The sequence below is a fragment of the Leptolyngbya boryana PCC 6306 genome (assembly GCF_000353285.1).
Taxonomy (GTDB): Bacteria; Cyanobacteriota; Cyanobacteriia; order Leptolyngbyales; family Leptolyngbyaceae; genus Leptolyngbya; species Leptolyngbya boryana.
Genome location: NZ_KB731324.1, coordinates 1,391,270 through 1,441,456 on the forward strand (window position 1 = coordinate 1,391,270; position 50,187 = coordinate 1,441,456).

Annotated in this window: 74 protein-coding genes (2 of these 74 only partly in view); 28 read left to right on the plus strand and 46 right to left on the minus strand. The window is 48.9% G+C overall.

What is annotated here, in order from left to right; genetic code table 11:
* The 19 genes from LEPBO_RS0106655 to LEPBO_RS0106765 all read right to left on the minus strand — a co-directional run.
* A protein-coding gene (locus tag LEPBO_RS0106655) for an alpha-ketoglutarate-dependent dioxygenase AlkB (RefSeq protein ID WP_017286763.1) crosses the window boundary here: on the minus strand, positions 1–20 show its 5' end (the start). Its footprint begins 634 nt before the window's first position; only the first 20 of its 654 coding nucleotides appear in the window; the start codon lies at positions 18–20; its stop codon lies off the left edge, out of view.
* A complete protein-coding gene (locus LEPBO_RS0106660; protein ID WP_017286764.1) occupies positions 17–376 on the minus strand; it encodes a hypothetical protein in 360 nt (119 codons plus the stop codon). The genes LEPBO_RS0106655 and LEPBO_RS0106660 overlap by 4 nt, the downstream gene beginning before the upstream one ends.
* Positions 373–1,107, minus strand: a complete 735-nt coding sequence (locus LEPBO_RS0106665; RefSeq protein WP_017286765.1) for an ASCH domain-containing protein — start codon at positions 1,105–1,107, stop codon at positions 373–375. The genes LEPBO_RS0106660 and LEPBO_RS0106665 overlap by 4 nt, the downstream gene beginning before the upstream one ends.
* A complete protein-coding gene (locus LEPBO_RS0106670) occupies positions 1,107–1,382 on the minus strand; it encodes a hypothetical protein (protein ID WP_017286766.1) in 276 nt (91 codons plus the stop codon). The genes LEPBO_RS0106665 and LEPBO_RS0106670 overlap by 1 nt, the downstream gene beginning before the upstream one ends.
* Complete coding sequence (locus LEPBO_RS0106675) at positions 1,379–1,744, minus strand: hypothetical protein (protein WP_026148463.1); 366 nt, start codon at positions 1,742–1,744, stop codon at positions 1,379–1,381. The genes LEPBO_RS0106670 and LEPBO_RS0106675 overlap by 4 nt, the downstream gene beginning before the upstream one ends.
* A 108-nt stretch (positions 1,745–1,852) precedes the next feature.
* The gene (locus LEPBO_RS0106685; protein WP_017286768.1) at positions 1,853–2,098 is read right to left on the minus strand and encodes a hypothetical protein; all 246 of its coding nucleotides are present in this window, start codon (positions 2,096–2,098) and stop codon (positions 1,853–1,855) included.
* Positions 2,095–2,634, minus strand: a complete 540-nt coding sequence (locus tag LEPBO_RS0106690) for a hypothetical protein (RefSeq protein WP_017286769.1) — start codon at positions 2,632–2,634, stop codon at positions 2,095–2,097. The genes LEPBO_RS0106685 and LEPBO_RS0106690 overlap by 4 nt, the downstream gene beginning before the upstream one ends.
* Positions 2,631–3,167, minus strand: a complete 537-nt coding sequence (locus LEPBO_RS0106695; RefSeq protein WP_017286770.1) for a hypothetical protein — start codon at positions 3,165–3,167, stop codon at positions 2,631–2,633. Before LEPBO_RS0106695 ends, LEPBO_RS0106690 begins: the two co-directional genes overlap by 4 nt.
* Positions 3,164–3,805, minus strand: coding sequence for a hypothetical protein (locus LEPBO_RS0106700; protein ID WP_017286771.1), 642 nt, complete (start codon positions 3,803–3,805; stop codon positions 3,164–3,166). Before LEPBO_RS0106700 ends, LEPBO_RS0106695 begins: the two co-directional genes overlap by 4 nt.
* Positions 3,798–4,448, minus strand: a complete 651-nt coding sequence (locus tag LEPBO_RS0106705; RefSeq protein ID WP_017286772.1) for a hypothetical protein — start codon at positions 4,446–4,448, stop codon at positions 3,798–3,800. The genes LEPBO_RS0106700 and LEPBO_RS0106705 overlap by 8 nt, the downstream gene beginning before the upstream one ends.
* Before the next feature lie 2 nt (positions 4,449–4,450).
* Positions 4,451–4,840, minus strand: a complete 390-nt coding sequence (locus tag LEPBO_RS0106710) for a hypothetical protein (protein WP_017286773.1) — start codon at positions 4,838–4,840, stop codon at positions 4,451–4,453.
* Between the two features lie 117 nt (positions 4,841–4,957).
* Entirely contained in the window at positions 4,958–5,614 is a 657-nt protein-coding gene (locus LEPBO_RS0106720; RefSeq protein WP_017286775.1) for a hypothetical protein, read from the minus strand.
* A gap of 73 nt (positions 5,615–5,687) precedes the next feature.
* Positions 5,688–6,458, minus strand: coding sequence for a DNA cytosine methyltransferase (locus LEPBO_RS0106725; RefSeq protein ID WP_017286776.1), 771 nt, complete (start codon positions 6,456–6,458; stop codon positions 5,688–5,690).
* Complete coding sequence (locus LEPBO_RS0106730) at positions 6,448–7,254, minus strand: J domain-containing protein (protein WP_017286777.1); 807 nt, start codon at positions 7,252–7,254, stop codon at positions 6,448–6,450. Before LEPBO_RS0106730 ends, LEPBO_RS0106725 begins: the two co-directional genes overlap by 11 nt.
* A complete protein-coding gene (locus LEPBO_RS0106735) occupies positions 7,254–7,466 on the minus strand; it encodes a DUF2811 domain-containing protein (protein ID WP_017286778.1) in 213 nt (70 codons plus the stop codon). Before LEPBO_RS0106735 ends, LEPBO_RS0106730 begins: the two co-directional genes overlap by 1 nt.
* A 133-nt stretch (positions 7,467–7,599) precedes the next feature.
* Entirely contained in the window at positions 7,600–7,962 is a 363-nt protein-coding gene (locus tag LEPBO_RS0106745; protein ID WP_017286780.1) for a hypothetical protein, read from the minus strand.
* Positions 7,946–8,554 (minus strand): hypothetical protein, encoded by a 609-nt coding sequence (locus LEPBO_RS0106750; protein WP_017286781.1) that lies wholly within the window; start codon positions 8,552–8,554, stop codon positions 7,946–7,948. Before LEPBO_RS0106750 ends, LEPBO_RS0106745 begins: the two co-directional genes overlap by 17 nt.
* Positions 8,555–8,561: 7 nt before the next feature.
* Positions 8,562–9,650 carry a hypothetical protein gene (locus tag LEPBO_RS0106755; RefSeq protein WP_017286782.1) on the minus strand — a complete coding sequence of 363 codons (1,089 nt, stop codon included), beginning with the start codon at positions 9,648–9,650 and terminating at the stop codon, positions 8,562–8,564.
* Positions 9,651–10,082: 432 nt separating this feature from the next.
* Positions 10,083–10,400, minus strand: a complete 318-nt coding sequence (locus LEPBO_RS0106765) for a hypothetical protein (RefSeq protein ID WP_017286784.1) — start codon at positions 10,398–10,400, stop codon at positions 10,083–10,085.
* 158 nt (positions 10,401–10,558) lie between these two features.
* Between LEPBO_RS0106765 and LEPBO_RS0106770 the strand changes: the two genes are divergently transcribed.
* The gene (locus LEPBO_RS0106770) at positions 10,559–10,921 is read left to right on the plus strand and encodes a hypothetical protein (RefSeq protein WP_017286785.1); all 363 of its coding nucleotides are present in this window, start codon (positions 10,559–10,561) and stop codon (positions 10,919–10,921) included.
* 223 nt (positions 10,922–11,144) lie between these two features.
* Here the strand turns inward: LEPBO_RS0106770 and LEPBO_RS42215 are convergent, their stop codons facing one another.
* The 4 genes from LEPBO_RS42215 to LEPBO_RS0106790 are packed head-to-tail and all read right to left on the minus strand — an operon-like array spanning position 11,145 to position 13,781.
* Positions 11,145–11,942 carry a Rad52/Rad22 family DNA repair protein gene (locus tag LEPBO_RS42215; protein WP_017286786.1) on the minus strand — a complete coding sequence of 266 codons (798 nt, stop codon included), beginning with the start codon at positions 11,940–11,942 and terminating at the stop codon, positions 11,145–11,147.
* Between the two features lie 4 nt (positions 11,943–11,946).
* Positions 11,947–12,216, minus strand: coding sequence for a hypothetical protein (locus LEPBO_RS0106780; RefSeq protein WP_017286787.1), 270 nt, complete (start codon positions 12,214–12,216; stop codon positions 11,947–11,949).
* A gap of 31 nt (positions 12,217–12,247) precedes the next feature.
* The gene (locus tag LEPBO_RS0106785) at positions 12,248–12,907 is read right to left on the minus strand and encodes a hypothetical protein (RefSeq protein WP_017286788.1); all 660 of its coding nucleotides are present in this window, start codon (positions 12,905–12,907) and stop codon (positions 12,248–12,250) included.
* Positions 12,908–12,929: 22 nt separating this feature from the next.
* Positions 12,930–13,781, minus strand: a complete 852-nt coding sequence (locus LEPBO_RS0106790) for a hypothetical protein (protein WP_017286789.1) — start codon at positions 13,779–13,781, stop codon at positions 12,930–12,932.
* Between the two features lie 170 nt (positions 13,782–13,951).
* Here LEPBO_RS0106790 and LEPBO_RS36325 point away from each other — a divergent pair, with 170 nt between their 5' ends.
* Positions 13,952–14,197 carry a helix-turn-helix domain-containing protein gene (locus tag LEPBO_RS36325; RefSeq protein ID WP_017286790.1) on the plus strand — a complete coding sequence of 82 codons (246 nt, stop codon included), beginning with the start codon at positions 13,952–13,954 and terminating at the stop codon, positions 14,195–14,197.
* Between the two features lie 64 nt (positions 14,198–14,261).
* Here the strand turns inward: LEPBO_RS36325 and LEPBO_RS0106800 are convergent, their stop codons facing one another.
* Positions 14,262–14,798, minus strand: a complete 537-nt coding sequence (locus tag LEPBO_RS0106800; RefSeq protein WP_017286791.1) for a hypothetical protein — start codon at positions 14,796–14,798, stop codon at positions 14,262–14,264.
* Positions 14,799–14,800: 2 nt separating this feature from the next.
* Positions 14,801–16,243 (minus strand): ParA family protein, encoded by a 1,443-nt coding sequence (locus LEPBO_RS0106805; RefSeq protein ID WP_017286792.1) that lies wholly within the window; start codon positions 16,241–16,243, stop codon positions 14,801–14,803.
* 141 nt (positions 16,244–16,384) lie between these two features.
* On the opposite strand from LEPBO_RS0106805, the gene LEPBO_RS0106810 reads away from it, so the two are divergent.
* The gene (locus tag LEPBO_RS0106810) at positions 16,385–16,912 is read left to right on the plus strand and encodes a Uma2 family endonuclease (protein WP_017286793.1); all 528 of its coding nucleotides are present in this window, start codon (positions 16,385–16,387) and stop codon (positions 16,910–16,912) included.
* A 76-nt stretch (positions 16,913–16,988) separates the two neighbouring features.
* Positions 16,989–17,726, plus strand: coding sequence for a hypothetical protein (locus LEPBO_RS0106815; protein ID WP_017286794.1), 738 nt, complete (start codon positions 16,989–16,991; stop codon positions 17,724–17,726).
* 19 nt (positions 17,727–17,745) lie between these two features.
* On the opposite strand, the gene LEPBO_RS0106820 is transcribed toward LEPBO_RS0106815, so the two are convergent.
* The 4 genes from LEPBO_RS0106820 to LEPBO_RS0106835 form a co-directional block, all read right to left on the minus strand.
* Complete coding sequence (locus LEPBO_RS0106820; RefSeq protein WP_017286795.1) at positions 17,746–18,051, minus strand: hypothetical protein; 306 nt, start codon at positions 18,049–18,051, stop codon at positions 17,746–17,748.
* Positions 18,048–19,508: a hypothetical protein gene (locus LEPBO_RS0106825; protein WP_017286796.1), complete on the minus strand. Its 1,461-nt coding sequence runs from the start codon at positions 19,506–19,508 to the stop codon at positions 18,048–18,050. The genes LEPBO_RS0106820 and LEPBO_RS0106825 overlap by 4 nt, the downstream gene beginning before the upstream one ends.
* A gap of 76 nt (positions 19,509–19,584) precedes the next feature.
* Positions 19,585–19,773 (minus strand): hypothetical protein, encoded by a 189-nt coding sequence (locus LEPBO_RS0106830; RefSeq protein ID WP_017286797.1) that lies wholly within the window; start codon positions 19,771–19,773, stop codon positions 19,585–19,587.
* Positions 19,770–19,973 (minus strand): type II toxin-antitoxin system HicB family antitoxin, encoded by a 204-nt coding sequence (locus tag LEPBO_RS0106835; RefSeq protein ID WP_017286798.1) that lies wholly within the window; start codon positions 19,971–19,973, stop codon positions 19,770–19,772. The genes LEPBO_RS0106830 and LEPBO_RS0106835 overlap by 4 nt, the downstream gene beginning before the upstream one ends.
* A 148-nt stretch (positions 19,974–20,121) precedes the next feature.
* Here LEPBO_RS0106835 and LEPBO_RS0106840 point away from each other — a divergent pair, with 148 nt between their 5' ends.
* The gene (locus LEPBO_RS0106840; RefSeq protein ID WP_017286799.1) at positions 20,122–20,550 is read left to right on the plus strand and encodes a hypothetical protein; all 429 of its coding nucleotides are present in this window, start codon (positions 20,122–20,124) and stop codon (positions 20,548–20,550) included.
* A gap of 168 nt (positions 20,551–20,718) precedes the next feature.
* Here LEPBO_RS0106840 and LEPBO_RS0106845 read toward each other — a convergent pair whose 3' ends face one another.
* A complete protein-coding gene (locus LEPBO_RS0106845) occupies positions 20,719–20,937 on the minus strand; it encodes a hypothetical protein (RefSeq protein ID WP_144056155.1) in 219 nt (72 codons plus the stop codon).
* 217 nt (positions 20,938–21,154) lie between these two features.
* Between LEPBO_RS0106845 and LEPBO_RS0106850 the strand changes: the two genes are divergently transcribed.
* From LEPBO_RS0106850 to LEPBO_RS0106945, 19 genes are all read left to right on the plus strand, one after another.
* Positions 21,155–21,748 carry a hypothetical protein gene (locus LEPBO_RS0106850; RefSeq protein WP_172410507.1) on the plus strand — a complete coding sequence of 198 codons (594 nt, stop codon included), beginning with the start codon at positions 21,155–21,157 and terminating at the stop codon, positions 21,746–21,748.
* 119 nt (positions 21,749–21,867) lie between these two features.
* Positions 21,868–22,323 (plus strand): hypothetical protein, encoded by a 456-nt coding sequence (locus tag LEPBO_RS0106855; RefSeq protein WP_017286802.1) that lies wholly within the window; start codon positions 21,868–21,870, stop codon positions 22,321–22,323.
* Positions 22,324–22,407: 84 nt separating this feature from the next.
* Positions 22,408–22,716, plus strand: a complete 309-nt coding sequence (locus LEPBO_RS0106860) for a hypothetical protein (RefSeq protein ID WP_017286803.1) — start codon at positions 22,408–22,410, stop codon at positions 22,714–22,716.
* Between the two features lie 199 nt (positions 22,717–22,915).
* Positions 22,916–23,416, plus strand: coding sequence for a diguanylate cyclase domain-containing protein (locus LEPBO_RS0106870; RefSeq protein WP_017286805.1), 501 nt, complete (start codon positions 22,916–22,918; stop codon positions 23,414–23,416).
* 68 nt (positions 23,417–23,484) lie between these two features.
* Complete coding sequence (locus LEPBO_RS0106875; protein ID WP_144056156.1) at positions 23,485–23,685, plus strand: hypothetical protein; 201 nt, start codon at positions 23,485–23,487, stop codon at positions 23,683–23,685.
* A 54-nt stretch (positions 23,686–23,739) separates the two neighbouring features.
* Positions 23,740–24,087 (plus strand): hypothetical protein, encoded by a 348-nt coding sequence (locus LEPBO_RS0106880; RefSeq protein WP_017286807.1) that lies wholly within the window; start codon positions 23,740–23,742, stop codon positions 24,085–24,087.
* Between the two features lie 167 nt (positions 24,088–24,254).
* Positions 24,255–24,842, plus strand: coding sequence for a hypothetical protein (locus LEPBO_RS0106885; RefSeq protein WP_017286808.1), 588 nt, complete (start codon positions 24,255–24,257; stop codon positions 24,840–24,842).
* 27 nt (positions 24,843–24,869) lie between these two features.
* Entirely contained in the window at positions 24,870–25,103 is a 234-nt protein-coding gene (locus LEPBO_RS0106890) for a hypothetical protein (RefSeq protein ID WP_144056157.1), read from the plus strand.
* Positions 25,104–25,177: 74 nt separating this feature from the next.
* Positions 25,178–25,534, plus strand: a complete 357-nt coding sequence (locus LEPBO_RS0106895; protein ID WP_144056158.1) for a hypothetical protein — start codon at positions 25,178–25,180, stop codon at positions 25,532–25,534.
* A gap of 162 nt (positions 25,535–25,696) precedes the next feature.
* Positions 25,697–26,308 carry a hypothetical protein gene (locus tag LEPBO_RS0106900; protein ID WP_144056159.1) on the plus strand — a complete coding sequence of 204 codons (612 nt, stop codon included), beginning with the start codon at positions 25,697–25,699 and terminating at the stop codon, positions 26,306–26,308.
* 49 nt (positions 26,309–26,357) lie between these two features.
* The gene (locus tag LEPBO_RS0106905; RefSeq protein WP_017286812.1) at positions 26,358–26,606 is read left to right on the plus strand and encodes a hypothetical protein; all 249 of its coding nucleotides are present in this window, start codon (positions 26,358–26,360) and stop codon (positions 26,604–26,606) included.
* Positions 26,606–27,085 carry a hypothetical protein gene (locus LEPBO_RS0106910; protein ID WP_144056160.1) on the plus strand — a complete coding sequence of 160 codons (480 nt, stop codon included), beginning with the start codon at positions 26,606–26,608 and terminating at the stop codon, positions 27,083–27,085. The genes LEPBO_RS0106905 and LEPBO_RS0106910 overlap by 1 nt, the downstream gene beginning before the upstream one ends.
* Positions 27,086–28,426, plus strand: a complete 1,341-nt coding sequence (locus LEPBO_RS0106915; protein ID WP_017286814.1) for a hypothetical protein — start codon at positions 27,086–27,088, stop codon at positions 28,424–28,426.
* A 178-nt stretch (positions 28,427–28,604) separates the two neighbouring features.
* Positions 28,605–28,994: a hypothetical protein gene (locus LEPBO_RS0106920; protein ID WP_017286815.1), complete on the plus strand. Its 390-nt coding sequence runs from the start codon at positions 28,605–28,607 to the stop codon at positions 28,992–28,994.
* 10 nt (positions 28,995–29,004) lie between these two features.
* Positions 29,005–29,313 carry a hypothetical protein gene (locus LEPBO_RS0106925; protein WP_017286816.1) on the plus strand — a complete coding sequence of 103 codons (309 nt, stop codon included), beginning with the start codon at positions 29,005–29,007 and terminating at the stop codon, positions 29,311–29,313.
* Positions 29,300–29,593 carry a hypothetical protein gene (locus LEPBO_RS0106930; RefSeq protein ID WP_144056161.1) on the plus strand — a complete coding sequence of 98 codons (294 nt, stop codon included), beginning with the start codon at positions 29,300–29,302 and terminating at the stop codon, positions 29,591–29,593. Before LEPBO_RS0106925 ends, LEPBO_RS0106930 begins: the two co-directional genes overlap by 14 nt.
* Complete coding sequence (locus tag LEPBO_RS0106935) at positions 29,568–29,921, plus strand: hypothetical protein (RefSeq protein WP_017286818.1); 354 nt, start codon at positions 29,568–29,570, stop codon at positions 29,919–29,921. Before LEPBO_RS0106930 ends, LEPBO_RS0106935 begins: the two co-directional genes overlap by 26 nt.
* The gene (locus tag LEPBO_RS0106940) at positions 29,869–30,243 is read left to right on the plus strand and encodes a hypothetical protein (protein WP_144056162.1); all 375 of its coding nucleotides are present in this window, start codon (positions 29,869–29,871) and stop codon (positions 30,241–30,243) included. Before LEPBO_RS0106935 ends, LEPBO_RS0106940 begins: the two co-directional genes overlap by 53 nt.
* Positions 30,240–30,629 carry a hypothetical protein gene (locus LEPBO_RS0106945; protein ID WP_017286820.1) on the plus strand — a complete coding sequence of 130 codons (390 nt, stop codon included), beginning with the start codon at positions 30,240–30,242 and terminating at the stop codon, positions 30,627–30,629. The genes LEPBO_RS0106940 and LEPBO_RS0106945 overlap by 4 nt, the downstream gene beginning before the upstream one ends.
* Here the strand turns inward: LEPBO_RS0106945 and LEPBO_RS0106950 are convergent.
* On the minus strand, positions 30,626–30,931 hold the full coding sequence (locus tag LEPBO_RS0106950; protein ID WP_017286821.1) for a hypothetical protein: 306 nt from the start codon (positions 30,929–30,931) through the stop codon (positions 30,626–30,628). The genes LEPBO_RS0106945 and LEPBO_RS0106950 overlap by 4 nt on opposite strands.
* 73 nt (positions 30,932–31,004) lie before the next feature.
* Between LEPBO_RS0106950 and LEPBO_RS0106955 the strand changes: the two genes are divergently transcribed.
* On the plus strand, positions 31,005–31,685 hold the full coding sequence (locus LEPBO_RS0106955) for a hypothetical protein (protein ID WP_144056163.1): 681 nt from the start codon (positions 31,005–31,007) through the stop codon (positions 31,683–31,685).
* Between the two features lie 56 nt (positions 31,686–31,741).
* On the opposite strand, the gene LEPBO_RS0106960 is transcribed toward LEPBO_RS0106955, so the two are convergent.
* The 13 genes from LEPBO_RS0106960 to LEPBO_RS0107020 all read right to left on the minus strand — a co-directional run bounded on the left by LEPBO_RS0106960 (position 31,742) and on the right by LEPBO_RS0107020 (position 48,149).
* Complete coding sequence (locus tag LEPBO_RS0106960) at positions 31,742–32,119, minus strand: hypothetical protein (RefSeq protein ID WP_017286823.1); 378 nt, start codon at positions 32,117–32,119, stop codon at positions 31,742–31,744.
* Complete coding sequence (locus tag LEPBO_RS0106965; RefSeq protein ID WP_017286824.1) at positions 32,119–32,484, minus strand: hypothetical protein; 366 nt, start codon at positions 32,482–32,484, stop codon at positions 32,119–32,121. The genes LEPBO_RS0106960 and LEPBO_RS0106965 overlap by 1 nt, the downstream gene beginning before the upstream one ends.
* The gene (locus LEPBO_RS39815) at positions 32,471–32,839 is read right to left on the minus strand and encodes a helix-hairpin-helix domain-containing protein (RefSeq protein WP_199323855.1); all 369 of its coding nucleotides are present in this window, start codon (positions 32,837–32,839) and stop codon (positions 32,471–32,473) included. Before LEPBO_RS39815 ends, LEPBO_RS0106965 begins: the two co-directional genes overlap by 14 nt.
* A gap of 61 nt (positions 32,840–32,900) precedes the next feature.
* The gene (locus LEPBO_RS0106975; protein WP_017286826.1) at positions 32,901–34,226 is read right to left on the minus strand and encodes a hypothetical protein; all 1,326 of its coding nucleotides are present in this window, start codon (positions 34,224–34,226) and stop codon (positions 32,901–32,903) included.
* A gap of 59 nt (positions 34,227–34,285) precedes the next feature.
* On the minus strand, positions 34,286–35,023 hold the full coding sequence (locus tag LEPBO_RS0106980; RefSeq protein ID WP_017286827.1) for a hypothetical protein: 738 nt from the start codon (positions 35,021–35,023) through the stop codon (positions 34,286–34,288).
* Positions 35,024–35,080: 57 nt separating this feature from the next.
* Positions 35,081–35,416 carry a hypothetical protein gene (locus tag LEPBO_RS0106985; RefSeq protein ID WP_017286828.1) on the minus strand — a complete coding sequence of 112 codons (336 nt, stop codon included), beginning with the start codon at positions 35,414–35,416 and terminating at the stop codon, positions 35,081–35,083.
* Positions 35,417–35,460: 44 nt separating this feature from the next.
* The gene (locus LEPBO_RS0106990; protein ID WP_144056164.1) at positions 35,461–37,098 is read right to left on the minus strand and encodes a hypothetical protein; all 1,638 of its coding nucleotides are present in this window, start codon (positions 37,096–37,098) and stop codon (positions 35,461–35,463) included.
* 61 nt (positions 37,099–37,159) lie between these two features.
* Positions 37,160–38,185, minus strand: a complete 1,026-nt coding sequence (locus tag LEPBO_RS0106995; protein WP_017286830.1) for a hypothetical protein — start codon at positions 38,183–38,185, stop codon at positions 37,160–37,162.
* Between the two features lie 62 nt (positions 38,186–38,247).
* Positions 38,248–39,609: a DnaJ domain-containing protein gene (locus LEPBO_RS0107000; protein WP_017286831.1), complete on the minus strand. Its 1,362-nt coding sequence runs from the start codon at positions 39,607–39,609 to the stop codon at positions 38,248–38,250.
* Between the two features lie 70 nt (positions 39,610–39,679).
* Positions 39,680–41,818, minus strand: a complete 2,139-nt coding sequence (locus tag LEPBO_RS36335; RefSeq protein ID WP_017286832.1) for a terminase large subunit domain-containing protein — start codon at positions 41,816–41,818, stop codon at positions 39,680–39,682.
* Complete coding sequence (locus tag LEPBO_RS0107010; RefSeq protein WP_017286833.1) at positions 41,815–42,687, minus strand: hypothetical protein; 873 nt, start codon at positions 42,685–42,687, stop codon at positions 41,815–41,817. Before LEPBO_RS0107010 ends, LEPBO_RS36335 begins: the two co-directional genes overlap by 4 nt.
* 68 nt (positions 42,688–42,755) lie before the next feature.
* Positions 42,756–46,724, minus strand: coding sequence for a hypothetical protein (locus LEPBO_RS0107015; RefSeq protein WP_017286834.1), 3,969 nt, complete (start codon positions 46,722–46,724; stop codon positions 42,756–42,758).
* Positions 46,725–46,772: 48 nt separating this feature from the next.
* Positions 46,773–48,149, minus strand: a complete 1,377-nt coding sequence (locus LEPBO_RS0107020; RefSeq protein WP_017286835.1) for a hypothetical protein — start codon at positions 48,147–48,149, stop codon at positions 46,773–46,775.
* Positions 48,150–48,278: 129 nt separating this feature from the next.
* On the opposite strand from LEPBO_RS0107020, the gene LEPBO_RS0107025 reads away from it, so the two are divergent.
* From LEPBO_RS0107025 to LEPBO_RS0107035, 3 genes are read left to right on the plus strand one after another with little or no spacing between them, the layout of a single operon-like run.
* Positions 48,279–48,542: a helix-turn-helix transcriptional regulator gene (locus tag LEPBO_RS0107025; RefSeq protein ID WP_017286836.1), complete on the plus strand. Its 264-nt coding sequence runs from the start codon at positions 48,279–48,281 to the stop codon at positions 48,540–48,542.
* Positions 48,535–48,948 (plus strand): hypothetical protein, encoded by a 414-nt coding sequence (locus LEPBO_RS39820; protein ID WP_017286837.1) that lies wholly within the window; start codon positions 48,535–48,537, stop codon positions 48,946–48,948. The genes LEPBO_RS0107025 and LEPBO_RS39820 overlap by 8 nt, the downstream gene beginning before the upstream one ends.
* Positions 48,938–49,303 (plus strand): hypothetical protein, encoded by a 366-nt coding sequence (locus LEPBO_RS0107035; RefSeq protein WP_017286838.1) that lies wholly within the window; start codon positions 48,938–48,940, stop codon positions 49,301–49,303. The genes LEPBO_RS39820 and LEPBO_RS0107035 overlap by 11 nt, the downstream gene beginning before the upstream one ends.
* Before the next feature lie 111 nt (positions 49,304–49,414).
* On the opposite strand, the gene LEPBO_RS0107040 is transcribed toward LEPBO_RS0107035, so the two are convergent.
* Positions 49,415–49,807 (minus strand): hypothetical protein, encoded by a 393-nt coding sequence (locus tag LEPBO_RS0107040; protein WP_017286839.1) that lies wholly within the window; start codon positions 49,805–49,807, stop codon positions 49,415–49,417.
* Positions 49,807–50,187, minus strand: partial view of a hypothetical protein gene (locus LEPBO_RS0107045; protein ID WP_017286840.1) — the 3' portion only. Its footprint extends 249 nt past the window's final position; only the last 381 of its 630 coding nucleotides appear in the window; its start codon lies off the right edge, out of view; the stop codon is at positions 49,807–49,809. Before LEPBO_RS0107045 ends, LEPBO_RS0107040 begins: the two co-directional genes overlap by 1 nt.

The window sequence follows — 50,187 nt, forward strand, 5'->3', positions numbered from 1 at the left end:
ATCAAATCAAGCTGATTCATTGATTTGCCTCCAAACACACCACATAGGCATTAAGAAGCGCGATCGCTAATTCTTGGTTGCGATACTCCAGATAGTTCTCGAAAGTCATATTGCTTAGTGCTGACGAAGGCACAACTTTTGCGCTCCATCCAGCCGCTGAGTTAAAGATTTTGCATCGCCAGTCTCGATTGTCGATCGATGCTTGCACCGCTCTTTGCAATGCGGCTGCATCGTAAGCACCAAGCTCGATTGAAACCGCGCTGAAGTTGATAATCCAAGGATTCAGAAATACGTTGAGCAGTTCAGCGCTGTTCGGGTAAATCTCGCACCGATCTGGCTCTAGTTCTGCCCACTTCCTGAGTAATTCAACAATCACTTTGTCACCTCCTCAATCCTTGAGAAACTCACAACCCATACCCACGGATTGCTAGACCACGGATGCTTTGCCCCGTTAATCGAATCCCAGAGCTTTTCAAATGCTGGAGCTGGGCGAAGGCTCCACCCATCGTTCCAATCGAATGGTGGAACACCTTCGGCTTTGGCATCCTCTTCAGATATGTCCTGTAATCGCTCGATTCGGATGTTGGTAATTTCGAGTGTGATACGTGACGCTGCACGAGGCATAAAGATAGACGCTCTCCACTTCAGTGGCTTTTCTAAAATGAAGTCACCAGAATCAGTTGTAGGATTACCAGCGCCAACACACTCACGAGACATTTTTGCCCATACAACCTCTGCATCATCTCCCCATACGTCAGAGGGGTTTATTTCTTTTACGTCATCACCTTCCTTGTATTGGATCATCATCCATTCAAAATCACTTCCCCAACTACGAGGTCGCCACGTCTCCCTCACCCAAAGACGATCGCCCTTAGAACCGTATGGGCAGTAATCAAAAATTTGATGTAGGCAGCTATCCGTAAGCGGAATAACTCTATCTTTCTTCGGCTCCCACACTAACTGTCCATTACCGATAGGTTGTCCATTACCCAGCAGCCCTAATCGCGGCTGCGGTTTAACAATCCGTCGCGTTTGTGTTTTCGAGCCGCTCAAAATTGCTCGAACCATTTCACCACTAAACAGAATGGGTCTTTCAAGTGCTGGCATCACTCCACCTCCTCAATCCAAATCCGAATCTCAGACGCGCAATCCAACTCATTTGCGTCGATTTGCCGCGAGACACATCGATAAACTATCTCGCCTTTGAGTCGAACAAAATCCCCAGCAACAGGAATTGCGAAGTACGGAAAGTAGAATTCTCCGATAAATCGATCTTCTGGTAATTGATTGACTGCGATCGCGACTTTTAGCAACTGATCAATGTGGCGTAATCCGCTATCCATTGAGGATGCGATGTGTTCACCATGTCTTAGAGTGCTCATTGTCTTACCTCTACAGGAATTCCGCATCTTTCAGAGATACCTGCTAACACTTGCAATCGATCGCCGCTCTTAAACTTCAGCCGATCCATTTCAGCAATCAGCTTCTCAACTTCTCGATCGAGCATCTCGCTTTGTTCTTCAGTGATAGTGACGGCAGGGATAAGATAGCGCTTAGTTTCGGTACTGCGGGCTATCGTGACTGCGAAGGGCTTGCTTTGAACAACACCTTTTGCAGGTGCTTTGAGCATTTTGACGAAGGCTAAGACTTCGGCTTCTAAATGCTTCGGAACTACGACTTTTGCGATTTCAGGAGTAGGTTTCGGTGCTTCTGGCAGGTCAAATAGTGCAAGCTGGTTAGTCATAGCGATCGCGCCTCCGTTGATCGTCTTTTTCCAATTCACGATCGACCGATAGAAGGAGTCGAGCGATCGCTATGATGCTGAGAATTACGAGAAACAGAATGATGAAGTTCACGATTGCGCCTCCCCTGAAACCCGAAATTTTGGGGCATAAGCCCAAACCGTGATAGGTAAGGAATAGTCGATTAGCTCTACATTTTTGCCTTGGTGTAACATCTGAGCGAAACCACTGTGAAAATCCTTATCCACTCTTAAAAGAACGGGAAGCAGACGACCGGGAGAAAAAGCAACAATGAAACTCCCTTGAGCTGGTGTTTCACTACCTAACTTCCACTCTTCGGTAAGCTCTAGGTTCATTGCGATTCGCCCTCCTCGGCATCAAAATCAACTGGTGTCCAGAGCGTTTCGACTCCGCGCATTTCTCGAAATTCCTGAATAATTGCGTCAATCATTGCGGGTTCTAGCTGCATTTCTTCCAGCAGAAAGCCGCACAGAAACGCCTCGGCTTCGACAGAGAACGCCATTTCGATGAGTTTTGCTCCGTGATGCTTCACGGTATCTGGTCGTAAGTGCTCACCTCCGATGCTAAGTGTCGTGCTCGGAAGCTTTGAGCTTTCGCGCTTTTGTCGAAACAGTCGCAGCAGTACCATCGCTTCTTCAATCGACCGACCGAGTTTTGTTGTTGCCCATTCAACAATCTGAGCATCGATCGTCGCGACAGTAGCGGCGCAAATAATTCCGACTGCATGAGCGATCGCTTCGTCTGGGGTGAGCTTTCCTGATTCTTTACCCCACCGCAACGTGACATAGGGAGAGCGATCTTGATGAGAAACGATCGACTCAATCAGTAGGTCATCGTTGCGCTGTTCTTTGCCGAATCCTTTTCCGCTCATGATTCTTCCTCGATCGCGATTAATGTTCCGTCGATGTCCCATCGAACATTCGGATAGTTTGAATGGCTGGTAAGTTTGCCGCGATAGGGACAATCAAAATCGCAGTCCTCTGAGCCTGCATAATTGCAACCAAATCCCGGAACAAAGCCGCAGTCGAATTCCTCTTCGCCTTCACCTGGCTCGAATTCGTCTTCCGGGCTTCCTACATCGGTTAGCATCGCCATCATTTTTGGATCGATCGTTGTAAACGAGCTAAACCATGCGCACTTGAGCGGCAAGCCTTCTCGGATGTAGACGATCGTTTCCTCAACTGATTCTGATTCAGGTTTCCATTGCTCGTAAAGCATCTCAGCCAATCCCTGAATCTGCTCGTCTGTGAGGAATTGAGCGTCCACCACGTAACAAAATGGCATTCCTTCTTCGCGTGGGATAATCGGAATCGGAGAGACGATCGGGACTTTGCGATCGGGGAACAGATGATTGAAGGGTGTTTTCGCGCTGAGTGTCGCCCAGGTCTTGAATTCTTGGGTCACGCTGCTACCTCCTGATGCAAAGTCAAAATCTGCTCGTATCCTGCTGCATTGCGCTTTGCGACTTCAATTTTTTGCTGCAATCCAGCGATTTCAAGTTCAAGCCGATCGACTTCTGCAATCCAGTGATTTCGATGCTCATGCAAGAACTCGATCGCGACTTCACTGCTGATTGGCTGTGTTTCTGGGGGATTCGATCGCAGTGCTTCGAGTTCTTCTTTCAGTTCCTTGTTCTGACGCTCTAGTACGGCGTTTGCGCGTTGCAGTGAGTTGATTTGCTGCTTCATTTTCCAAGCTTCTGGCTCTTCTGTTGTGACTGCTGCTTCTGGCTCCATTCCTTCCACTTCCTTTGGAATAACTTTCCCGCGAAACTTCCAGGCTTCTTGTTCTTCTGTCGTGACTGTTGCTTCTGGCTCCATCGCTTTCATCTCCTCTTTTGGAACGATTTTTCCGCGAAACTTTGCTCCGTCAAATCCGCTTTCTGAACTGGCTTGCTTGGCTCGATCGAGTAAGTCGGGTGTGCGGTATAGCAGGTTTTGATCAATACCTGAAACCTTGACGATCTGATTGACTGAGAACGGTTTATTGAGCGCGGTTAGTTCGTCGATCGCGCTTTCGAGAATTGAAGAATACTCAGACATCGCCTAACCTCCGCTTAATTGATTCGATTTGCTTGGTTAGCTTGTCGTGCTGCTTGCGATTTGCATATAGCGCTCTTGCTGCAAGGTGTTTGGGTGAATTTTCCTTGCCGATGTATTTCGTCTTGAGTTTTGCTGATGGATTCCGCTGACTCGCGAAAGTCGGAGTGCTAGCGACCCATTTCGCTTGTCGCCAGTTTCGTTTGTGGACTTTCTCGACTTCGATCCATGTGCCTGGTTCAGCGAGTCCAGCGCGGATTAAGCGATCGCATTCTTGCTCTAAAACTGCGAGCTGATCATGCAAATCAATCAAACGATTCACGGGCATCTGAGTGCTATGAGTGCGATCGTTCAACTTGTACTCGACCGTAACCGTTCCCGAAATGTGGCAGGGTGCGCGGTGAATTTCAGGTGTGCGATCTGCGATCGAGCTTGCAGCCACTTGTGTAGTGCCTTGCACAATCCGCCCGCAGATCTCCGAGCCGTTACTATGCTTGAATTTAACTGTCTTTCCCCCAGAACATTGTGAGCTATCCCCCAGAACGCGATCGAGGTCGAATTCAAGTGCTTCAAAGCTTGTTTGATGTTCTGAGGGAGAAGCTTTGAGGTCGTTTCGGGGCGGGGTGATTGTCGCTTGCATCGTCATGTCTAAGCACTCCATAACGTGTATTTGTGTGTGGATGGGCAATAGCTTGAAATCTTGGTTTGCTGCCCGTCTCGGATCAGTACATGAGCGATTCCCGTGTATTGATAGGTTCTGAAAGTTAATGCCTCTAACCAAACCAGATTTTCTGGCTCCAGGAATGCCGATCGACGACTGCCGTGATCAAACGCAATCACCGAGTGGATGATCGGTGGGTATTCCTGCTCTTCCTGGTAATCCAGGTAAATTGCGACTCCTTCTAACCATCCTTTGATTTCCACTGGAAGAACCGCTTTGAGCGTTCTTAGCCGAAGCTTTGCGGTATCGCCAGGCGAATCAATCATGCTTCGAGCAATGCTTGCCCTTAGCTCCTGCTGCAAGTCAAGTTCTGCCATGCTCTCTCTCCCATGTTTGCTCTAGTTGCTTTCGAGCTTTTTCTATTCCCTGCTGTTGGTAGTACTCCAGCACGTTGAACCCCACTGCCAGTGAGAGCGAGAAAACAGTAAGAAGAATCAAAATCTCAAACATTGCGCCTCCCAAGCATCAAAGATTTGCCGATAGAATTCGGCGATTTCGCGGGTTAGTCGATCGCTCTCTCGCTTCACCCACCTCGATCGAGCTTCAATCACGTCGAGGTAGGTCATGTTTGAATATCTCGGTATTTGTTGAGGGAGATTGCACCCGCTAAATCGCTCTTGCATCTGCTTGGCATGTCGAATCTTTGTCTCTAGCCAACGAACGGAAGCTGGTTTCGTTCGTTGATCGAGGATGTTTTCCGAACTCACTAAGATTTGCACCTGCGTGTGAGGTAAGGGATCTCGCACAATGCGATCGACCATCCAGCCGTTATTAAGCTTTGAAGAAACTGCCCACCATTGGTCGGGATAGCCCGCGACTAATACCCTGTCCCCGATTTCCACCTCGATGAGCGTCTTCGGTGCTAATTCCACAGCTTGAGATGGGCGCTCAGATTCAGGAACAGGTTCAAGCTGCTCGATGCTCATTCCCCAGTTCTTGCCGTCGATCGTGACCGTGACGGCTGACTCTGTGAGGAAGTTCAAGATCGTGCCTGTCTTTCCAATCAAGTCTTCGGGCAGGCATCCGACCGATACGACTCGTACTGATTGAGCGATCGCGAGATGGATTGCAGATGTCGATGGCTTCGACATATTTTCAGAACGTGTCGATGATTCGGGATTTTTTCGACATATCGGCTCGTCTACTACTGGGGTATCGAAGAGACTAAGCTGCATACCATTCACCTCCAGGTACGAATAGAGCAACCTTCAAAACCGTTTCAGCCATGACCGGCGGAACTGAGTTTCCTAGTGCGTGAAGTCGGAATCTGTCCATTTCGGAGGGAAGCCCATCAACCATTCGACGAATTCCGGGTGGGGGAAATGCGAAAACTCTGCTGCTGTGACCTCTAACAAATTCGACCCCATCTGCCCGTCTTTTAGGAATCTGCGCTTGTACCTCTTGGCGAGAGAATCGACGGAGAACTTGAGTCTGATTGAGTCTGAGGCGGTTGGCGTAGCCCACAAGGAAACACCGATTTCTGAGATGCCAGAGTCCACAATCTTTAGCTGATAGGTCAATGCGGTACGCTTTGAAATCGCGCTTTTCCAGTTCTCGTCGAGCAGTTTCATCCCATCGTCGGTTTTGTGTTGGGGGTACGTTTTCAAGGACGACGATTTCGGGTTGGGCTTCTTCGAGGATACGGAACACCTCGTAGAGAAGCCCCGATCTTTTACCTTGCAAGCCTTTACCTTTGGGATTAGCGGTGCTGTTGTCTTGACAGGGATATCCGGCGGTAATGATGCCGAAAATTCCAGTTCGAGTTGCGAATGTTCGAGCATCGTCGTGAATTGGAATTTCTGGGAAATGCTTCTGAAGCACGGTTTGACAATGGCGATCGCGCTCCACAAACTGTTTTGTGTTGATGTTGAGTGAGCGAGCAGCTAAGGTGAAACCGCCGATTCCCGAAAATAAATCGAGGTGATTAAGCTGCATCGCTCACCTCCTTCGCGGGCGGCAAGTAAAACACCCAAGGAACCGACTCACCGAACTCTAGGCAAAAGTACTTTCTTGCCCAAATCTCGGACATAGTTTTATTTGGAGCGATCGCGATGAGATGTTCTCGATATCTTTGGCGAGTCTCTGCGATACTGATTCCACTGCCTAATAGCGGCGGATAGACGCAGTTCAAGAACCATCCGGGCATCGGTTCGCAGTACTCGCGGGTGAAGTTCTCAATGCAGGTCGAATAGTTTAATCCGTATCGATTCGCATTGTTGTATTGATGTGCTGGATTGATTAATCCGCGATCGCACATTGCTTTCCACTGCTTACGGAAAATCCCTTCCCACTTTTGAAGATTTTCGAGTAGGTAAGCATCCCATCGTTCTGAACTACCGGATTGCTTGTGCAGCATCGTGTTCAGTAGGTCATACGCCCGCTTGATTTCGATAAATTGAGCATCTTCGCCGCCCACATCGGAGTGAGTTGCTTTTGCGGCTGTACGATAGCAAGTCTTCAGGTCTAGTAAGTCGAAGTTCTCAGGCAGATTGAGCAGTGCGATCGCATCCTGGACGCTCATCGCTTTTTCAGTTGCCTTGACAATGCAATATTGCCAGAACACTACGCCGGACGTGTTGAGCAGGTTATCGAGTCCGATTTTCTCGATCGCGACTCGCTCCGGAGCAACTTCAAACCATTTACAGACAAGTTTTTTCGCTTGGGCTTTGGTTTTGGCTTCCCCCAGAACGCGATCAGGATAGTCTTCGGGACGAGCAAGGATGGGAAACACTAGCTTGCCTCCATCAAGTCATCGGGGATTTTGAACAGCGAATCGAGATAGATACGCGAGATTGCTCGATCGCTTTGCTGATTTTCAGTGCGGTTTTGTAGCAGGAACAGTGATACGGCTGAGTCAAAAACTCGCTTTCTATCCCAGTCCGATCGCAGAGCTAGAAACGCCTCGATTCCTGCTTCTAGCTCTGGGGAAAGTGCGTCGATCATGATGCTTGCTTCCTCCGGAATGGAACGATTTTGCCGTTGCGAAGTTGCTTTCTAAGCTCGCGGATTTCTTCTACAGCGCTCTTGTCTCGGCAATAGCGCAAAGGTTGACGCTTGGGGAGTTGGGGAAGTTGGATCATGCTGCTAACTCGCTCCAATCAATCTCTGTCGTTTGAACAGCTTGAATTGTGACGGTTGCTTGCCGCTTGAGTTCGGCGATCGTTGCTTGCTTCTCCAGATCGGAAAGACTGACGATGCAGGAATGATGAAACCAGCTATTTTCCTCAAAGCTCGTTTCATAGTGCAATTCGCTACCTAGCAATCGAGCGCGAAGTAAGAACACGTTTTCACCGCATTCGAGCTTTGCTTCTTGCGAAACAATGTTCAGGATGCTGGATTCACTCAATTCATGGTGCTTGCGGAACTCGTTCAATGCTTCTTCTGCTGTGTCTGCATGGAGCAGAGCGTAAGTGTTGCATCCCTTAATTTCGTAAAGCATGGTTGGGTATCCTTTGGTGAGATTTAGTTTGCTGAGTGTTCGGGGGTAAGGTCTTGCTCCCGAACATTTTTTGAGACAAGTCAATAGGGTTGCCGAAGTCATCGGTGAGGATTTCGATGTCTTCTCGGCTCATTGCTTCTGCGATCGCGATTCTTCGAGTCGCCGGATCTTTGAGCCATTGCCGCAAGCGATCGAGGTCGAAAACTGTTCCCGCAATGCATTCTTCTGCGGTCGGAATTGGCATTGGTTTGGCGATTTGGGGTGTCGCCGCTTTCAGCATCTGCTGAATCCGCTTGATCGCGGCTCTTGCCTCGGCTTGCTGTTCTGGGGGGAGTTCCTCGATCGTCGGTGGTAGTTGTTCTGGGGGTGAGGGATGCGATCGGCGAAGCGCGTGAACCGCGTCAACGAAATCTTTTGGCGCAGGGAATTTGCCCTCAAAAAAGAACTGTTCCGCTACTTGCACAAATTCTTCGGTGGTCATTCGCTCTGCGATCGCGGTGTAGAACTTTCGGTAGGTTTCAGAACCGAAATTTTTGCTGTGTTGGTCACAGAGAGCGTTGAAATGCTCTCCAAACAGGTCTTTGTCAATCATGGCTACCTCAAAGGTTTTTTAACGCTTCTGTGATCAGCGTTTTTCGCTCCGTAGACCGCCGATCGAGAGGGGGAGTAGTGTGAATATCCATTTCGCCGCGTTGGACGGCTTGATAGTCATTCCAGAGTCCTTCCAGCTTCAAAATGCCGTCCTCTGACCTCTGGCAGTTGAGAACATAGCTTCGCCCCTTGATTCGGGGGTGCATATCGTTTTTTGGAAGCTGATTGCCAACAAACTCAGCAAATTCAGGCAGCGGTTGCCGATCTTCGCCCTCCCAGAGGTAGCGATGCGTGAACTGCCGATCGAAGCGCTCGACTGAACTAAATTGTGATGACGAAAAATCGCGCCGCGCGCTGGAAAATTGATCCTCACCCGTCGATCGCTCGGTTGCGACTTGTTGTTCAAGGTTTGGAACCGTAGCGAGGATCTCGATTCGATCAGAATCTTTCCCGCTGACCGGATCTTTCTCCCCCTCTCTTCCGTCGATCGTGTTTGAGGGGGTAGGGGGAGAGATCTGATCCTTAGCTGAAGAAAGATCTGAAGAAAGATCTGAAAAAGAGTTGAGAGGTTCCCGAAACTCTTGCGTAGCTTCCGTTTCAGGGATCGTTTGTGCGGCATCCTGCACTGGGTGTGCGGCATCCTGCACTGGGTGTGCGGCATCCTGCACTGGGTGTGCGGCATCCTGCACTGGGTGTGCGGCATCCTGCACTGGGTGTGCGGCATCCTGCACTGGGTGTGCGGCATCCTGCACTGGGTGTGCGGCATCCTGCACTGGGTGTGCGGCATCCTGCACAGTTGTGCGGGAATTTTCAGCGGCATCAATGATTCGCAATTCGACTGCGCCAAGGATGTTTTCTTCAAGAACACCGTCCGCGATTAGAGCTGCTTTCGCGTCGTAAAATGTTCGTCGCTTGATCTTCCAGCGATCGCAAAACTCGGTTATGTTGTCGATTCGATACCACCAGCCTTCTTTCCTCAATGCCAGCAAGAGGTGATAGAGATAGCCCGTTGGTGTGTAGTACTTCTTGCCTTCTTTAGTCCAGTTCTTGAAGACCTGTTGCGAAGTTAAGCGAGCATGAGGTTCTTTGCGGCTCACCTTGCACCTCCGAAGTCCGATCGCAAATTGATACTAAGCACGATCGACGAAACAAATCGCGCAAACTCAATCAGTACCAATGCTCTAGAGGGATCGCCGAAGTTGCGGCTAGGTCGAACCTGAAAAAATTGAGTGCAAAAATCTACCGAAAGGCGTATCCCTGATACCCTTTCGCTTTTCGAGGTGGATCGCATATATTAGAGTTAATCCGCAAATTTACGGATCTGATTGAGTGAACAGTTGATTAGCGAGCAGTTGACAAGTGAATGGTTGATTGATTTGTTGGTTGATTGGTTGACGCAGATTTACGGGCGAATTAGCGGACAAAACAAAACAAGTCGTCTGAGCCTGGTTAGCTCCCAGGAAGGACAAAAATGAACAATCTACCGAACGTGCCGTGTATCTGTGCTAGAGATGTGCGGCATTGTTCTTTTAGGCAGATTTCGAGGCGGGGTTGAAGTATTCAGTTAGCGCCTGAACCACGATCGCGGCTGGATAAACTTTGCGCGTTGCCGCTTCTAAGCGAATTTTGCTGTCTACGTCATCGGGAATCGAAAACCACGCGGTTCGACCCCCTTGGCGAAAATAAGGCTCTAGATTTTGCGATCGCAATCTAAAATATTGCTCGATCGCTTCGACCAGAATATCGGACTGAATGCGTTGGGTTCGATCTACCTCCCGCTCAAGCGTGCTGATGAGCGCGGGAGGCAATCGAAACCCTTTAATCACGTTGCCGAGCTTTGCAGGCATGGTTGACTTCTCAGGACTCAATTTGATTACAGAGTGATTATGCAGGTAAATCGTGTGACCGTCAAGTGGTCAATTTGATGACTACATGAAATTCAATATTGCTGATTTCGTGGTCATTAGTTTTCGGCTAATGTGATGCCGACGCAAGCTAGAAAGTTATGGACGAAAATTATCGCGATCGCTTAATCGAGCTATTGCGAAAGATGCGCGGAGAGTCGGGATCAGAGCAGGTGATATCTTGGCGAACACTGGCGCGCAACCTGGATATTCCGCAATCGACGCTGCAATCGTATGTCGCGGGGGACAAACTTCCAGAAATTGAGCAGCGCGAAAAGATCGCCAAAGGGTTGAAATGGACACGCGAAGAATTAGATGCGTATCTGGAAGATCGCATCCTGGAACCAACAAAATCAATCGACGAAATTTGCCGGGAGATCAGAACTGTTCGCGATATCGACGATTTAGAGCGAATCGCTAGGGTCACTCTCGCCCAGTTGACTCGAATGGCTAAAAGTCTGTAATGCCTGCTCTGTGGCTTGCTCCAGTAGCGTAGTCAACCTATCTTCTTTGCGATCGCTAACTGAGGCGTGATTATCTGCAATCTCGGCTAGGCGGTCTAAAACTTCTGCGAAGCCGTGTCGCTCAACTAGCTGCATCAGCGTAGATCTAAGAGTTTGGTTTTGCATTGCCTGTGATGTCATTTCATTGTTGAAAGTTTAGTACTTTTGTTCGTGGTTTGCATGTTCACGACCATTCATTTTGTTCGGGTGCGGAGTGAATTGGAGCGGCTTGCGAGTTATACAGTGCGGCTTTCGATTTATCCTGCAAGAGCTTGCAAAGTTCGTCGTATTTCGCGATCGTAATCTCAGTTGACGAAGTGAAGTTGTGTTCCGAGAGAAGTTTTTTCGCGGCTCCGTCTGTCCAGCCGTTATTTTTGGCGATCGTGTAGAACCGGGTGCGCTGTGCTGCGGTGATGATTTTGGGGGTGTTTCCGTTGATTGTCCCCCCGAACGGTTTGGGCGGTGGCTTTGGTGTTGTTCTGGGGGTGGAACCGTTGGCGATCTGCTGATTGTTGCGATAGTGCGTTGCTGCACGTCCATTGCCGCCTTTCTGCATGTAGCGGACAAAGTTCTCTTTCGTGTCCTTATCGGCTTGCTCATCCAAGTATCGGGCGATGCCATGAAGCTCGCAGCTATTCTTGAAAGCGTCGGCGGTAGCGCGTTCTCCAGCCGACCCGCGCGCCATATTTTTGCCCGCGTTACTGATCAATTTGAGCGGTGCATAGCCCGGCGCTTCACGGCTCACCCCGCAAATGGTGATCTTGCATCGAATGCAAATTTCTTCTTCGATAACGATCGGGTCAGAGTACTCAACCTCCCAATCTGGGCAGACCTCATCTAAGCGATCGCGGATTTTTTGCCATTTTACGAAATACCAAATCGCCTTAGTTCCAGGCAATTCGCGCTCGTCGTGGTCTTCTGGGGGAAACCAAGCCTTGAGCTTTGGTTGAATTTCTTTGAATCTTTCGAGGTCGATCGTCATTTTTTTACTCCTTTACAGGTTCGTCGATCATTTGCATTTGCAGGAGCAATCCTTCGATCGCTTTCTGAGCCAAGTCGATAATCTTGCGTTCATCGTCATGAAACCCTTGTCGCATGGCAATCTTGACTAATGCTTGCCACATTTGTTTTACGTCGGCGGTTTCAAGAGCCTGCTTTGCTGTGCTGGCTAACTGCTTTTCCTCAGTGAAGAATGCAGGGTGTGTACTGATTTCGAGCAAGGCTCTGTAGATGATCTGAAACTGTTCTGTCAGCATGTTGATGTCTCGGTTTGAGTGTTTGGGGACTTCATGATTCTGGGGACTCGCGATTGATTTCGCTCAGTCGATCGTAGATTGGGGCTGAGTTCTGGATGTTGCGATAGGTACGGCTTCCGGGTTGCATCAGGTAGCGCAGTTCAGCGCGGTTTGCGGCTTGAACATCTGGGGGCAGATCAGAGGAATGCAGAATTTCGTTCGGGGGTAACGCTTTTCGCTGTTCTGGGGTGCGATCTGCGAGGGCTTGGAGAATTTCGGATTTAAAGCGATCGAGGTCTTGGCGATAGTCAGGGGCTTTCCATCCAGTAATGCTCTGAACCCAAGACTCAAGACCCATCTCAGCGAATTTTGTCAGACTGAAAATTGCCTCTTTCTTGCCTTTGCTGGCATAGTGGCTGATTACCGTGATGCAAAATTTTGAACGGTAAATTTTGAGATTTCCCGCTTCTATGCCGTTGACGGTAGCACGATCGTCATTACGCAAAAGGGTGTAGCTTGCTTCCGTAAAGGCTTTCAGCGCATCTGGAGCCTCAGAAGTTACAAGGGTGTTTCCGAGTCGAGAAACCGTGGAAGGACTGACACCGCAAAGCTTTGCGAGTCCCGACAGGCTAATACCACTTTCACCTGTTGTCTCAATTGTGTAAAACTCAACTCCGTTCTGTTCGGTCTTCAAAAGTGCGATCGCGCTCATGATTTCTCCTCGTTCGTTTGATTTAGTGATTTCTCCACGGGAATCGGCTAGCGTCCCTGCTCTCAGCAATGAAGCGGTGGGAATCGTTTTCGGTATCAATGGTTAGTCGAATCTCATCTGGATCAAGGTCAGGATTGCGATCGCAAGAAACTGATCTCCAGCCTCCCTCTTCCATGACTCGCCAGTTTTGACACTCGGAATAGAGACTCGCCTCTGTCGCCGCATTCAACAGGCTCAAAACTTCGCTCAACCCAACAGGCTCATAAGTCTTGTCATCACCAGTTGCGTCTTTATACAAGGCGTATCGATCTTGCTGTGCGGGCATAACATCTAAAAACAACTGAACGACCTTCTTTGCCGAATCAGCAATTCTTGACAGGTCTTCAGGAAGTTGAAGTAACTGATCGTTGAAATCAACAACTGTGACGTAATGCCCTAGCAAGCCTGTTTCACGCTCTCCGACGATGCCGGAAATTTGCTTTTCTTGCTGCAATAGCTGGACATGATCGCGAATCTGGTGATAGAGCATTATCGAAGCCATTCCTTCAGGCTTGATGAAAGAACCAAGTTTCTGATACCATCCAGCGCCTTCCTGAACCTCTTCGGGTGCGTCTAGTGCCCAACCCTTTGGATCTGCCGCAAACCGTCGCAAAAAGTTTTTAGCAAAATCGCCAGCATCCAAACCAGCTAAGCCATAGTAAATTTCTTCATCTTTGAGAAGCTCAATTTTGACTCGCTTTCGTCCGCTGCTAGTACCGCAAAACATTGCGCTAGACAAAAGTTCAGATAGTCCTTTAGGCGTGTAGAGGTCTGGATATACCTGCTCGACTTTTGCGATCGCCCATCTAAATCTTTCTGGAATAACTTCGTGCATAATTCCGTGATCTTCCTTTGTTCTGGGGTATGATTTCCTAAATTTATATCGCTCAAAGCGATATTGTCAACGCTTAAAACGACATATTATGTCTTGCCAGCTCAATTAATAGCTGTTAGGTTGATATTTGTATCGGTGTAAAGACTGTTTTATAGTGCGGAGGTTGCTTTATGCCTGGAATTGTGCCAACAAAATGGAAGCTCGCGGAAGTGTTAGCCAGACACAAAATCAAGAACAAAGAATTGGCGGAGCGTCTCGGCGTTCGACCGAACACAATCAGCGATTTAAAGCGAGCTGATTCGATGCCCCGAATTGATGGCAAAAAACTGGATGAGCTAGCGGCTGCGATTACCGCTCTGTCGAAAATTGGAGGGACGGTGCGAGGAATCGATCTGCTTGAAGACAGAGAGGAATGAAACCTACACAACAAAAAAGACGGTACGAGTGATTCGTACCGTCTGACAGCTTGCCGATAAACCCCTATAAGCTCAAGTACTCCGAGAGTAACGGGAGCTTAGTTTTCCCTACTCCACATCGCAGCTTTGTAAGAAAAGCAAGGTTCTTCGGTTGGTTCATCTTACGATGCTCACAGATTGCTCTCGCAATTAACGCCGAATTCAGCTTGCTCAGAGACGGATTGCGCGATCGCGCAATTTCTAGAACTTCTACGATCGACTTCTCAGAAGCAGCAAGAACATTGATTTGAATGGATTGCCCAGTTTCGATTTGCATCTGAGCGTGCATTGCGTCATCTGCCACAATGCACCAAACGAAATCGAGTTTAGCCAGCCGCGCTGCTTCGAGGATTTGAGTATTGATCGTCGCTTGGTATTTGTCTTCTCCCAACAGCTTCACCACAACTGGAAGTAAGTTCTTACCCGTGGCTTGCAATTGAACTGAGATTGCTTGAATGACGATCGAGGGTAAGTCGGACTTACCTTTGATAAATTTGACGGGAACGCGAATCAGTTCGCCGAGAGGAATCGCGATCGAGGGGTCATCGAGTACAAAAGTCATGATTAACGATCCGTGAAGTTGTGGGACAAGAAGACTTTGTTAACAAGCTGGGTGTAGCAATTGGTGATGGGTGAGTTCTGCCAACAGACTACAGGCATATGCTTGAATTCGGCGGCTGTTATCTGTGTATAAGTATGTAGCCGCTCCTTGTATCGCTTACCCGTAAAGCCACGCTTTTGTAGTTCTGGCTCGATCGTGTTTTTGATCAAGTTGTCAGAATTGGTAGGGCAGTTACTATATACAATCCCCAGACTCCACGGTGCTAGATGCAAGCGTTCACCCCTAGCTCTCAATTCCCGCATAGAGGGAATTGCCAACTGATCTACTTCGATCGCGTGGTGTAGCGCTTTTTCGCTTAGATTTGAGGGAATCAAGACAGTATCGCAAGTAAAAAGCACCGCCTTGCTCAGCGCGTCGATACTAGGTGATACATCGATCAAAATGTAGTCGTAATCCTGCTTCAAACAATGAACGATCTGCTTAAAAACAGGCTCAAATCGCACATTCGTCGATTTTTCGATTTGATTCTTGGCTTGACCACGATCGCGAGAATTTTCAAGATGTTCTCTAGAAGCTGAAAGAACATGCAGCTCAAAGGACTGTCCATCACTTGTAGGGAAACTTTTTTCCTGAATTGCACCATGCAAGATGCTTTTCATGGCATCGAATTCGCGCAACTCGAATTTATTAGTGCATGAGCTAAGGTAGTCGGGGAAAGACGCAGGCTCTAGTCCTAGTCCCCTTGTCAAGTCGTTTTGAGGATCTAAGTCAACCAACAGAACCTTTTTTCCTGCCAATGCTAAGGTTGCGCCAATATTGAGTGTGTTCGTTGTCTTTGCAACGCCACCCTTTCGATTCCAAACTGTTGTAACTAGGGCGGGCTGAGGATTGCCCAGGCAGTATCCTAGTTGCCGCATCAATTCAGGAATGCTGGTTTTAGTCATTCGTTGTATTGGTGTGAGCGGGAAGATTAAGCCGTCAACCCGTCGCCATAACTGGAAGAAGTCACCATTACATACCAAGCCATAAGGCGCGAGATACTGAGGCTTGACCAAATTGATATTGAGATACTGCTGAATCCCATTACTAATGTAGCCAACCGCCTCTTTGTAGTATGAGCTTTGCTGACAAGCACCGACGAAGTCTGCGCTTGAAGCATTTGCTAAGGCTGGATGACGCTTTTTATTCTCAATGACTAAAACCGGGGGTTGATTCAGGTCTTGGTAAATTAGTGCGTCGGGTATTAGTCCAGATTCCCCAGTGTTTGCAATGTTGGATGAAACAATTTGATGAGGCTTGAAACCAAGGGCAGCAATCATTGGAAACACCAGCGCGTTTTCAACTTGCCTCTCCGAGGCTTTATCGGAAAGCCCTGCCCAATCCTCAATAATTTTTCTCTGAGCCGCGGTCGGTTTAGTTTTGGTGTTCGGGGCGGATGCCACCATGATGATCCCTCGATAACGACGATGAGATCAAAGTGCCCTCATAAATCAGGGCTTCCAACAGAATTATTCTCTTTCTGTGAAGGTTGTTTGCTGAGGAGAATTCGTAAGATACGATCGATTCAGGCAAGCTGAGGCAACCCCATGACCACACTTCTCCATCACTGGACGATCGAGGACTACCACCGCATTGTTGAGTCAGGAGTTCTCGCTCAAGCCAACTGCGAACTGATTCGAGGAACGATCGTTGATATGCCGCCTGAAGGCCCCGAACATGCCGATTTATGTGAAACCTCTGCCCGTTATCTAGAGCGGCTATTTGGTGAAGGATGGCAGTCTCGGCAGGGAAAACCGATTACTCTAACTGATTCAGAGCCACAGCCCGATATTGCGATCGTGCGCGAGCAGTCTTATCGCCAACGCCACCCAATTCCTGAAGACATTCGATTGGTTATAGAGTATGCCTACAGCACTCAAACGCAGGATACAAGCGTAAAGCGAGATGTCTACGCTGAAGCCGGGATTTCAGATTATCTCGTGATCGACCTGAAGCGATCAAGGGTGTTTCACTACTCGAATCCGGTGAATGGGCAATACTCGGAACAGATATTGACAAGTGGCTTGATTCAGGTTGATGCAATCTCGATCGAGGTGTCCCGGCTGCTGAGCTAAGACCCGAAATAATGAGGGTACACTGAGCGAGGATCGTCCGCGCCGAAGACGGAATGCCAAGACATTATCCCCCCTCATGGCAATCGTTAAAGATCTTCGCCTCCAAGCCAAAGCCAGAAAAATTAAAGGCTGGAGCCGGATGAATAAAGCTCAGTTGATGTCTGCGCTGGGCGTGACCGAACAGCCCGTAAAGAAATCTGCTTCACTTGGAGACGCACGGGCGCGGGCGACCGCGAAAAAGTCAGGATTCGCTAAGTCGTATGCTGCTCAGAAACTGGCTGAGAAGTTAGGGGGAGAGCATCACAAGGAAGCGATCGTTAAAACAATTTCAATCGCACTCAAGAATGCTGAGAGACTAAAGCGAAGCAAACTCACGCCTGAAGAGAAAAGAGATGCTGCGGTGAGTGCGATTAAGAGCTATGCACAAAAGCAACGAAACCAAGCAAAAGCTGAAGCAAAGGGCGAAAGTCGCACCGATGTGCTTAGAGCAAAATACGGGGATTCAACGAATCAAGCAGTGCTACAACGATATCGCGAGATGTCGCCTGCTCAACGACGCAAGCATGAAGGATTGATCGACAATCTAGAACGCGGAGCTTCGATCGATCATGACGCACGAACGACAGGTAGTAATTATATTGGCGCGGCAGGGCTAAGAGGCGAAAGACCAAAAAGCTCTGCTCAAAAGTCACTCGATCGCTACAGAGCGAAAAAACGCAATCGAGCAATGTCGCCTGAAGAAAAGCGGACTCGGCGGCAGAGTCGGCGCGAGAATCGAAAGGAGGGAAGAGCACTCGACGGCTTTAGGTTCTAGCAGTCTCGCGGGTTGTACGCTAAAGAAGATCCCCTTCTTCAAGTCCAGGAACCTCGTAGCTTTCCACAATGTTTTTGCCCTTGAGGATCGTCACTTCGTAGAACGAGGGTAGATCGTGAAGGGCAGAATCGATATCGATCGCGGTCGTACTGTCAAGGTAGATCGAATGACCAAACGCGCCCGACGATCGCGAGAGATCCTGTTTTAGGCACTCAATTAGATCGGCATCTCCTTTGAATTGGACGGCTTCGGCTTCATTACCATTCTCAACATCAAGACTCAGTTCTGCTGTTACACCGATGCTTTCAACTTGCCAAACAATCATGATTTTTTCCGTTTACGCATGATTCCTAGAGTGAACATAAAATGCTCTGGATCTTGCAAATAGAACTCCACCATTTTTTCAGGTGAGGCAAAGCGCTCGACACCCATTGAAACGACTTCGGTTGTCGGCATTGGCTTACCCGTCTTGGGATTCAAGTAAACCTTTCCAACATAGGGCTTGAGAAAATGATCGGGAACCGCAATCTCGTTATCTTTGTAGCCTGAGTTGCCTGTGAGTTCCGAGAGTTTTTGAAGCTTGCCCGTTGCGCGACGCTTGATCCAGTCGAGTGCGGCTTTACCGACATTTGGATCTTCTGCCTCTAAATGGTGTGCCATTTCGTGAAACATGATGTCCCGCGTTGGATTCGCGCCGATGTTCACGGCTTGCCGCTTAATATTGGCATAGGCGCGATCGTCGTCTCTGGTAAATGATTTTAATGTTGATTCACCGCCACCACCCGTAATCAAGTGGTACTCCATCGCATCGCGTCGCAACTCTTTAGCTGACTTTCCGTTCGCCGCTGCTGCATCAATTTCGATGCTATTGGCAAATCTTGTCGCTGCTTTTCTTTGTTCAGGAGAAGACTCAAGCAGGGAGTCTCTGAATTTCGCCATTGATCGGATTAACGCCTGGTCGTATTCTTGTTGTGCTTTTCTACGGTCGCGAAGCGCTCTTCCTCGTTCCGCGAGATCCGCTGAAAGCTGCTGTCCCGACTGCCTCAGTTTTGCGGCGTGAGATAGAATTTGCTCTAATTGCTGATGTGTTTGAACGATTTTATCGACATTCTTGCGGCGCAGTTGAAGCGCTCGATCTAGTTCGGGTGGGAAAATTGACTTGGCATCTTCGATGTAGTCTTGAGATGTTTTCGGTTTCGATTCAGCCTGCTTCACTTTATCAATCTGAGCAGGTGCTATCTTCACCCGTCGCTGTTGTTCAGGGGTGGGTGAGGCTTCTTGTTGCTTTAGCTTTTCTAGTTGATCGAGGATCGCATTGATCCGCTGGTGCTGCTCTGAAGTCAAAGCAGGTTGAGTGCGTTTCGCTTTGGCTTCAGGCGCAAGCTTGTCTCCGCCAATCTGTTTCGCGGATTGCTTCACCGCCTCGATCGCCGCTTGGCGCAATGCTTTTTCGGTTGGCTTGATGCCCTGCTGTTTTAGCTCCTTGCGTTTTTGATTTAAAGCAGCTTGAATGTCGGACTTAAGCTGTTTGTGAATTTCTTTGGCATCACCACCAAACCGTTTCGCGAGTCTATCTGCAATCAAGCTCGAAGTTTTAGCGGTTTGGAATTTGACAGCAGGCTTCGGTTTAAATCCTTGCGCGGTCTGCGTTGACGAAATCCCTAAGAATTGCTCAATCTGTGCCCTGGATTTACCGTAAGGGTTAAATTTCTTGCCCTTCGGTAATTGAGCGTTTTTCTCTTTAACTTTGACGCGAAGCTCTGATAGGGTTAGTCCAGCCACAAGACACGAGCAGTACTGATCGCATTCCGTCTTCAGGCGCGGACGTTCCTAAGAGCTAGATTACCCTCACCATTCACTAAATCTCGGCTTCAGCCTGCTCTTTCTGTGCTGCATCCGCGATCGCATTTCTCAGCCAGTCTGACTTATTCGGAAGCGATCGCACATAGGCATCTAGATCTTTTGGCAGAACGACCGAAATCGGCTTGTCCGCTAAAGGCTCGTCTCGTGTGGATTGAAAGCGCGTCAAATAATCGGATCGAGTCATGATTCTGCCACAAACGCGATCGTGTCTGGAGTCGCTTCACCGTGTTCGATCTGATCGGCAATGACCCGTAATGCTAGGGCTTTCGCTTTCAAAGTCGCATCGTTACTACTCGTACCATAAGCGAGAACGCCGGGAAGCTCGGTTACTTCCGCAATCCATCGCTCATCTGTTTCTTGGTCAAGCTCGATCTTAAAATTCATAAACCTCTCGCTCCTCCTAACACGAGGATAACAGCAGATCATTAATCATCGAATTTGACTCCAAAATCGATACCCAAAGCCTTCTCGATTTTTCTCAAACTGACAGTTAATTTGGGCAACCTGAAGATAGTTTTTCCAGGTCTAAAACATGAAAAGAATTGCGGCTACGCTTCTCACGCTCTCGTCTTTGCTTTGTGTTGCCCCTGCCAAAGCAGTTGGCTGCGAGAACTCCCTGTCGTTCGTAATCTTATCGTCGGGTGAATGTCAAGTTTTGTCAGGCGATAAGCCCGTGAAACCTGTAAAGTCAATTCCGTTCTCATTCACTCGTGTCCGACTTAAGGGGGCTGATAACCCTAACCTCTTGATAGTTGCGGGTCAAATCACCAATCAAGGCGATAAGGTCTATCGGAACGTACTAATCACTGTTCAGATTGGCGCAAATCGTCTCGAAGAAGTCTTGATTCCAGGCCTGATCAGCCCAGGGCAGACTCGGAAATTTGAATCTTTCATCGAGCGGGATCGAACCTCGGTTCGGAATCCTGTCTATGTTCAAGAGGTAAAGTATTCGGAGCGCTAACCAGTGAGTGATACGACTGTTGTCCAAAAAAACTGGGAACACTGCGGGCTAGTCGCGATGCCGCTAGTTCAGATTGGAGTTCTCGTTTAGGGAGCTATTCGGAACGAGTATTAGGGCGACTTTTCCAGGAGAACCTATGAGCGATCGTGCGAAAGTGCGATCGCTTTTTTACTGGTCAGATTGCTCCTGCCTTTTATATTCCGCCAAGCGCTCTTTAACACCCAAATCTTCTAAGCGATGCCGCAGTAGCCTGTTTACTGCCTTATTCGAGCTTTCATCAGCAATTTCTTGGGCATAGAAATCTAACATTTCCGCTACATCAGGATCGAACCGAATTGTTCGATTAACAGTCTCTTTCTTCTTACGGGGCATATCGGAGCAGATCATCGCTTTGCCTCTTAATTTTGCATGAAATAGTACCAACCTGGTATCAATCCTATTCGCTAACCTACTTAAATACAACCATAATGGTATCAGTTTGGTTTATATATCGGTTTGCGATCATTTTGACTTTAACTTGCGAATTAAAAGGCTTTTAGCTTCAAAATCCGAATATGACAGATAGTTTTTATTGATATCTAAATGGTTGCAAAATGATACCACTATGGTTATATTAGATTCATCAGGCGGAACACCACACCGAATTAAAACCCGCCACAAGAATTTTGGAGTCTTAATTATGTTGAATCTCGAAACCATCACCACCGCAACGATCGCTCAACTCCGTGACTTCTGCAAATCGAACAACGTTGCCGTATTAGGTGATCTGCGCCTCAAAGCAACCTGGTTCGATGCTGCCTATCAACTCCTCAAGGCTCAAGCCGTTGCAGCCGCTCAAGCTGTAACTTCCCCAGAAGCACGCGCACTCTACAAATCTGCGTTTCGTTTCGTTTGCAAAACCATTGTCGTTCTTTGCCTCGCTGCGATCGTGCTTGGAATACTCACACGCGAACTGTGCGAGATGTTCTGGGGGTGGCTGAACGTACAGCTTGAACCGTCCCCCAGAACAGTCGCGATCAAAATCTTTGGGCGAATTGTCACGCGCTCAGTTTTTGCGGCTGCACGATGCAAGTCGAAAGCTCAAATTTTGCTCGATCGGGCAATGCTGCAAGTTCAATCCGCTCGCTCTGCGGTGATTTGGAATGCCTTGCAGGTTAAATATCGTGCGCTGAATGCTCGCGCTGCATTACTGCACTAAGTTTCCCGTCCGATGGCATGACGACGCTAAAAGCCTTGCCAAATCAAAACCCGCCTTGCTTTCAACTTCCAGGTCTGGAGCAAGACGGGAGCCAACCCTACTAAAGGTTTGAAACTATAATGACACAACTTCTAAATCCTGCCGACTATTCCGAGATCAAGCACCTCGAAGTCGATCTCCGTTTCAGCACTGAAGAGCTTGAGAATATTCTCTACGGCTCCAACTGTCCCCAGAAGAATCGCACCTTTCCCCGCAATCCTTCACCCGATGAACTTCGCAACAAGGGTTATCAAGACGGATTTCGCGGTGTCAATTCTCAGTCGTTCTGTGACAACCCGTTTTACGACGAAGGCTGGAAACTTGGCTACGCCGATCGCAAGAAAAAGCAAATCCTCGATCGAGGTTTGGTCGTCATTCTGCAATTGACTGACATCGATAATGCGATCGCTCAACAAGACGACTGGGCAACCCGCGCTCAAGACGGAGAAGTGGTCGAACTCACCTTCATGACCGACTTCAGAGAATATTGGCTCTGTGCAAGTCAGTCGTTCGTCGATCGCGTTCTTCAGTTCTAAATCCGCAACCGTTGCGGAAATTCATCGCTGCGTACAGGCAGATCCCGAATCTGCCTTTCCTTCTCTACACTCAGGACTTGTCACATGAAATCTCAAGTTTTATCGATCGCTGCTTCTGTTGCTTTAATGCTCGCTGCTTCCGTTCCTTCTGCGATCGCTTCAACTCGGCTAGTCGAACGCACTACCGTCGTTGCCGCAAGCAATCAGGTTGAGGCTGAGAAAAAATGTCTTGCATTCGCTGCAAAACACAGGAACCTAACGTTTCGCGAGGTTTTCCAATTAACCGTTCGTAATAGCTGGGAATGCAGCTATCTGTACCGGGTGGAACTCGTCTACCCGAAGCGCAAAAGTGCCCCAAAGCAGTCGCTCTGGGAAGTCGCCAATTCTCGCTAATTTCCATCGCCAGTTGTGTTGTTCCTGCTCCGCATCTACTCAGGAAGCTAGCCATGTCATTTGAACCTCAAATCGAAGAACTCGCAGAAGCCGCTCTCGAAGCCGCTGGACTAACAAAATCAGATGTTGAAGAAGAAGACGAATAACGGTCGGTCGTGTCGTTCCCCGCAAATCATCTACTTTTCAAAGGAAACAAACCATGACCACGATCGCTGAACTTCAAGAACAAGTCGCTACACTCAAACAGACCTTAGAAAAGTATCGCGTCTGCCCTGTATACAATGTTTTGACTCGCCCCGCGCTCGAAGAAGCGTGGTCAGAGCAGAAAAAGATCCCTGGACTCGCGATAGGATTTCTCGACATCGATGATCTCAAGCGTATGAACGATGAGCTAGGTCAACACGAGTCGAGCCGTAGAATCGCAGAAGCCTTCGCAATGGCAAGAGAGAGCGAGGTTATTGGCAGGTTCTATAGCGGTGATGAAGTCGCGATTTTGGCTCCTGCCAGCGAAATCCTCAAGCCATGCGAACGAATCTTGAACGCACTGAAAGAGCGCGGATTGTCCGCCACGATCGTGATCGTCCCCTACAAAGGGGAAGAGTCGCTGTCTGAAGCAACCAAGGAAGCGAATGACCTGAATCAAGCCTGCAAGCGAGTGCTTAAGGGCAAAATCTACAATTTCTTATCTCAGATTGTCTAGCTCGATTAGCGCGATCGATGATCTTCGGATTCGTCGATCGCTCCCACCTCAACGAACAAGCGATAGCAATGGCAAATAAACCCCAGTACAACAAAGAGCTACAAAACATTGTGGCGATCGCTCTGCTCAATGCGGACGGATACATCTACGAAGGATGCGATTTGCATCAATCGGAATCACCCAGATCTAAGGACTACCTTCGAAAAGCAAAAGCAGTCATCGAGCGTATGTCAAAAGCTGGCTACAAGATTCGCGAACCTGATCGATGATCTTCGGATTCGTCGATCGCTTCTCCATTCACCGAATTAATTTCACTCAAGACAATGCACAATCCTTATAGCGATCTAAGCAGCGACCCAGTCGAGCGAGCAAAAAGCCTGTTCGTGCATTATTTCCAGATATCGAACAACGGGCAACTTAACTCCGACAATGTAGCTGAAATTGCAAGTGCAGTTGACGCGGTTATTGATGCAGTGATTGAACAGTTGCCCGACAGTCGCATCAAGCGATTAGAGGCACAATTGGCTAGCCTTTCTCGCTCACACAAAGAAGCGCTAGGCAAGCTAGAGAAAGCAAACCTGGCACTGATCGGCAGTCTAAGTGAGCTGCCACCAGAAAGCGTTGAAGTCATTGATCAGCTCACTGAGGAAATCAGTGATTTTCTGTCTTAGCAACACAATCGTCGATCGATGATCTTCGGGTCCGTCGATCGCCCTTTTCACTTATCACCTCGTTAGTCAAATTACGACTAAATAACGAGCCTCTTTACTGGCAAAGGATTCAGCCGTTTTTAACTCTTCCAATCACCCCTCAGGCAAATAACAGTTAAATAGCTGTCATGCAAACCATTGATCACCTCAACCCATCTGTCCGGCAGCAATATCTCTATTTGCTGAGCCAGTACGGCAAGCAATCCGCCGAAAACTATCTGCAGGTCGTGAGCAACAGCAAGCCCAACATCCAAAAGCTACCAAAACCCCGAATCGATCATTGGTACAAGAAACGCCACAAACATCGCCAAGCCGAGTTGCAAGAATATCTTGACGAGCAGTGGAAAGCGCGACTCAATGTCGTTCTCAAGCCAGGTAAGTGGTATTCGTATCGCCAAATTAGCGATCGATTAAACGAAACCGAAGGTAGTCATCCCAATCCTGCTGAATTGCGCGATCGCGTAGGCAGACTCGCCAAAATCGGCTGGCTCAAGGAAATCAGACCGGGCAACTACAAAATGTTTTCAATTCCAAAGCCGTTTGAGGTTGGCGATCGAGTGATCGAATTCTTCGGCAATCGCAAGCTGCAACGGCATGGCGAAATCATCGAATTTCGAGAGATTGCCCAAGCAGGCGGAGGAGAAGCGCCCGTGGTTCGATTTGATAACGGTGCGGAAAACTTCTCTAGTTCTGAGTTTCTAGTTCACGAATTCTGAAAACCACAAAATCAAAGGAGCATGATTATGTCAACTTCTGAATCCCCTATCGGCAAACCTGGTGAACTGAAAGAAGAGTTCTACGACGAAGCTTGTAGGTTAACTGGCATGACTGACCCGTTTACCGACGATAACGGTAACGCCAAAGCTTACCGACCTGGCTCCGACGAACCTGAATCTTTGACCCGTGCCTATAACCAATACGTGCAACGCACCCACGGCAGTAAAGGATGGGATTCCGATTACGACCCAGAACAATAGTGCGGTTATTCGACTTATCAAAAAGCCCGATCGACAATTTATCGATCGTATCCCTCCAAGCCCACCACAACGCCATGAACCGACATAGAATAACGCAGGTTACGATTCTCTCTGCCCTGCAAAAACTCAAAACAATGGACGCTTGGACATTCTGCGATCGCTGGTTCGGCATCGATCAACTTCCCCCACACGAACAAGAAGCAGCTAGAAACAAGCGCGGCTATCGTGCCCAATGCGTCCGGGTTGTGGCAGCCGTATTGGGACTGCAAGAATCAACAGTTGATGAATGGGGGACAAAGCTAGAGCGAATGCCCGAAAATCCACACCAAAGAGCGCTCGCCTATGCAGATGTGATTCGTCAGCAAATTCAAGCTACGCAGTCAACCGAGCTACTAGAGCTATATCTGAAACACACTAATCCCGAAAATTAATACTCGGTAGTTCCGGGTAAAAGTTGGTTTTTAGCCGTCCAAAATGGTGGGCGGTTTTTTATTGTTCTATTAGCACGCATTCGCACGGGGTCGCATGACCTCGCATGGCAAAGCATGACAGAGCAAAAATCCCAGTTCGGAAACTCACAATTCAAGATTGGCATGAATGGACGTAGCGCCCAAATCGCCAGCACGCTTGCACAACAGTTCGGAGTCGATCCCAATCTGATTGGGCTTGCCACTCCTGAACTCTCAAACGAGCTTCGCATTAGAGCAAACAACATGCGCCAGCAAGTTGAAATCTCAAAAGCTGTCGTCGAATCCATCAAAATGATTGCAGAATGCCAAGCGCAAATCGAGGCACTTCGCAAAGAGGCAATCGAAGCAACGATGCAGCGACGGCAAGAAATTGAAAAGATGTCGTCACAGCTAGAAATCGCGATCGAGAAACACGAGCAGACACTGAAGAAAATTCAGCAAGACACAACCCACGGCGTTCGACTTGCACAACGTAAAGGCTCGCTTGATCTCAAGGCTGGAACAAACAAATTCAAACTGGAACTTCAGGCAATGCGGAAAGTTGCGATCGCGAAAATGCGTGTTGATCGCGAGATTTCCAAGCAGAAAGTTTCGGCAGATGTTGAGCGCATCAAGCAGCAGCCAGAGGAAGCGAAAGCAAAATCTGAAGATCGTCGTGACTTTGCCAACTTCATTAACGGCAGAACCACAAGCTACACCCCAAAAGCCGCATCATCTAGAGCCATCTTTAACTGAGGACTGATCGATGCGCTGGTTCACGTTCAACTGTAGGAGACATTTACCTGTGAGACTCAAAATCGAATTAACCGTAGATGAAATCAAAGAAGCGTTGAAGCGTTACGTTGCCGACAAAATCACGATCGCTGAGTATCGCCCAGGCGATGTGCAGTTTATTTACGACGGTCAGGAAGATCCAGACGAATACGTTGCCCAAACAATTGATGGAGCATTCGTAGTTTTGGAGCACTCAAAACTTAAGTTACTGCCATCTTCAGAAGAAGTGCTGGCTCCTGAAGGATGGAGGTCTGTTTAGTGCTTGACAATGACGACTACAACGATCCGCCTTTCTACTATGATCCTCGCGCATTCAGGACGGGCAATTCGTTCTTAGTACCCGGTGGCGATTGGGAAGTTGAAAACACTTCAACTCCTCAGACTTTCTTTTCGATGTTTCGAGGAGTTTCGAGAATCTGTCTGTATCTCTCGATCGGACTGTTCTCAACCTTTGCGGCTCGGCTGTTTGGGTTGCTACCGGGATATTTAATTTTGGTCGCACTTGCGATCGCAGGGTGCATTATCTACATCTCCCTCAGTCGAAACACCTCAGAACGCATCTTTGCCGCAATTGTGATGGTGAGTGCGATTCTCGGCATTGTTGGCGGATCGTGGGATGCCATTTATGCAACATTCGCCACATCCAGCGGGCAAAAACTCGGCTTACAAATCTCGATCGTCAGTGCCGTTCTCTCTGGCACAGTCGGTCTGACCTTACTGTTTCGGAGACGGCGATAAATGTTAGCTCCTCAAGTTCCTCAAAACATCCGCACTCAAGCAAATGGCGACAGACTTCGGCGTTGGCATGTGATTGCGGCATTTGTGATTGGACTGCTCGGCATTTTAGGCGGAGTTGGTTCACTATCGAGCCAGGAAAAATCGAAAGGAATGCTGTTTGCCTCAATGTTTTGTTCTGGGGTTAGCGTTGGAGCATTTGCCCTAGCGATCGCAGCTTCCCAGGAAGTTGAGAAAGCCGAGAAAATTGAGGAGCGATTTCGCCAGCAAGAAGAAGATGCCGCATTCTTACAAAATCAAGCGATTACTCAAGCGAACGTCCAGCGATTACAGCTACGTGAAGGAGCAAAATTACAAGTCGATGAACTGATTGCAGAAGATGATGCTCGGAAATATTACGCCGATCATCTCGGAGTTGATCCAGCCGATATCTATGACGCTGAGATTGACGAGTCGGAAGAAGTTGATTACGAAGAGGCTACGCTGAAAGCAGAGCCGAAGCAAGTCGAAACAAAGCCTGTCGAAACCGCTCCCGCTCCAACTGAACCCGTTACTGTCCAACCGACTCCGATTGCTTCTCAGCCTGGATTGTGTCAGGCACTCGATGAAATTGTCGTGACTGACATTTCGACCGTGTTTGCTTCTGCAACTGGCACGGGCAAGAGTGTGAGCGAGGCTTATATTCTCGATCGTTTATTTGCTCGTCATCCTCAGATTGAAGCGTGGGTGATTGCTCAAAAAAATGATTCGTTCTGTGGATTGCGGGAAAAGCATCGCACATCGCTATTCGATCCAATCGAGCCGATTGCCTCATTTGGTGCGATCGATGAAGTCTACGGCATTTTCAACAAGCGTCGTCAGATGCCCGAATCTGCCCGGTCTGTCTTCAAATCTCAGCCTGTCCGATTAATTCTGTCCGATTGGCACTCCATCTGGGACACAGTGAAGGATGAGAAGTGGTACAAGTCCAACTACGCCAAGAAGCTCTCAACGCTTGTCACAGTGGGCAGAGAAATGAACGTCTGCTTAATCGTAGACACCCAGAGCTACAACGTTGCATCACTGGGGATTACCGAAGATGCCAACATCCGAAGCAATCTCAACATTCTGTGCCAAGGCTATAGCTGGATTGACGAAGAAGGACGGCAGCGCGGTGACTGGAATATGATCACCAACCTGCTGAAGAACCGCTATCTTGTCCCCACGAATAGCGATCGATTACTGGAAGAACTTGAACAACTCAAGAAACAATCAGTCGAACAGAAAACACCAGTGATATTCAGTTCGATTGGAAATAAGTTACAGCTTTTGCCGAATCTGACCGCCTTCAAATCCCAGAAGTAGAACGTCATTCTACTTTTCCTGACCTCAAATCGTTAAAACCCTTGAGCTTGAATCGTTATGTCAAATTATCGAGTCACGATCTCATTCTACTTTTGCTCTCGGTTGCGCTGGAATTGATTGCTTTCATCTAGAACGCACTAGAACGCTTTCACCCCTAGAACGATTAGAACGCCCTCGAATGTTTAGACGCAAGCCAAAAGACCCTTTGCCACATTTGCCACCTGTTTCGACGGTGGATATAGAAGATTTCACGCAGTTTACCCGGCGCGAAATTGCCGAGATGTTTGGCAATATCGATCCCTCGATCGTTTCCAAAGACTGCGCGGTGCTCGGCATCAAACCCTATGAAAAAGTCCCAAAATCCGACATCTGGAGTTTGTACGTGATGCAGTGCTTTCGCCGCGTCAAGCCGTTCGGACATCGTAAAGAGTTGGTTGATTTATGCCTAACTCAAGGCGATGAAGCGGCGCTGGTATACGTTCAGTTAGCGGGTGGATCTCGTGAAGACTGCGATCTCTTAATCGAAAATTTCATCGCCCAAAAACAAACTAAACCTTTGATCGCGTAGGAGAAATTGAATGTCTGAATTAGTTAAAACCCAACAAAACAAACCTGTTAAGAAACGCACTCCCAAAACTTTACCGACTGAAGTTGCTGAAGTTCCTGAAATCCAGTCTGAAGAGGGTACGCTTTCGGACGTGGCAATCATGGCAGCGGATGCCGAGTTTGCTACCGCAGTTCAAGCTTATGACAATCGCTATGCCGAGAATCTGAAACGATTCGGACTTCACGTTCGCAATCGCCAGAAACAAGTAGTTAGTGGTTTCAAAGAGCAAATCCAAAATTCTTACGGCATTGACGAGGCTGCAATCTATGGCGATGACTGAGAGGCAGGTAATGCAGGTCGAATTCACTCTTTCTGAAGATGGGCGATTGTTTTATCGCGGCTGCTCTGATCCTGAAATCATCTACGAGCTGTCATGCCGTGCAGCAGAGCAAGCAAGAGCCTACCAAAAGTTTCAGACTCGGCAAGACCCGATCGCACTCTGCTTAGTTGGGCTTGCCGCTTCAATTCTGCTTGCACTGGCTTATCAAATTGTGAGCCGACCCGCTCCGGAGTACACCCCACGCTATCAAAACTATGCAGCGCCAAATCGCATCCTCTAAGTCGCCCGCTCGATATCATGGATCGCCGTTACCGACCTATCGTTATGAGCCTTGTTATCGAATGGCGTGGAACCTAAATCAAATCCCTCGCAAGGCAAAGCGAATTGCCTTAGAAGTCAGTGCGATCGCCGCATTGTCATTCACGCTTGCGACCGTTCTTGCCGCCAACAGTGACGATTTACGCAACTATCGCGCTTACTTTCTTTCAACCGCTAAAGATTGTGCAATCGTCTCTGTGGTCGGCTTCGGTCTGTATCGCATTCTCGGTGCAATGTATGGAAAACCTCAAGCAAAATCTAGAGATTCCGACTCTGGACATTGGAATTAGTCAGGATCTCGAACTTGGGAAAATGGTTGCTGATGCCAAAGTCGCAGCAATGCGGCAAGGATTCGACGATCGCTATTCTCAAGGTGTGACTGGGTTCTTTACGGCTCAATGCTCAACCGAGGCAGATCACGCTGTTGGAGTGTATGCGGCTGCTCTGAGACTGGAAGAACGGAGACAGACTTTGATCACGATCTCTATTCAGACGGGATTATTTAGCATCGTTTCTGGCTGTACGGCTCTGCTTGTTGGATTCAGTCCGGTTCAATCCGCGATCGTGGTTTTCCCTTCAACCATTGCTGCAATCTGTGTTTCAAAACGATGAATCAATACTCAAGCTATATCAACTCGCAAGAATGGCGATCGAAGCATCCAATCTGGCTTAGGCAGGCACATAATACTTGCTCAATGCTGCCCTGGCTCTACATCGGCAAAGTGAAAGGCAAGCATCACGCCTACAACATGCACCATACGCACTATCGCAATTTGGGGCGTGAGCAACTTTGGATCGATGTTGTGCCACTGTCCAAATTTGCTCACGACTGGATCATTCACGGGATTTTGAGTGGTTTCAAACGTCCATCGCAGCAACGAAACTATCCCAACATGCCGCAGCGAGTTGCTCACGCTTGGTGTCGATTGCCGTTGCTGCTGAAGTGGATTGCTATTTGCGCGATCGTGCTTCTGTTTGGAATCTCTGTGTTTCTTTAGCGCGATCGCTGTGCCCAAACTCTCAGCTTTTCCAAGTCCAATCGCCCCAAAAAATCAAGCAACTCTTCCTGCATCAATGCTAGATACAGCGCATGACAAAGCGATTCAACGTATGAATCTCTCCAAATCCGCGAAATATCCGTCTCTAGCGGTACTTCCAGCCTGCGAAAATTGCGGATAAATGCTGCTAATTGTGCGATCGGCTGCTCTCCACACAGCGCCACTGCTTTAATAATTTCAACCAAGACATCATCAGAAAAGTCTCCCGGTGTGACAGCCAGGAGCGAAACTGTTTCGGGCATCTCTACTACTCATCGTCGATCGGAACTCCAAAGAAATTTTTTAAATATTTTTCGAGAGGTTGCCCAAAATCGAGTGAATCACACATCTGTGCAGCAGATGAGGGGCTTGCGATCGAGTCGAGTAGGCAATGCGATTCAGGGAATTCTTGAGTATCGGATTCTATTATTGCGGATGTTTGAGCGGATTTCCACGGACGATCGTCGAATTTTTGATACGGTTGGTTTCAAACTATTACGCAGAGAGTTGCCTTGCCTCGATCGCGCAGATCTTTGCCGCATCGAACAGACTCTGATGATTTTTGTCGATACCGAAATCGGGCTAGATTCGGCAGAAATCGAGCAAATTTGGCTAAAAACAGGCTGTACGATCGCGCAAGTCTGGATTGGCGATGTATTATCAGAGACGATCGCTACTCAACCTGTGTCTATGCCAGTCGCAACAGAAACTCAAGTCTCCGCTAAACCCGCTCGATCCGCTACACCGAAAACCGCTCCAAAGTCGCCCGAATTGATCAGCATCGACGAACTCTCTACCCAGATTAGTTCCGTTACTGGGAGAGATGCCAAAACTGTTCGGACTGAAATCATGGCAATGAATCCAACGATTTATGTCGATGCCAGCACTGCTACAGCCGCGATCGACAATTCGATCAAAGCGTTAGAAGCAATGCGATCGCGCTTCAATGTATCGAAAGCTCCAACGCGCACTACAGCGAAGAAACCTGCTGCGAAACGCGGGTCGAAAAAAGTCTAAGTTTGCTTGTCGCAAAGTAGAAGCTCAGCCGCTTGCGAGGGCGGCTTTTTTGTCGGTTACTCAGGAATACCAGCTATTGAGCGGCTTCTAGAAACAGGGCGATAACTTCCACTTGCCCCGGCATAGGTGATTGTTTCACTGATTGAAGATCCAACCGTTGTTGACGAATATGTGATCTCGGTTAGCCTTTCGTCGGCGGTTCCTGCGTCAGCATAGACATAAACAATTCCCAGATCATTAGCATTCATGATCTGAGTGTAGGTTGTTTCTGTGCTTCCGCCTCCCCCACCAGGACTACCACCCTGCTCGATCGCGCTTTGCATCTCAACCAAGGCTTGGATCGACAAACTAACCAGTGCGCCGATGTCGTTGACACTGAGATTGCCAAGCTGCTTATGAACTTGCTCTATTTGTTCTGGGGTAGGAAGTGCCATTAGCCTAATCTCAAAGAATTACAGGAACGATCGCCAGCACGAATGCTGGTGTAGGGAAACAAAGCTTTTTGCAGAGTGCGAATCGATTTTTGGTAGCGCAGTGAGTAGCCGTCACGATCGATGTTCGACGGATCTAAATCGAGGTCAGAGTACTTCTGCAAGATTTCTCCCACTCGCTGCACCATTGTTTCGTCAGAATCAATGAGATCGATAGCTGCTAAAAGGCGCGTCTGCAATTCCACAAACGCCTCCGCGATCATCGGAACGGTGCGCGTATAAACATCGCCCGCGATCGCGGTTTGGTTGCTGTATGGGATGCCGTAAATCTCATGCAGCAAATGTTTGTGTTGATCAGATAGCGGCATCGAAACTCACTTTGGGTTCGAGTTGGATGCGATCGAGTTCAGGGAATCTCTCGCACAGATCCTCGATCGACGAGTAAGGACGTGCGGCAATCACTTTTTTAGCGATCGCGGTTGTTATTCCCGGTAACTTCGACAACTGAGCAAGGCTTGCTGTGTTGACGTTGATTCGGGCATCGATTTGTTCTGGGGGAACGACCGGAACAGGTTGAACTGTGGTCGATATCGGGATCTGCTTGTTTGGAACAGATAAGACATCAGGCGCAGTCTCGCGATAGCCATCTTTCAGGCATCGTCTAACTTCGGTCGGAGGAATCGATCTCGGTTCCCAGTTCGGCGGAGCGTAAAGAATTGGCATGATGAGCATGTGATAAAAGAGGAAATCCCGCGCAGGATGAGAACTGCGCGGGTTGAGCTAACTAGCGAGACAACATCAACACGCCTTGGCGGTAGTCGGTGAACTTCGCACCCGTGAGGAAGCTGTACCGACGAGACGACTTGAACTTGTTGATTTGGTAGTTGCCCGTCCAGATTTGCAATGCCAATCCGGTATCGTCATCGGCTGCGGTGACAACTTGAGCACCCGCATTTTCTTCCGGTGGCATCATCTGGCGCGCGGAACGAATCAAGGCTTGCTTCTTGTAGCCGACGTTGATCGAGCCAACACGAGGAATCGAGAACTTATCAGTCGAGGTGCTGATATCCGAGGTCGTGAGCTGCGTTCCATCTGGAGCGAACGGAACCAAGGTGACAGTCTTGCTTCCGGTATTGACGCGAAGCACAACGCCGTAAGCGGTTGCCGCGCCAGAGTCGGGACCAATCCGCGCAATTTGACCGACCGCGACGTTTTGTAGTCCGGTGCAGGTCAACACGAAATCGATCGCGCCTAGATAGGTTGTGGTTGCGTAATCCGCTTTCACAAAGTCGGTATTGTTCGACATAGAAGCGATCGCCAAGGAAGCTTGCGCGCTGCTTGCGGTATCGAGATCCGCGACACCCATCTGAGTGCCATCGGTCTTGATGATGTTCGAACCGCCCACATTGAAGCCCATGCGCTGAACGAATTGCCCGATCGGCAAACCACGCTGTAACAATGCTGCAACTTGCGACTGAGCGTAAACCATACCCGCATCCACGGGGGTTTGTTCGCCGATGTAGTCGCCTTTCGCGCGAGTTGCCAGAATCGCGTAGAGTTCACCGGGAGGGGTGTTCTCTTCTTCCAAGCAAACGGAACCATTCACGAGCAAGTCTTGGTCGAACTTGCCAAGCTTGCCAGGTGCGGTATCGGCAGTCGCAACAATCCGAATCGGCATATCCACGCCGTATCGCACTTGTCCGGTCGATGCGTGAGTCGGAGTGCGAAGTTTCGAGTAGAGGTAGCGCTCAAACGCAGTCGCGATCGAGTACGCCATCGACGGACCCGTTTCGTTAATGTACTGCTGAATCTTCACATCGCTGTGATAAACCGGAATTGCGTTGGTGAATAGCTTTTCGAGCTTCGTGTCACCCGTGACGTATCCGGGTTCGGTTTCATTTGCCCCAGAACCAGTGCGCGGATCGTAATCTTCAGCCTCAGTAATGCGGATGCGACGAAACTTCACCGTGTCGCCCATCTCGAAAGCACCTTCTTCGTAGCCACCTAAAGAGGCTTGAGTGAAGACGGACATCAGGAACAATTGCTGTAGGGCATCAGCCGCCACAGCCTTTTCGACCATTAAAGCATCGGGTCCAAACGTAACAGCCATAAACAGAGTTGGAATAAATTCGCATCCCGTCTATGGCGCGGGCGTTCCAAGCTTTTTCGCTATTTCGCAGACTGCACTTGAGCAAGTTCTTTCAAGTAGCCGTCGCGATCGGTTTTCATCGCTTCACCGGGGTCAACCGTCGATTTGCCGTCACGATCGAAGTATTTAAAGCCGTTGCCAAGCGATACGGTACTCCCTTGCGTTGCGCCTGTCCCCGTGCCCCCGCGAGCCGTTGCCATATAGGCATAGTCGCCAGAGAGGAAGGTATCGATCGATTCGTTTAAAGGCTTGTAGATATCGCCGTACTCGTCTTTACCTTTGACTACGTACTGCCCATCGCGTTCGACGAGATGCCCATCTGCTTCGAGTAGCTTCAGCAGTGCTTCTGGCTTCACAATTCTGCCGGATTCCTGCAGGACATTTAGAGCGCTCGATCGCATGCTGGAGAGTTGGCGATCGCGTTCGGCTTGCTCGCGGGCTTCGCGATCCTGCTGAGACTGACGTTTGATGATATCTAGTTCGCGCTTTAACGCTGCGACTTCTGGATCAGGACTCGCCGTGCCTTCGTAGTCGTCCTCATCGTTTTCATCCTCGAATTCGTCCTCATCGTCCTCACCCTCGAATTCTTCGGCATCGGCGATCAGTTCATCCAGGAAGCTTGCAGAGGATCCCTGGATCGATTCCTGCATCACTTCAAAGCGGCGATCGATTTTGCTGGTGATTTCAGGGATTAACTCTCCCAGTGTGTCTTTGATGATGTTGCGAATCTGTTCTTCGGTCAGAAATTGATCTTCCACGGGGCAAGGGCAGTGACATCAGGCATCCCGTCTTGAGGCGCGGGCGTTCCTTTGGGGCTAAAGTTTGGCTTTGAGCGATCGATACTCGGTGCGGTTGGCTTCGATACTGGGTGCGAGGTCAGACCGAACGCGATCGACAATCCGCGTTTTAATCGCCTCGCTCACGTCCAGCGGAAATCCGATCGCTTCTAGTTCTTCAGCAACCGATTTGGCAATCAGGCGGGGAAATTCGCGCAAAATCCGCGTTCCGACTCCTGAGATTGCTACATCTAAGCGGGCTTGAGTGACCAGATCTTTCAAGACTCGATCGAGTTCACGCGCGATCGTTTCCCGAACGAATTGTTGGGTGGCGTACTGTACGGCTTGTTTCGGACGTTCCAGGGCACTGGACATTTGCAGATATTAGATTGAAACTACTTTCAAAATTCCCACAGTTGCTACAGATTCAACGATTTCAGCAGTTCCGGATCGTTTAGGGCATCTTCAGCAATGGCTTCGTCGCTATCTGGATCTGGTGCGTCTTGTTCTGGGGGTGAGCCTGCCACAGTTGGATCGGCTTCTCCTTCAGTCGGTTCAGGCTTAGCCGACTCAATCTCTTCCAGGATTTTCTTGAGTGTGGCTGAGTCGAATTCTTTCTGCTTAGCAACCTCACGAGCAAATGCTTTTTGTAGCTCCTTGGTGAAGGCTTCAGATGGAATTCCAACTTGAGCGATCGCGCCGTATTCGGTTGCTTCTCCCTGCAAATCGGTGCGATCGAAGTCCGACATGCCCTCTACGATCCAGTTCACAGCTTCATCGTGCGCGATCGCGGCAACATCCAGAACGCCCTTAGCGAGGTCTTTGACCATTGAGCCATAGAGCGTGAGCAAGATTTCTTCGGGCTTCTTGGCTTGCCTGAGTGTTTCCCCACTTGCCGCGCCCGCTGCGTCTTGGGCAGAAATAGCAATTTGCTGCACGGTTTTATCGATGTCCTGCTCGACGGTGCTGCGATACTCCATTGAGGTACTAAAACTCGCTCCCGGTCGCTCTGTCCAGCCGATCGACTCTTTCTGAGAGGGGTCTAAATGGATAAAGTAGCCGTTCCCGAATTTGTCGTTTCGAGAGTTGAAGTCCTCGATATCCTCCGATTCGATCGTGGGCATCGCGTAATTGGTGCTGACCAGACCCCATTCCAGCGAAGCGGTTTGATTGTAGTGACTGCACTGCGGATCAAATAGCTGATCTGCCAGCCATAGTGCGGGTGGAAGGGTAAGAGTAACGATCGGGAACTTGAACTGTCCGCGAACATTGAAAATTGGACGTTCTTCTAAGCCGTTCACTGATGCAATTTCGATGTTCTTTTCATCCAGCCGTTCAAGGTTTGATTCGATGCCTTTATCGAAGTCCTCGCCTTTCCCTTTGGACTTGATGACATAGCGGCTTGCAACGATCGAGCCATCAGGACGGCGCTGATAGATGGTGAAATCGTGCATCGCAACTGGATCACTATCCCAAGTGTCCCGCATCCAGCTAAATCGATGCAGTTTGGCAAATTTGAAGCCGTTGCGATCGGTTTCCCAGTCCCACAACTGCGATCGCGGAACCAGTAACACGTATGGCTCATCCTCCCTCGCTGATTTTTGCTGCTTTTTATTGATGGATTCGGTGGCGATAGCAGTATCGATTTGCGCGATCGCTTTTTGTTGGGCTAAGGCTTGCAGTATTGCTGCTTTGAGGAAGGCATCGAATGTCGCTTTACCGTCATCGTCGGTTTGTGGGAGTAATGCACCCCCTGGGAAGAAGGTTTCCTCCCAGAATTTATCTTTGCTGCCCTCGAACTGCAATGGAGCCGCGAAGAGTTGCGACACGAATCGGTTTGCAATGGGACTGATTTTATTGAAGTAGCGAGCGACTTTAATCCGCTCCTTGATTACACCATCAGGACGGCGATCGGGATTGGCGAGAATCTTCTGCTTGATTTCAGGCGTGAGCTTGCTTCCACCATCCATCAATGCCTGTAGGAGTTCCCAATATTCGGACTTTTCGCGGTGCGTTGGGTGGCGACGAGCAAGCTGCTTAAGTGTGGGGGTTGCCATGTTCTGGGGGACAAGTCAGAGGCATCCCGCCTATCCGGCGCGGGCGTTCCGAAAAAGACTACTAGTCTTTTGGTTTACGCTTCGATTTTCCGATAGGCACAACATTGTTCGTTACGGCGTGAGGAGCAAGTAAGCTAGTCAGGATATCGTCATAAGACAGCCCCTCTTGCCGCATTGCTCTCACACGGGGATTTCTTGTGTCACGATGCCCCATCATAATCCGTTCAGCGATTTTGTAGCCTTTAGGGTCTTTCGTCTTCAGGCGATCTAGCATCGCATTGAGATTGCGATCGCTTCCTGACTTACCTATGCCCTTCCCTTCTGCTTGCTTTTCTAGCCGCCCGATCGCTGCGTCCATTCCCTCTGTGATTCGCTTTCCTTCAGCCAGTGAGCTGTCTAGTTTCATTTCAGCTTTTCGGACACGGCGATCAGCTTTGGTTGATTTACCTTTACCCCCACCGTCGATCGCTTTCAGTTGCTTCGCCTCTTTGCTCTCGGTTGACGCTGTTTCCTTCTTCTCGCTGTGCTTTGGTAGTCCGCGATCGTTGTCCTTCTTAGCGCTTTTACCACCATCTACCGCTGTGAGATTGGGGCGATCCGCTTTCTTTTGTGCGATCGTCTGCTGTCGCTTCATCTGAGCTAGAAACTGCTTTTTCTCTTTCTCGCGCTGTTCTGGACTCATCCCCTGAGTAAGCGGAATATTTTTCCCGCTGGCTTTGCGCTGTTCATCTGCGACTTGTCGAATTGCTTTGGCGGCGGCTGCTCGCTTCTCTTGCGGTGTGAGTTTATCGCCCTTCACTTTTTCTGCGGCTCTGAGATTCTTAGAGACTCGCTTCAAAACTTCTTTTTTAACCGCGGCTGCTTTCTCGGCATCGCCGCCCGCTAATTTTGCAGAGAGTTTATCTGCCGCATAAGTTTTGGCAACGCCCGATCGTTGCGCTGTCGATCGCGCCCGTGCATCGCCTTTTGGTCTTGCAGTCTTCTCACTCACGCCCAATGCTGACATGAGTTGAGGTTTGTTCATTCGGGAATACCCTTTGATTTTGCGGGCTTTTGCCTGAGTTCGGAGATCCTTGAGGGTTGCCATTGATAGAAGATTAGAAACGAACTGGCATCCCATCTTGTGCGGCGTGGGCGATCCGTGAGGTACTAAGATTCAAGCTTCTGTTTCAGCGATTGATACGCTTCCTGCACTCGGCGGAACTCAGCAGGTGAACCACCGCGATCGGGGTGGGCTTTTGCCGCTGCTTTACGGTAGGCTTTTTTGAGTTCAGTAGCATTCGGTTTTTTCTTTAATCCGAGTGCCTTCATTGAATTTACTGTTTCATCACCTGCGCGTCCTTCATGGATTGCTTTTAAATGATCGCGCAAGATTTCGGTCGATCGTTCTTCGATCAATTGCTTTTGCTTGGTTTTGCTACGAGTTTGAGCTTGAGCAGATTGGCTTACGGTAAAGCCTGTACCCTTCCCGCCTTCAACATGACGCATTACAGCTTCAACATCGCTTCTATCAGCTTTGTCTAAACCTCTTGCGGCAAAGCTTCTGTTTTGAGCCAGAGTTTCTTTCATCACTTGCTCAGCATCTTTATCAACATTTTTCAACCGTTTTGAGAAAAGCTCAACATCGCCATTCGCCTGCTCTATAGCTTTATTAAGTTTTTTGATTTTCTTTTCTTTAGAATCAGGAGACATCCGCGAACTAGCTTTTGTTTTAGCAATCTCTTGGGTAGCGTTCTCGATTGTGCGTTTTGCGTCGTTTACATAATGCTCATATGTTCTTTTGTATGCCGCAGCGTTAGATCCAGCATACTTTTTAGCAATCTGGTCGTCGGTTAAAGTTCGAGCCTCTTTTTCAGCCTCTTTTTTAGCTTTTGCAATTTCAGCGGGGGTTGCTTCTCTGGAGTGAGATCCCAAATTAAGCTTTCTATTGACAATAGCTTCAACAGTTCCCGCATGGTGTGCTTTTTTCAACTCTCGCGCACGATACTCTTTCGCGAATGCCTTCACATCATCATCACTAGGATTTGCGGAAGCATACTTATCCTCTAAGGTTTGCTTTCCACTTTTCGCCTTCTTGCGTTTCTGTTGAGCCTGAGTCATTTTGCCGCCAGTCGGGACGATCGCCCTACCTTTCGCCGCATGGCGCATTGCTTTCACTTCGCCGGAAATTGCCTTCACTGCTGCCTTACGCTTTTCCTGAACCGTGAGCTTGCGTCCTAGAGCCTTTTCCTGAGCCTTGAGTTCTTTAGCGACGGATTTGATCAGTCTTGCCTTAATTTCAGCCCGCTTTCCCTCGTTTCCTGCACCGAATTTTTCTGCTAACTTGTCCGCCGCATAAGTTTTAGCGACTCCCGATTTTTGTGCGGTGGCGCGAGCGCGAGCATCACCTTTCGGGCGCGCTGATTTTTCGCTGACTCCCAAGGCTGACATCAATTGAGCCTTGTTCATTTTTGAGTAGCCTTTGATTTTGCGGGCTTTGGCTTGAGAGCGAAGCTGTTGAACGGTTGCCATCGACGGGGGCGAGTGAGTTGTGGCATTCCGTCTATCTGGCGCGGACAGTCCTACGGTTCAGGATGCCCGATTAAGAGAGTCCTGCGACGGGTTTCTGGGTTTGCTGTTTGCGAGATCGCCCTTGCTGGCGGTATGGGAACAAGTCATGAACCAAGTACCCGTAGGCATCGCTAATATGACTCAGCCGCGCATCACGCTTTTTATCGATCTTTCCATCTGGTGTCCACTGCACATTTTCAAAGTCCTGAACTAAGCGATCGCACTTCTCCACTAGCACAAACGCTCGATCACTCATAAACAGATAGTTCACCGAGATTACTCGCTCTTGTTCTGGGGGATTCGCATCTTTATAGCGCTTGCGGCATTGCGACTTGAGTTCCAATCGTCGCATCGTTGCCCAGAAAATATCCCAGTTACTTTGAGTACTGTTCGCGGTTTGGTTGCGTCCCGTCGCATCTCCGTGAACGTGAATCGTGTTTCGATGCCCTAATGACTTAATCCAGCTCCCGACCGCTTCTGTGAGCCTAAACGTATCTGAATTGTCGAGATACCATTCTGCGATCGCGAAAACTTCATTGCCTCGCACCTGAGCAGCAACGGCACACGCAGGGCTTCTGTTCCAGTCAAAGCTAATGTGCAGGTCAAGATTCGGATCATAGCTAAAGTCGATCGCGTCTTGCCCTCTCAGTCCGTGCGTTGCTCGATTGAACTTCTCGTAAGGTCGATTCGTTTGGCGCAGCGCCAAGTAAATCAGGGCTTGAGTTAAGGCTCCGGTCTGATCCTCAGATTCGGCGTTGGGGAAGTCTTCGAGTTCTTTCTTCAGTCCACTGACCCATAGAGCCTCACTTTCCGGTGGGATAAAGACTTTTCCTAGCTTGAAAAGTCCTGTAACAGCTTGAGCTTTTCCGCCTTCGGTATCGCCATTAAAATCGGTTGCCGTGATGGTAATTGGGCAGTCTGACGACAGGTTTTCTAGGATTGCTTTGCCGTTTTTCTTGGCTTCAATGAATAGCTCATGAATAGTGATTCCGAGTTTTGCCCACTTCTCGGTGAGATCTGAGATCGCATCTTTGGTATCGAGAAACGATAAGCGATCGCGCACTTGATCAAGCAGATAGTAACTTCCACCGCTGCGCCCCCACACTTGCAGCGTCACATAGCTTGAAGCTGAGACTTCTTTGAATTTGGAATTGAGGGAGATGATGACACGATCGAACTTGCGAGGGAGCAACACCCAGTAGTGGAACCAGTCCTGATTGAAAAGGTTTCCGCCTTCACGGCTTGGACTGCATTGAAACAAGCTTGACCAATCGTAGGGACCAACTGAAGCCTTGATGCGTTCAAGTTCTTCCAGTGGGTATTTGCCTTCCCAAAGTGCCTCGCCGGGTTGTCTTGGATCGTCGGGGTGAAGGTCATCAGTCGCGATCGCGGGAAATTTTACGACTGTCCATTGATCGGCTTTGGGGTTTTCCCTTGCGACTTTTAGTAGCCTTCCAGCGATGTCATCATGATGCCACGGTGTCATGACCAAAATGATCTTTGCACCCTTCTCCGCTCTAGTTCTAAACGTGGATGTGTACCACTCCCAAATTCCATCTCTTACTGTTTTTGATTCCGCCTCTTCCCTGTTTTTAAAAACGTCATCCAGAATACCCAAATCGAAGCCCATCCCGGTAATTCCTCCCCCGACCCCAGCGCTTCGATACCCACCTTGATGCCCTACAATCTCAAAGATTTCGGAGTTTCGTAGATAGCTTCCCTTTGCATCAGAAGAAACATTTTTACTGTTGAGTGTCGTATCCGGGAAAAGCTCTCGATAGGTAGGGGTATCAATAATTCGTTGTACGTCCCGGTTTAATCGACTACCAAGATCGGCAGAATAAGAACACGCAATAATTCGGGTATCGGGGTTCTGACCGAGCGCAAAGGCAGGTAAACGGCGAGATACAGCTTCCGATTTTCCGTGCCGAGGAGGAACGAGGATCATTAAGCGATCGCATTCTCCCCGCAGTGCTTTTTCAATCCAATAGCAAAATCTCTGGTGATGCCAGTTCACTTCATAGCTTGGTAGGGTGTAGCAAGTGAAATCAAGCAGTGATTGACGCGCTCTAGCTTTGGCTTCCGCTTTGGGATCGTCAAGGCGAATCTTGCCCTTATCTCGATCTCGTTCCCAGTCCTTCTTTGCTTGCAGTAGTCCAGCAAGATTCACGATTTCTTACCTCTAGGTTTTCTAGATCGAGGTTTGCTAATATTCCCGCCATCAACTACACCTAAGTGCTTTTTACCCTTGGCTTTAGCCCTCACTTCGCCCATTGTCGAATTGACGAATTCTTTTGCCTTGCGGTGGGCATCAAGCGAAGTCGTGCCGTCATCGTACTTCGCCCCGATCGCTTGCGCTTGGTCAAACAACTCTTTCAGGCTTGGTTCCTTTGCTCTGCCACCGTTGATCGTGCTAAGTCCACGCTTTCTTGCTTTAGCGGTTGTCATTGATGCGACTTTTTGAGCGTCAGCACCTTTTTGAATGTCATCAAGTTCCGCGATCGCGCCGAGTCCAACCTGCTCTTGTTGAGCCAGCCTCTCTAAGTCGCGAACCTTGATCTTTCCGACTGAGCCTTTCATGGCTTGCCTTAATTCTTTTTTGCTGAGTTTCTCAACCTCTGGATCTAAGTCACGAACCTTGAGTTTCCACATCGGATCGTCTGCGGCGATTCCACCTCGCTTTTTCCTCCCCTTCGATTCAGGCTTACCCGCTTTGATTGCCTGAACTTCCTTCTGGATTGCTTTAATGGCAATTTGCCGCTTCTGCTCTTGCGATAAGTCTCCACCCGATGCTTTCAGCTCACGCGAAATCGCCCGTGTCAGCCGACCCTTGATAATGGCGCGTTGCGTTGCGTTGCCTTTCGAGAGATGCTTACTTTGAGCCTCGATCGCTTTCGACTTGCCAGAACTAAGTTTATGTTGCTTCAAGTCCTCACTCATACCCAGAGCGGAGAGATATTGAGCCTTAGTTTTGAGTTTGGAACGATTCGGAATTTTGCGATCGCGGGCAAGTTTACGGAGTTCGACGAGAGTTGCCATGTTCTGGGGCGGGTCATAGGCATCCCGTCTATCCGGCGCGGGCGATCCTGATTGCTAGGATGCCCAATCTAGTTTTTTGCGAGTCGAGCCACGTCGTACAACACGTTCAACACATCCTGCTTGACTTTCGACTTCATCTGTCCTGACTGAATATCTTCACCCGTGAAGTGGTTTGTGATCGAGTTGGTCTGGTTAATCGGTTGAGCAGACGCATTCGACAATCCCTCCATTGCTCCTTTGATATCACTCAATAGCTGAATCACTTGTCCATCTCCCCCCAGAACAGTACTACTCTGAGCAGGAAGGTTCCGCTGAACGGGTGCAACGGTCGAAACCCCCCCAGAACCGCCCACCACTTGATTAATTTGCGCTTGAATCGCCTCACGCCGTCCTGAGAACTGCTCAAATGTTGGGATCGTAGACTGCGGAACGACGATCGCCGTCGAGTCATCTGCGGCATTACGAGCTTTTTGCAAGAATTCTGCGGCAAGTACTCGATCGTCGCTCTTTGTCCGCGTGATTTGGGCAAGGCTCGATCGTGCTTGGTCGGTTTGGAGTTCTTGACGATACTGAAGCCCTCGCCGGCGAGCATTATCGAGCGCTCCTTGTTGCCGTTCTTGCTCGTCTAAGAGCAGTCCTTGATACTGCGTTCCGACTGCGCGATCGCTTGCTGCCTGTACTGCCAACTCCTTCGCCCTTAGTTCTGCTGGAGTCGTTTTCTTATCTGCTCGCGCTTTTTCTAGTTCAGCCTGTGCCGTTGCTACATCTGCCTTGGCTTTCGATTGCTCAATCCGATTCTGAATCTGCTCTCGCAGTAGCATCGCTTGATTTCTCTGGATCTCCAATTCCAGTGATTGACGCTCTAAGGCTTGCTCACGAGCTAAGAATGCGAGCCGCGATCGTGCCGCTTCTTCCTGAATTCGACGCTTGCGAGATTCGGACGTGGTGAGTGATTCAGCGAGTTGATATTGCCCGCTCACATATCCCGAAATTGCCGACTGTAGATCTTTCTGGGCGTTTAGTAATGTGTTTTGACGCTCGATCGCTTTTACTTTGTAGTCCTGCGCCATTGCGGACTGTTGTAAAAGCTGCTGTTCCTGGGTGAAATTATTGATCGTTACTTTGAGTTGCTGATCAATCCGATCTTGAATGACACGAGTTCGAGCTTCTTCGAGTGCGTATTCGTTCTTGAGGGTTTGCAAAGTTAAGTCAGCAGTCCGTTGCCTCGATGCCCGAATTTTCGCTTGTCTCGCCTCTTCCTTCACTGGATCAGAAAGTTTTGGCAGGGCTTCAAGTGCCTTGACCTTCTCTTGCTCTAGCCGCAGTTCCTCGCGGGTTGTGGCTTGCTTGGCTTGCAGGTTCAATTCGTTCGCTTCAACTTCTCGAATCTGGCGAGCATTGAGCAGCTTCTGTGTTTCGATGTCACGCGACGTTTCCGCCATTTTCGCGACATCAAGGGCTTTTTTCTGGGCGCGATCGAGAATTGCAATTTTCTCGTTTTCGTACTTCTCGATCGCATCTACCCGCTTCTTCTGAATTTCGGCTTCACGCGCGGCGAGGGCTTCCATCCCTTCTTTGTCGTCCTTACTCAGACGCGCCCGCTCCTGTTGAATCGTTTCGGCTTCAACATTGAGCCGATCCATCGTCAATTTGAACGACTCATCGTTGAATTGCTGCTCAGAAACAAGACCTTGAGCGCGCTTCCCTTCGAGAATCTTCTGCTGTTCGTCAAAGTCTTGCAGTCGTCGATTAAAGTTCTCTTCCTGTTGTTTACGAGTGTTCTTGCCAATTTCGGCTTCGGTTTGCGAGAGCTGCTGACGTAGTTTTTTCGCGCGGTCTGATTCATTTGCTCCACCTTGAGCCAGTTCTCTTTGCAGTTCAGCATTGAGAAACTCTCGCTGTTTTTCAAGCTCAGAGCGCTTGAGTTCAGTGAGTCGCTTCGAGGCTTCTTGCTGGCTAATGTAGCCTTCGCCTAACTGTTCCTCAATCTCTAGCTGTTGCCTCTTAATTCCGTCGATTTCTTCTTGGTTCGCGGACTGAGCGAGATCAGCGATCGCTTTCTTTGCCGACTGTTGCAGAGAGAATTCAAGCTTTGTATTGTCTGCGAGTGCTTGTAAGCGCTTCTGCCCCTCTGCCTCGGTAATCGCTCCTGACTGTACCTGCTGATTGGTCAGATCGATCAGTTCTTTAGCAGCGGCTTTGAATCGTTCGGGATCGCCACTACCTTGTTCAACAATGACTCGCTGAGCATTGTTGACCTTCTTCTCTAGCTGCTCATAAGTGTTACCAAGTCGATCAAGCTCCTTAGCCTGAAACGTAGTTTGATCAGCCGCACCTTTCGCGGCATCAGCAGTCTGATTAAACGCTTTGTTAAAGTTCTCTGCCCCTTTCGAGAAACTATTGCCTGTAAGCTTGTCGAGTTCTTTTAGTAGTGCGGTGATGACTTTGCCGATCGGGGAATTAGCGACTTCTTTTGAGATCAATTGAAGCGATGTGATCGCGGCTTTTCCGAAATTATTGGCAACCGTCATCGCTCCCCCGAACAGGTTAGCGAAGAACTTGCCGATCGGCTCTAGCGCTTTGATAGCCGCTTGCGCTGCCCCTCCGATTTGACTACCCAAGAAATTTAAGAAGGGTTGAATTGCGGCAATAGAAGCTGAGATGAATCGTTCAACATCAGCGATCGCATTTGTCCAGCCGTCCCCGAATTGATTGAAAAAGCCTTGAATCTGTAGAGCGATTCCTGCGATTGCATCTCGAACAGGCTGAGTTGCTCGAAATGCTTGCATGAACAGTCCTAAGATCGAGTCTAGAACCTGAAAGATGATGCTAAATGCCTGGATTGCAGGTGTAAGGGCGACTCCTAAAAGGGTAATTACTGGACTGAGTGTTGCTGCGACTACTTCACCAAGTTTGAGAACGGTCTGAAAGACTGCATTAAATCCAGGCGCGATCGCTTGGGCGAGTCCTGCTACGACTCCGAAAATCGGTTTAAGATTCTGTGCGATGCTCTGACCGGATAGCAAGGATTCATCAACTACGCTTTTGAAGAAACCGATCACCGCTTCACGGTTTGCTTTGATGTATTTGAATCCCGCATCGAGAGCGTTGATAACTGGCTGTAGTAATGGCTTCCCAACTTCACGACCTAAGATTTCAAATGCGTCTTGAATGTTGGATGAGATCCCTTCAATTGATTGCGCTGCGATCGCATTGCCCGCGACAAACGTTTCAAGTCGCTTATTAATCTCGTCAACTAAGGTTCCTTGAGCTTTCCATTTGTTGATCTGCTCATTCGTGATATTGAGGTTTTTCGCTAGCATCGAATTCTGATCCACGGATGAGCGGAGGATCGAATTCACCTCTTGCGCTGCTTGGCTTAGCGGTAGCCCGATCACCTTCAGGGAAGCCGCCCATCCTTTCGTGAGACTAGTTGCTGCCTGAATGGGACCAGGGAACTGCTTCGACTGATTGTTGAGTTGCGAGGCATTCTGCAACGTGATTTGAAACAGTTCGTTAACTTGTGCAGAAGTAACACCGACGAGATCTTCTGTCTCTTTCTCAATCTGCTTTAACGCCGCTTCAAGTTGTGGTCGCGTCGATTTAATCTTCTCGGTCGGATCTTTGATCTCAACACCATTCTTAAAAATCCGCGTTGCCGATGCGAGGTTCGTCTGAGAGCTAAGTAACTGAGCATTCAATCGCTCATTCGAGCCGATCAGGAACTCGTAAGCTGGACGTGCAGCCGCCATCATCGTTTGAACAGACTGCGTAATCTGGTTAAAGCCAAACGAAACGGCGGTGAGTGGTGAGAATAGACCAGAGATAGCGCCAACAGCATCACCGATGCCAGACTTCATCCCACCGAATACAGCGCTTGCAGCCTTGCCGAGGCTACCTAAATTGCCTTCTAATCCCGCAAAACTAACCCCGCGATTGACTTGCGATTGAGTCGCACCGATTTCTTGATTGATCTTCTGAAGGGTAGGAGTAACTTGATCAATCAGTTTGAGAATGAGTTGGATCGGATCTGCCACGGGTCAAAACGGTAAGGGCGCATCCCGTCTTGTGTGGCGCGGGCGATCCTAGTCCTCAGAGTTCCCTAACCTCTGCTTCTCGCATTGAACACAGCCGCGACTCGATCGATATCTCAGTCCATAACCCGACAGATTGTATTCATGCCCTCTTCTGCAAACATCTCCAATTCGATAAGGGGTTCCATCAAGATCAGGAAAGAGTTTCGATGTTAATTCCAGCCAATACGCGACCGGAACCATTGGTTTCTTAACGCCTTGACATTCCTGTCCGCACTTGACGCAACTCCCATGCCCTACACGCCTGAGTGATTGTCCTGTCCCCTGATAATCGTGACCACGTTTGCACAATCGACCGAGATAGACTCTAGACGGATCGAAGGTGTGAACCATCACAGGCGTTCTCAGTTCTTCAAGTCTTTGCTGTTTGAGATCAAAGTTCGCTTGCACCTTATCCCACTTTCGCCGCATTCCAGGGATATCAAGCCTTAAAATCTCCTTGGCTAACAGTTCGGCGCGGTAGTCTCCAATCATGTAGTTGTAGATTTTGCCCTTCTGGATCAATTGTGCAAGCGGTCGCTTCTTGGTCCGCCATTCATCGGTATACTGCGGTGCAACCTCATCGCAAACAGATTTAATCCAAGATAAGCACTCCAGTGTTCCGCAGAACGTAAAATTCATGCGCCCATTTTTCCGGATATGAACGCATCCATCGCCATCCAAGAAGCCTTTGATATAAGCAAGTGAGCAATCTAGATTGAGGTTGTTCGGCGGTTTCAGTGTCAAGCTTTTGCGGGGCGTAATGTTGAAGTGTTTTTCGAGATCAGGAAACCATTCCTGAGTACAACTAATTGACAGTACAGATTCGGGTCTTGCTCTTAATCGCCTTCCATCTGCCATTTTGCGATCCCTCGCCTTCCTGATTGCAACATCCCCAGTAAACTCAACATCTTTGGCAAACTGCTCTAAGAGATATCCATCAGATTCGGTCAAGCTGATCATTAAAACCTTGGTAGAGCAGTCATCACGATCGGTAACGCATCCGTCCGCCGCAATCAATCCCGCCCAGTACGAATTTAGGATGTTTGGCTGAGCAAAAAACTGGCGGTTCGCAGAGTGCTTGCAAGCCCATCGCTCCCCGGAAACCCCTATCTCGCAAATTCTTTTCTGAATTGCCGCAAGCGTCCTCCCCGACAACATCCTCTTGATTTGAGTTGCTGTTTTGTGAGGGAAGTTGTCACGCAGAATCTGATCTTCCTGCTCAGTCCAGTAGTTCTTATCTGGGAGTAATCCAACCTTAAAGGCTCTCAGGTGAACCCCTTTCACTGTTCTATGTGGCAGCAGTGCTGCTACCTCCTCGATCGACATCTTGCCGCAGTTGTCCCGCAAGACTTGCATCTCCCATCCTTCCCAAAGCTTTCCGCCCATCGCAACGCCTAGATTATCGAAACACTGCCTTATTTTATCCAAATATTTGGGGTTTACCAATTAAACCCGAATTATGTGCTAGTTTTGGTTAAAGCATTAAAACAGTTGGGGTAGTCCAAGGAGCGTAGTATGTTAACCACTGGTGTTCAAGTGGTTGCGATGAAACTTTCTTTTTCTCAATGGCTTAAATTGCGTCGTGATATTGCAGGTGTAACTCAGGCTCAAATTGCACAAGAGTTAAAGGTTAGACCGCAAACGATCAGCAATTGGGAGAAAGGCGTTTCTAATCCCAGTCTCGATCCGGATCAGACACTCAAACTTTGCTTGTTGCTCAAGATTACCCTCGAAGATTTGGCAAAAGGTTTCAGAGGAGAAATCACACTTGATGATTAGAAGCAAAGGAAAAATCGCGATCGCATTAACCCTCTCACTTAGTGCGGTCACATTTCAGCCGAGGGAAGCAAGATCAAACCCCGCTTTAGTTGCTCCTGCGGCGTGTGCCACGGGGGTTGGATGCGTTCTTGTTGGTGTTGCGGTAGTTGGAGGTCTTGCCTATTATGTTTGGCAGGGCAACAACCCCAAATCGCAGCGTCACTACGATCGGATTGAAGATCCGGAGGAAGAAGCTCGGTATCTGGGTGGACCACATGAAACGGAACCTGTGATCGCTGGAACAATTAAGGACGCAAGAAGAAAGTGCGAACAACTTGCTAGAGGTCGCAGAATCAAGGAAGTTCGATGGTTTCAGGGTAATCGATGGGATTGTGTTTTCTATACAGGAGGGCAAAATGAACGCTAGTCAACTTCACCCACTACAAGTTTCTGTACATGACTGGACGATTCCAGGCACACCTGTTTGGACGGATGCCCAAGGGTTTCTTTGTCCTGAACTAGAATCACCCAAGCCCGGTCAAACTGTGATCTATGTGGACTATGAGAAGGATTCAGAAGATGCGCTTATTCAGGCTGATGTTGAATTGGCGATCGATGCTCTAGGATATCCAGCCGGATCAAGATGGATTGGTCGAAGCTCGCATGATGTCGATAACGTCGTTTCGTATGTTGGCATGTTTCCGACTGACCAAGTTGAACAGCACCTAGATAAACTCAGTAAGGTGATTCCGATATCGTTTCTGGTTTGTCTAAACGGCTAACGCCATCGTAAAGTCTTCTCCCTGCCTCATTCTTGAGGCAGGTTTTTAATGCCCACAAAAAAGCGACTCACGGGATTTTCCGCAAGTCGCAGTGCTGGTCTCTATCCCGATTCACCGCCGTCTGCGGGGTTGCTGAAATCCTTGATTCGGTTTTACTGGCTTCGACTGACCATATAGCGCCTTTCCTGCCTCAGTCGTAATCGTTGTCAAGTCCGCGATCGACATTCCCACCCCAAACGATGGGCGCTTCGTCGGATGGTCAAACCATGCCAGATCCTCGCTGATTGCCGGAAATAGCGACACCAAACCGTAAGCCAATCGCTTGATATAGTCTGGATCGCCTAAATTTTTCATGATGTTTCGAGCCAGCCTCGGATCGTTGAGATCCGGCATTGCTCCGTCATTTCCTAGCAGCACCGAAGCAAGAGGCATGTAACCTGTATCGTTCAGGCTATTCGTTTCTAGAACTGTTCCATTTGAGAGTGTGACTTTGAGGGCTGCCATCAGAAAAATACTCCGCCTGCTTGGGCTAACTGTGCTTCTATCGTTTCTCGATTCTTCTCGAAAAGTTCCCGATCGCGCTGCTGTTGTAACTCTTTCAGTGCTTCCTCGCCCCGTGTCAGATTCTGAGTTTGAGCCAGGATATTGATTAAATCCGATCTGGAATACTGCCGAGTTAATGTGATCGCGCTTTCCTTAAAGCACATCTGCAACGCTGCAACTAAATCCGCGTCATCATCCCCGCTGGTCAAATAAACCTGATCCGAGGGCGATTCAGTCGGAAGTTGATAACCCATGAGCTTTTCAAGCCCCGATAAGTCGGGCACTTGCTGTTCTGGGGTTAGGGGATGATTAACAATGCCTTCGCAGATGAAGAAGCGATG

What these genes read in the sequence shown, in the direction of transcription:
- LEPBO_RS0106950 (WP_017286821.1), bottom strand. Translation starts at nt 30,931, where the DNA reads ATGCCCGAAACAGTTTCGCTCCTGGCTGTCACACCGGGAGACTTTTCT.
- LEPBO_RS0106780 (WP_017286787.1), bottom strand. Translation starts at nt 12,216, where the DNA reads ATGCTGACAGAACAGTTTCAGATCATCTACAGAGCCTTGCTCGAAATC.
- LEPBO_RS0106675 (WP_026148463.1), bottom strand. Translation starts at nt 1,744, where the DNA reads ATGACTAACCAGCTTGCACTATTTGACCTGCCAGAAGCACCGAAACCT.
- LEPBO_RS0106720 (WP_017286775.1), bottom strand. Translation starts at nt 5,614, where the DNA reads ATGTCGAAGCCATCGACATCTGCAATCCATCTCGCGATCGCTCAATCA.
- LEPBO_RS0106810 (WP_017286793.1), top strand. Translation starts at nt 16,385, where the DNA reads ATGACCACACTTCTCCATCACTGGACGATCGAGGACTACCACCGCATT.
- LEPBO_RS0106700 (WP_017286771.1), bottom strand. Translation starts at nt 3,805, where the DNA reads ATGTCTGAGTATTCTTCAATTCTCGAAAGCGCGATCGACGAACTAACC.
- LEPBO_RS0106790 (WP_017286789.1), bottom strand. Translation starts at nt 13,781, where the DNA reads ATGCACGAAGTTATTCCAGAAAGATTTAGATGGGCGATCGCAAAAGTC.
- LEPBO_RS39815 (WP_199323855.1), bottom strand. Translation starts at nt 32,839, where the DNA reads ATGCCAATTCTTTACGCTCCGCCGAACTGGGAACCGAGATCGATTCCT.
- LEPBO_RS0106750 (WP_017286781.1), bottom strand. Translation starts at nt 8,554, where the DNA reads ATGATTGACAAAGACCTGTTTGGAGAGCATTTCAACGCTCTCTGTGAC.
- LEPBO_RS0107020 (WP_017286835.1), bottom strand. Translation starts at nt 48,149, where the DNA reads ATGGGCGGAAAGCTTTGGGAAGGATGGGAGATGCAAGTCTTGCGGGAC.
- LEPBO_RS0106845 (WP_144056155.1), bottom strand. Translation starts at nt 20,937, where the DNA reads ATGATCTGCTCCGATATGCCCCGTAAGAAGAAAGAGACTGTTAATCGA.
- LEPBO_RS0106925 (WP_017286816.1), top strand. Translation starts at nt 29,005, where the DNA reads ATGTCTGAATTAGTTAAAACCCAACAAAACAAACCTGTTAAGAAACGC.
- LEPBO_RS0106815 (WP_017286794.1), top strand. Translation starts at nt 16,989, where the DNA reads ATGGCAATCGTTAAAGATCTTCGCCTCCAAGCCAAAGCCAGAAAAATT.
- LEPBO_RS0106945 (WP_017286820.1), top strand. Translation starts at nt 30,240, where the DNA reads ATGAATCAATACTCAAGCTATATCAACTCGCAAGAATGGCGATCGAAG.
- LEPBO_RS0106935 (WP_017286818.1), top strand. Translation starts at nt 29,568, where the DNA reads ATGCAGCGCCAAATCGCATCCTCTAAGTCGCCCGCTCGATATCATGGA.
- LEPBO_RS0107040 (WP_017286839.1), bottom strand. Translation starts at nt 49,807, where the DNA reads ATGGCAGCCCTCAAAGTCACACTCTCAAATGGAACAGTTCTAGAAACG.
- LEPBO_RS0106765 (WP_017286784.1), bottom strand. Translation starts at nt 10,400, where the DNA reads ATGCCTGCAAAGCTCGGCAACGTGATTAAAGGGTTTCGATTGCCTCCC.
- LEPBO_RS0106930 (WP_144056161.1), top strand. Translation starts at nt 29,300, where the DNA reads ATGGCGATGACTGAGAGGCAGGTAATGCAGGTCGAATTCACTCTTTCT.
- LEPBO_RS0106915 (WP_017286814.1), top strand. Translation starts at nt 27,086, where the DNA reads ATGTTAGCTCCTCAAGTTCCTCAAAACATCCGCACTCAAGCAAATGGC.
- LEPBO_RS0106860 (WP_017286803.1), top strand. Translation starts at nt 22,408, where the DNA reads ATGAAATCTCAAGTTTTATCGATCGCTGCTTCTGTTGCTTTAATGCTC.
- LEPBO_RS0106920 (WP_017286815.1), top strand. Translation starts at nt 28,605, where the DNA reads ATGTTTAGACGCAAGCCAAAAGACCCTTTGCCACATTTGCCACCTGTT.
- LEPBO_RS42215 (WP_017286786.1), bottom strand. Translation starts at nt 11,942, where the DNA reads ATGACGATCGACCTCGAAAGATTCAAAGAAATTCAACCAAAGCTCAAG.
- LEPBO_RS39820 (WP_017286837.1), top strand. Translation starts at nt 48,535, where the DNA reads ATGATTAGAAGCAAAGGAAAAATCGCGATCGCATTAACCCTCTCACTT.
- LEPBO_RS0106805 (WP_017286792.1), bottom strand. Translation starts at nt 16,243, where the DNA reads ATGGTGGCATCCGCCCCGAACACCAAAACTAAACCGACCGCGGCTCAG.
- LEPBO_RS0106835 (WP_017286798.1), bottom strand. Translation starts at nt 19,973, where the DNA reads ATGAATTTTAAGATCGAGCTTGACCAAGAAACAGATGAGCGATGGATT.
- LEPBO_RS0106685 (WP_017286768.1), bottom strand. Translation starts at nt 2,098, where the DNA reads ATGAACCTAGAGCTTACCGAAGAGTGGAAGTTAGGTAGTGAAACACCA.
- LEPBO_RS0106890 (WP_144056157.1), top strand. Translation starts at nt 24,870, where the DNA reads ATGTCAACTTCTGAATCCCCTATCGGCAAACCTGGTGAACTGAAAGAA.
- LEPBO_RS0106735 (WP_017286778.1), bottom strand. Translation starts at nt 7,466, where the DNA reads ATGATCGACGCACTTTCCCCAGAGCTAGAAGCAGGAATCGAGGCGTTT.
- LEPBO_RS0106895 (WP_144056158.1), top strand. Translation starts at nt 25,178, where the DNA reads ATGAACCGACATAGAATAACGCAGGTTACGATTCTCTCTGCCCTGCAA.
- LEPBO_RS0107010 (WP_017286833.1), bottom strand. Translation starts at nt 42,687, where the DNA reads ATGGCAACTCTCGTCGAACTCCGTAAACTTGCCCGCGATCGCAAAATT.
- LEPBO_RS0106940 (WP_144056162.1), top strand. Translation starts at nt 29,869, where the DNA reads ATGGAAAACCTCAAGCAAAATCTAGAGATTCCGACTCTGGACATTGGA.
- LEPBO_RS0106965 (WP_017286824.1), bottom strand. Translation starts at nt 32,484, where the DNA reads ATGCCGCTATCTGATCAACACAAACATTTGCTGCATGAGATTTACGGC.
- LEPBO_RS0106665 (WP_017286765.1), bottom strand. Translation starts at nt 1,107, where the DNA reads ATGCCAGCACTTGAAAGACCCATTCTGTTTAGTGGTGAAATGGTTCGA.
- LEPBO_RS0106985 (WP_017286828.1), bottom strand. Translation starts at nt 35,416, where the DNA reads ATGTCCAGTGCCCTGGAACGTCCGAAACAAGCCGTACAGTACGCCACC.
- LEPBO_RS0106670 (WP_017286766.1), bottom strand. Translation starts at nt 1,382, where the DNA reads ATGAGCACTCTAAGACATGGTGAACACATCGCATCCTCAATGGATAGC.
- LEPBO_RS0106820 (WP_017286795.1), bottom strand. Translation starts at nt 18,051, where the DNA reads ATGATTGTTTGGCAAGTTGAAAGCATCGGTGTAACAGCAGAACTGAGT.
- LEPBO_RS0106840 (WP_017286799.1), top strand. Translation starts at nt 20,122, where the DNA reads ATGAAAAGAATTGCGGCTACGCTTCTCACGCTCTCGTCTTTGCTTTGT.
- LEPBO_RS0106975 (WP_017286826.1), bottom strand. Translation starts at nt 34,226, where the DNA reads ATGGCTGTTACGTTTGGACCCGATGCTTTAATGGTCGAAAAGGCTGTG.
- LEPBO_RS0106885 (WP_017286808.1), top strand. Translation starts at nt 24,255, where the DNA reads ATGCAAACCATTGATCACCTCAACCCATCTGTCCGGCAGCAATATCTC.
- LEPBO_RS0106725 (WP_017286776.1), bottom strand. Translation starts at nt 6,458, where the DNA reads ATGCAGCTTAATCACCTCGATTTATTTTCGGGAATCGGCGGTTTCACC.
- LEPBO_RS0106990 (WP_144056164.1), bottom strand. Translation starts at nt 37,098, where the DNA reads ATGGCAACCCCCACACTTAAGCAGCTTGCTCGTCGCCACCCAACGCAC.
- LEPBO_RS0107000 (WP_017286831.1), bottom strand. Translation starts at nt 39,609, where the DNA reads ATGGCAACCGTTCAACAGCTTCGCTCTCAAGCCAAAGCCCGCAAAATC.
- LEPBO_RS0106995 (WP_017286830.1), bottom strand. Translation starts at nt 38,185, where the DNA reads ATGGCAACCCTCAAGGATCTCCGAACTCAGGCAAAAGCCCGCAAAATC.
- LEPBO_RS0106770 (WP_017286785.1), top strand. Translation starts at nt 10,559, where the DNA reads ATGGACGAAAATTATCGCGATCGCTTAATCGAGCTATTGCGAAAGATG.
- LEPBO_RS0107025 (WP_017286836.1), top strand. Translation starts at nt 48,279, where the DNA reads ATGTTAACCACTGGTGTTCAAGTGGTTGCGATGAAACTTTCTTTTTCT.
- LEPBO_RS36325 (WP_017286790.1), top strand. Translation starts at nt 13,952, where the DNA reads ATGCCTGGAATTGTGCCAACAAAATGGAAGCTCGCGGAAGTGTTAGCC.
- LEPBO_RS0106710 (WP_017286773.1), bottom strand. Translation starts at nt 4,840, where the DNA reads ATGGCAGAACTTGACTTGCAGCAGGAGCTAAGGGCAAGCATTGCTCGA.
- LEPBO_RS0106705 (WP_017286772.1), bottom strand. Translation starts at nt 4,448, where the DNA reads ATGACGATGCAAGCGACAATCACCCCGCCCCGAAACGACCTCAAAGCT.
- LEPBO_RS0106830 (WP_017286797.1), bottom strand. Translation starts at nt 19,773, where the DNA reads ATGACTCGATCCGATTATTTGACGCGCTTTCAATCCACACGAGACGAG.
- LEPBO_RS0106960 (WP_017286823.1), bottom strand. Translation starts at nt 32,119, where the DNA reads ATGGCACTTCCTACCCCAGAACAAATAGAGCAAGTTCATAAGCAGCTT.
- LEPBO_RS0107035 (WP_017286838.1), top strand. Translation starts at nt 48,938, where the DNA reads ATGAACGCTAGTCAACTTCACCCACTACAAGTTTCTGTACATGACTGG.
- LEPBO_RS0106875 (WP_144056156.1), top strand. Translation starts at nt 23,485, where the DNA reads ATGGCAAATAAACCCCAGTACAACAAAGAGCTACAAAACATTGTGGCG.
- LEPBO_RS0106745 (WP_017286780.1), bottom strand. Translation starts at nt 7,962, where the DNA reads ATGCTTTACGAAATTAAGGGATGCAACACTTACGCTCTGCTCCATGCA.
- LEPBO_RS0106850 (WP_172410507.1), top strand. Translation starts at nt 21,155, where the DNA reads ATGGTTATATTAGATTCATCAGGCGGAACACCACACCGAATTAAAACC.
- LEPBO_RS0106870 (WP_017286805.1), top strand. Translation starts at nt 22,916, where the DNA reads ATGACCACGATCGCTGAACTTCAAGAACAAGTCGCTACACTCAAACAG.
- LEPBO_RS0106855 (WP_017286802.1), top strand. Translation starts at nt 21,868, where the DNA reads ATGACACAACTTCTAAATCCTGCCGACTATTCCGAGATCAAGCACCTC.
- LEPBO_RS0106900 (WP_144056159.1), top strand. Translation starts at nt 25,697, where the DNA reads ATGAATGGACGTAGCGCCCAAATCGCCAGCACGCTTGCACAACAGTTC.
- LEPBO_RS0106880 (WP_017286807.1), top strand. Translation starts at nt 23,740, where the DNA reads ATGCACAATCCTTATAGCGATCTAAGCAGCGACCCAGTCGAGCGAGCA.
- LEPBO_RS0106690 (WP_017286769.1), bottom strand. Translation starts at nt 2,634, where the DNA reads ATGAGCGGAAAAGGATTCGGCAAAGAACAGCGCAACGATGACCTACTG.
- LEPBO_RS0106800 (WP_017286791.1), bottom strand. Translation starts at nt 14,798, where the DNA reads ATGACTTTTGTACTCGATGACCCCTCGATCGCGATTCCTCTCGGCGAA.
- LEPBO_RS0106785 (WP_017286788.1), bottom strand. Translation starts at nt 12,907, where the DNA reads ATGAGCGCGATCGCACTTTTGAAGACCGAACAGAACGGAGTTGAGTTT.